Source organism: Microbacterium lacticum (assembly GCF_006716815.1).
Classification (GTDB): Bacteria; Actinomycetota; Actinomycetes; order Actinomycetales; family Microbacteriaceae; genus Microbacterium; species Microbacterium lacticum.
This window is the reverse complement of the sequence record NZ_VFPS01000002.1, coordinates 563222-613777: the sequence shown is the minus strand read 5'-3', so window position 1 is coordinate 613777 and position 50556 is coordinate 563222. Positions and strand designations below refer to the sequence as shown.

General features: G+C 71.4%; 44 protein-coding genes, 4 pseudogenes and 1 riboswitch (1 of these 49 running past the window's edge). Of the genes and pseudogenes, 13 read left to right on the top strand and 35 right to left on the bottom strand.

Going from position 1 to position 50556, the window contains the following annotated elements; all coding sequences use genetic code 11:
* Positions 1 to 562 (top strand): annotated as a pseudogene (locus tag FHX68_RS08705) (bifunctional methylenetetrahydrofolate dehydrogenase/methenyltetrahydrofolate cyclohydrolase); the annotation flags it as partial.
* A gap of 3 nt (positions 563 to 565) precedes the next feature.
* On the opposite strand, the gene FHX68_RS15860 reads toward FHX68_RS08705, so the two are convergent.
* From FHX68_RS15860 to FHX68_RS08675, 6 genes are all read right to left on the bottom strand, one after another.
* Positions 566 to 868 (bottom strand): cytochrome c oxidase assembly protein, encoded by a 303-nt coding sequence (locus FHX68_RS15860; RefSeq protein WP_229661392.1) that lies wholly within the window; start codon positions 866 to 868, stop codon positions 566 to 568.
* 359 nt (positions 869 to 1227) lie between these two features.
* Positions 1228 to 1953 (bottom strand): amino acid ABC transporter ATP-binding protein, encoded by a 726-nt coding sequence (locus FHX68_RS08695; RefSeq protein ID WP_141378969.1) that lies wholly within the window; start codon positions 1951 to 1953, stop codon positions 1228 to 1230.
* A 44-nt stretch (positions 1954 to 1997) separates the two neighbouring features.
* The gene (locus FHX68_RS08690; protein WP_141378883.1) at positions 1998 to 2843 is read right to left on the bottom strand and encodes an amino acid ABC transporter permease; all 846 of its coding nucleotides are present in this window, start codon (positions 2841 to 2843) and stop codon (positions 1998 to 2000) included.
* A gap of 61 nt (positions 2844 to 2904) precedes the next feature.
* Complete coding sequence (locus FHX68_RS08685; RefSeq protein ID WP_229661393.1) at positions 2905 to 3822, bottom strand: ABC transporter substrate-binding protein; 918 nt, start codon at positions 3820 to 3822, stop codon at positions 2905 to 2907.
* 90 nt (positions 3823 to 3912) lie between these two features.
* Positions 3913 to 4482, bottom strand: coding sequence for a hypothetical protein (locus tag FHX68_RS08680; protein ID WP_141378887.1), 570 nt, complete (start codon positions 4480 to 4482; stop codon positions 3913 to 3915).
* Positions 4483 to 4569: 87 nt separating this feature from the next.
* Positions 4570 to 5367 carry a transglutaminase-like domain-containing protein gene (locus FHX68_RS08675; RefSeq protein WP_141378889.1) on the bottom strand — a complete coding sequence of 266 codons (798 nt, stop codon included), beginning with the start codon at positions 5365 to 5367 and terminating at the stop codon, positions 4570 to 4572.
* A gap of 246 nt (positions 5368 to 5613) precedes the next feature.
* On the opposite strand from FHX68_RS08675, the gene FHX68_RS08670 reads away from it, so the two are divergent.
* The 3 genes and pseudogenes from FHX68_RS08670 to FHX68_RS08660 form a co-directional block, all read left to right on the top strand.
* The gene (locus FHX68_RS08670) at positions 5614 to 6156 is read left to right on the top strand and encodes a Dps family protein (protein ID WP_141378891.1); all 543 of its coding nucleotides are present in this window, start codon (positions 5614 to 5616) and stop codon (positions 6154 to 6156) included.
* 17 nt (positions 6157 to 6173) lie between these two features.
* A pseudogene (locus tag FHX68_RS16355) lies at positions 6174 to 6377 on the top strand (NAD(P)-dependent dehydrogenase); the annotation flags it as partial.
* Positions 6378 to 6450: 73 nt separating this feature from the next.
* Positions 6451 to 7650 (top strand): annotated as a pseudogene (locus FHX68_RS08660) (glycoside hydrolase family 15 protein); the annotation flags it as partial.
* Positions 7651 to 7834: 184 nt separating this feature from the next.
* Here FHX68_RS08660 and FHX68_RS16350 read toward each other — a convergent pair.
* Positions 7835 to 7963 carry a Vmc-like lipoprotein signal peptide domain-containing protein gene (locus FHX68_RS16350; RefSeq protein WP_373288669.1) on the bottom strand — a complete coding sequence of 43 codons (129 nt, stop codon included), beginning with the start codon at positions 7961 to 7963 and terminating at the stop codon, positions 7835 to 7837.
* Between FHX68_RS16350 and FHX68_RS16265 the strand changes: the two genes are divergently transcribed.
* Positions 7962 to 8117, top strand: a complete 156-nt coding sequence (locus tag FHX68_RS16265; protein WP_307723043.1) for a hypothetical protein — start codon at positions 7962 to 7964, stop codon at positions 8115 to 8117. The genes FHX68_RS16350 and FHX68_RS16265 overlap by 2 nt on opposite strands.
* A 33-nt stretch (positions 8118 to 8150) precedes the next feature.
* Here the strand turns inward: FHX68_RS16265 and FHX68_RS08655 are convergent, their stop codons facing one another.
* Genes FHX68_RS08655 through FHX68_RS08640 form a run of 4 tightly spaced genes read right to left on the bottom strand, consistent with a single transcriptional unit; the run spans position 8151 to position 13295 of the window.
* The gene (locus tag FHX68_RS08655; RefSeq protein WP_244926845.1) at positions 8151 to 9737 is read right to left on the bottom strand and encodes a GMC family oxidoreductase; all 1587 of its coding nucleotides are present in this window, start codon (positions 9735 to 9737) and stop codon (positions 8151 to 8153) included.
* Positions 9734 to 11152: an alpha/beta fold hydrolase gene (locus FHX68_RS08650; protein WP_229661395.1), complete on the bottom strand. Its 1419-nt coding sequence runs from the start codon at positions 11150 to 11152 to the stop codon at positions 9734 to 9736. Before FHX68_RS08650 ends, FHX68_RS08655 begins: the two co-directional genes overlap by 4 nt.
* Complete coding sequence (locus FHX68_RS08645) at positions 11152 to 12048, bottom strand: SDR family oxidoreductase (protein ID WP_141378897.1); 897 nt, start codon at positions 12046 to 12048, stop codon at positions 11152 to 11154. The genes FHX68_RS08650 and FHX68_RS08645 overlap by 1 nt, the downstream gene beginning before the upstream one ends.
* The gene (locus FHX68_RS08640) at positions 12045 to 13295 is read right to left on the bottom strand and encodes an NAD(P)/FAD-dependent oxidoreductase (RefSeq protein ID WP_141378899.1); all 1251 of its coding nucleotides are present in this window, start codon (positions 13293 to 13295) and stop codon (positions 12045 to 12047) included. Before FHX68_RS08640 ends, FHX68_RS08645 begins: the two co-directional genes overlap by 4 nt.
* A 368-nt stretch (positions 13296 to 13663) precedes the next feature.
* On the opposite strand from FHX68_RS08640, the pseudogene FHX68_RS08635 reads away from it, so the two are divergent.
* Positions 13664 to 14686, top strand: a pseudogene (locus FHX68_RS08635) (FAD-dependent monooxygenase); the annotation flags it as partial.
* A 16-nt stretch (positions 14687 to 14702) separates the two neighbouring features.
* Here the strand turns inward: FHX68_RS08635 and FHX68_RS08630 are convergent.
* Entirely contained in the window at positions 14703 to 16508 is a 1806-nt protein-coding gene (locus tag FHX68_RS08630; RefSeq protein ID WP_141378900.1) for a Na+/H+ antiporter, read from the bottom strand.
* Between the two features lie 113 nt (positions 16509 to 16621).
* Entirely contained in the window at positions 16622 to 18295 is a 1674-nt protein-coding gene (locus FHX68_RS08625) for a thiamine pyrophosphate-binding protein (RefSeq protein WP_141378902.1), read from the bottom strand.
* 128 nt (positions 18296 to 18423) lie between these two features.
* Between FHX68_RS08625 and FHX68_RS08620 the strand changes: the two genes are divergently transcribed.
* Positions 18424 to 19212 carry a DNA glycosylase AlkZ-like family protein gene (locus tag FHX68_RS08620; protein WP_170214173.1) on the top strand — a complete coding sequence of 263 codons (789 nt, stop codon included), beginning with the start codon at positions 18424 to 18426 and terminating at the stop codon, positions 19210 to 19212.
* Between the two features lie 2 nt (positions 19213 to 19214).
* Here FHX68_RS08620 and efeB read toward each other — a convergent pair whose 3' ends face one another.
* From efeB to FHX68_RS08600, 4 genes are all read right to left on the bottom strand, one after another.
* On the bottom strand, positions 19215 to 20582 hold the full coding sequence (gene efeB / locus FHX68_RS08615) for an iron uptake transporter deferrochelatase/peroxidase subunit (RefSeq protein ID WP_141378906.1): 1368 nt from the start codon (positions 20580 to 20582) through the stop codon (positions 19215 to 19217).
* Positions 20582 to 21811 carry an iron uptake system protein EfeO gene (gene efeO, locus FHX68_RS08610; protein ID WP_141378908.1) on the bottom strand — a complete coding sequence of 410 codons (1230 nt, stop codon included), beginning with the start codon at positions 21809 to 21811 and terminating at the stop codon, positions 20582 to 20584. The genes efeB and efeO overlap by 1 nt, the downstream gene beginning before the upstream one ends.
* Positions 21808 to 22761 (bottom strand): iron uptake transporter permease EfeU, encoded by a 954-nt coding sequence (gene efeU, locus FHX68_RS08605; protein ID WP_141378910.1) that lies wholly within the window; start codon positions 22759 to 22761, stop codon positions 21808 to 21810. The genes efeO and efeU overlap by 4 nt, the downstream gene beginning before the upstream one ends.
* Positions 22762 to 22864: 103 nt before the next feature.
* Positions 22865 to 24304 (bottom strand): XRE family transcriptional regulator, encoded by a 1440-nt coding sequence (locus FHX68_RS08600; protein ID WP_141378912.1) that lies wholly within the window; start codon positions 24302 to 24304, stop codon positions 22865 to 22867.
* 115 nt (positions 24305 to 24419) lie between these two features.
* On the opposite strand from FHX68_RS08600, the gene FHX68_RS08595 reads away from it, so the two are divergent.
* On the top strand, positions 24420 to 26318 hold the full coding sequence (locus FHX68_RS08595; RefSeq protein ID WP_141378914.1) for a phosphoenolpyruvate carboxykinase (GTP): 1899 nt from the start codon (positions 24420 to 24422) through the stop codon (positions 26316 to 26318).
* Positions 26319 to 26452: 134 nt separating this feature from the next.
* Here FHX68_RS08595 and FHX68_RS08590 read toward each other — a convergent pair whose 3' ends face one another.
* The 9 genes from FHX68_RS08590 to ribD all read right to left on the bottom strand — a co-directional run bounded on the left by FHX68_RS08590 (position 26453) and on the right by ribD (position 35289).
* Positions 26453 to 28405 carry an ABC transporter ATP-binding protein gene (locus tag FHX68_RS08590; protein ID WP_141378916.1) on the bottom strand — a complete coding sequence of 651 codons (1953 nt, stop codon included), beginning with the start codon at positions 28403 to 28405 and terminating at the stop codon, positions 26453 to 26455.
* A gap of 100 nt (positions 28406 to 28505) precedes the next feature.
* Positions 28506 to 28694 carry an AsnC family protein gene (locus FHX68_RS08585; protein ID WP_141378918.1) on the bottom strand — a complete coding sequence of 63 codons (189 nt, stop codon included), beginning with the start codon at positions 28692 to 28694 and terminating at the stop codon, positions 28506 to 28508.
* 11 nt (positions 28695 to 28705) lie between these two features.
* A complete protein-coding gene (locus FHX68_RS08580; RefSeq protein WP_141378920.1) occupies positions 28706 to 29476 on the bottom strand; it encodes an NAD(P)H-binding protein in 771 nt (256 codons plus the stop codon).
* 163 nt (positions 29477 to 29639) lie between these two features.
* On the bottom strand, positions 29640 to 31115 hold the full coding sequence (locus FHX68_RS08575; protein ID WP_141378922.1) for an MFS transporter: 1476 nt from the start codon (positions 31113 to 31115) through the stop codon (positions 29640 to 29642).
* A 194-nt stretch (positions 31116 to 31309) separates the two neighbouring features.
* A complete protein-coding gene (locus FHX68_RS08570) occupies positions 31310 to 31660 on the bottom strand; it encodes a Fe-S protein (protein ID WP_141378924.1) in 351 nt (116 codons plus the stop codon).
* A 77-nt stretch (positions 31661 to 31737) separates the two neighbouring features.
* Positions 31738 to 32211, bottom strand: coding sequence for a 6,7-dimethyl-8-ribityllumazine synthase (gene ribH / locus FHX68_RS08565; RefSeq protein WP_141378926.1), 474 nt, complete (start codon positions 32209 to 32211; stop codon positions 31738 to 31740).
* Positions 32208 to 33590, bottom strand: a complete 1383-nt coding sequence (gene ribA / locus FHX68_RS08560; protein ID WP_141378928.1) for a GTP cyclohydrolase II — start codon at positions 33588 to 33590, stop codon at positions 32208 to 32210. The genes ribH and ribA overlap by 4 nt, the downstream gene beginning before the upstream one ends.
* Complete coding sequence (locus FHX68_RS08555) at positions 33587 to 34225, bottom strand: riboflavin synthase (protein ID WP_141378930.1); 639 nt, start codon at positions 34223 to 34225, stop codon at positions 33587 to 33589. The genes ribA and FHX68_RS08555 overlap by 4 nt, the downstream gene beginning before the upstream one ends.
* A gap of 2 nt (positions 34226 to 34227) precedes the next feature.
* A complete protein-coding gene (ribD, locus tag FHX68_RS08550; protein WP_141378932.1) occupies positions 34228 to 35289 on the bottom strand; it encodes a bifunctional diaminohydroxyphosphoribosylaminopyrimidine deaminase/5-amino-6-(5-phosphoribosylamino)uracil reductase RibD in 1062 nt (353 codons plus the stop codon).
* Positions 35290 to 35383: 94 nt separating this feature from the next.
* Positions 35384 to 35545, bottom strand: a riboswitch (FMN riboswitch).
* Positions 35546 to 35764: 219 nt separating this feature from the next.
* Between ribD and glpK the strand changes: the two genes are divergently transcribed.
* On the top strand, positions 35765 to 37300 hold the full coding sequence (glpK, locus tag FHX68_RS08545; protein ID WP_141378934.1) for a glycerol kinase GlpK: 1536 nt from the start codon (positions 35765 to 35767) through the stop codon (positions 37298 to 37300).
* 14 nt (positions 37301 to 37314) lie between these two features.
* Here glpK and FHX68_RS08540 read toward each other — a convergent pair whose 3' ends face one another.
* Together FHX68_RS08540 and FHX68_RS08535 are read right to left on the bottom strand one after the other, a co-directional pair.
* Positions 37315 to 38250, bottom strand: coding sequence for an Fpg/Nei family DNA glycosylase (locus FHX68_RS08540; RefSeq protein WP_141378936.1), 936 nt, complete (start codon positions 38248 to 38250; stop codon positions 37315 to 37317).
* Between the two features lie 51 nt (positions 38251 to 38301).
* Positions 38302 to 38862: a GNAT family N-acetyltransferase gene (locus FHX68_RS08535; RefSeq protein ID WP_141378938.1), complete on the bottom strand. Its 561-nt coding sequence runs from the start codon at positions 38860 to 38862 to the stop codon at positions 38302 to 38304.
* A 271-nt stretch (positions 38863 to 39133) separates the two neighbouring features.
* On the opposite strand from FHX68_RS08535, the gene FHX68_RS08530 reads away from it, so the two are divergent.
* Positions 39134 to 39976, top strand: a complete 843-nt coding sequence (locus FHX68_RS08530; protein WP_141378939.1) for an endonuclease domain-containing protein — start codon at positions 39134 to 39136, stop codon at positions 39974 to 39976.
* A 242-nt stretch (positions 39977 to 40218) separates the two neighbouring features.
* Here FHX68_RS08530 and trpS read toward each other — a convergent pair whose 3' ends face one another.
* From trpS to sdhC, 7 genes are all read right to left on the bottom strand, one after another.
* Positions 40219 to 41223 (bottom strand): tryptophan--tRNA ligase, encoded by a 1005-nt coding sequence (gene trpS / locus FHX68_RS08525; RefSeq protein WP_141378941.1) that lies wholly within the window; start codon positions 41221 to 41223, stop codon positions 40219 to 40221.
* A gap of 90 nt (positions 41224 to 41313) precedes the next feature.
* Positions 41314 to 42165 (bottom strand): exodeoxyribonuclease III, encoded by an 852-nt coding sequence (locus FHX68_RS08520; protein WP_141378943.1) that lies wholly within the window; start codon positions 42163 to 42165, stop codon positions 41314 to 41316.
* Positions 42166 to 42204: 39 nt separating this feature from the next.
* Entirely contained in the window at positions 42205 to 43422 is a 1218-nt protein-coding gene (locus tag FHX68_RS08515) for a YihY/virulence factor BrkB family protein (protein ID WP_229661394.1), read from the bottom strand.
* Between the two features lie 31 nt (positions 43423 to 43453).
* Entirely contained in the window at positions 43454 to 44230 is a 777-nt protein-coding gene (locus FHX68_RS08510) for a succinate dehydrogenase iron-sulfur subunit (RefSeq protein ID WP_141378947.1), read from the bottom strand.
* Complete coding sequence (gene sdhA, locus FHX68_RS08505; protein WP_141378949.1) at positions 44230 to 46065, bottom strand: succinate dehydrogenase flavoprotein subunit; 1836 nt, start codon at positions 46063 to 46065, stop codon at positions 44230 to 44232. The genes FHX68_RS08510 and sdhA overlap by 1 nt, the downstream gene beginning before the upstream one ends.
* A 49-nt stretch (positions 46066 to 46114) precedes the next feature.
* Positions 46115 to 46576, bottom strand: a complete 462-nt coding sequence (locus tag FHX68_RS08500) for a succinate dehydrogenase hydrophobic membrane anchor subunit (RefSeq protein WP_141378951.1) — start codon at positions 46574 to 46576, stop codon at positions 46115 to 46117.
* On the bottom strand, positions 46576 to 47010 hold the full coding sequence (gene sdhC / locus FHX68_RS08495; RefSeq protein WP_141378953.1) for a succinate dehydrogenase, cytochrome b556 subunit: 435 nt from the start codon (positions 47008 to 47010) through the stop codon (positions 46576 to 46578). Before sdhC ends, FHX68_RS08500 begins: the two co-directional genes overlap by 1 nt.
* 252 nt (positions 47011 to 47262) lie before the next feature.
* Between sdhC and FHX68_RS08490 the strand changes: the two genes are divergently transcribed.
* The 3 genes from FHX68_RS08490 to FHX68_RS08480 form a co-directional block, all read left to right on the top strand.
* The gene (locus FHX68_RS08490; protein ID WP_141378955.1) at positions 47263 to 48378 is read left to right on the top strand and encodes a mannose-1-phosphate guanylyltransferase; all 1116 of its coding nucleotides are present in this window, start codon (positions 47263 to 47265) and stop codon (positions 48376 to 48378) included.
* Between the two features lie 141 nt (positions 48379 to 48519).
* Positions 48520 to 49647 carry a BMP family lipoprotein gene (locus FHX68_RS08485; protein WP_141378957.1) on the top strand — a complete coding sequence of 376 codons (1128 nt, stop codon included), beginning with the start codon at positions 48520 to 48522 and terminating at the stop codon, positions 49645 to 49647.
* Between the two features lie 113 nt (positions 49648 to 49760).
* Positions 49761 to 50556: the 5' portion of an ABC transporter ATP-binding protein gene (locus FHX68_RS08480; RefSeq protein ID WP_141378959.1), read on the top strand. 719 nt of this gene lie beyond the right edge of the window; 796 of the gene's 1515 nt are visible here — the first part of the coding sequence; its start codon is at positions 49761 to 49763; its stop codon lies off the right edge, out of view.

Sequence of the window (50556 nt, the reverse complement as noted above, 5' to 3'; positions counted from 1 at the left end):
GATCCTCGAGCGGATCGACCCGGCGAAGGATGCCGACGGCCTGCATCCCACGAACCTCGGCAAGCTCGTGCTGAACGTCAACGACGAGATCATCTCTCCGCTGCCGTGCACGCCCCGCGCCGTGATCGAGCTGCTCGAGCGCAATGGCTACGCACTCGCGGGCACGCATGTGGTCGTCGTCGGCCGGGGCGTGACGATCGGGCGCTCGATCGGGCTGCTGCTCACCCGCCGCGACGTCAACGCGACCGTGACCCTCACCCACACCGGCACGCGCGACCTGCCCGCCTACCTGCGGCAGGCCGACGTCATCGTGGGCGCGGCGGGCATGAAGCACCTCGTGCGACCCGAGGACGTCAAGCCCGGCGCCGCCGTGCTCGATGTCGGGGTGACCCGCGAGATCGATCCCGAGACCGGCAAGTCGAAGGTCTACGGCGACATCGCCCCGGGCGTCGAAGAGGTGGCCGGCTGGCTGTCGCCGAATCCCGGGGGCGTCGGCCCGATGACGGTGGCGCTCCTGATGACGAACGTCGTCGAGGCGGCGGAGCGCACGATCCGCGCCTGAGCGTCAGCGGGCGGCGTCCGATCCGGCGCGCGCGCCGCGCAGGTGCGCCTGTACGAGCGCGTCGTGCTCGGCGTCGGTGAGCGCGTCGAAGTCTGCCGCTTCAGCGCGGTCGCGCCGCGCCCACCGCAGGAGCAGCAGGATCAGCACCGGAACGTCGGCCGCCTCGGCGATGAACCAGAGCAGGTCGCCCGCGAGGTGCTGATCGTGCAGCGGATTCGGCCACCAGCCGGTACCCGCGACGGTCGTGATGCCGTCGATGACGGTGTCGTTCAGCCGCATGAGGATGCCCGGGATCGAATCGATCACGAGCTCGACGAACGCCAGCAGGAACTCGATCGCGAGGAAGGTCGACGCGTGCAGGCTGGTGAGGGCCCATCATCGGCACCCTCAGCAGCAGCGCGATGCGCGCCGTGAACGCCCAGCGCAGCTGCGCCGACCACGCGCCGAAGAAGCCCAGCTCGACGACCGCGTACGAGCCGAGGCCGAGGGCGAAGAACAGCACCGTGCGTCGACGCGGCCACACGACGCCGTGACGGGCGGCGCGACGGATGCCGAGGGCGTAGGCGATCGTCGCGGCGACCAGGACGACGAGGGTCACAGGGTCGGCGCGCCAGGTCGTGAGGAGGGCGTCGAAGGGAGGCGTGCGCACAGCATACGCCGCGCGGCTATGCGGTGAAACGGGTGAGGAAAGCCTTCGTGCGGGCATGTGCGGGCGCCGTGAACAGCTGGGCGGGAGCGCCCTCCTCGACGATGACGCCCTCGTCGAGGAACAGCACCCGATCGGCGACGTCACGCGCGAACGCCATCTCGTGCGTCGCCATGAGGATCGTCGCCCCGCCCTCGGCGAGCGAGCGCACGAGGTCGAGCACCTCGCCGACGAGCTCCGGGTCGAGCGCCGAGGTGATCTCGTCGAGCAGCAGCACCTCGGGGTCGGTCGCGATGGCGCGGACGATCGCGACGCGCTGCTGCTGCCCGCCGGAGAGGCGGTCGGGGTGGGCGTTCGCGAAGTCGGCGAGCCCGACGCGCTCGAGGAGCGCCAGTGCGCGCGCCTCGGCATCCTTTCGCGGCACCTTGTGCACGACGCGCGAGGCGAGGGTCACGTTGCCGAGCACCGTCAGATGCGGGAAGAGGTTGTAGCTCTGGAACACCGCGCCGAGCCGCGCGCGCACCCGGTTGCCGTCGACGCGCGGGTCGGAGATGTCCTCGTCGCCGAGGAAGATGCGACCGTCGTCGATCGGCTCGAGCAGGCCGAGGCAGCGGAGGAGCGTGGATTTGCCCGATCCGGATGCCCCGATGAGCGCGACGACCTCGTGCGCGGCGAGCGACACCGACACCCCGCGCAGCACCTCGCGCTCGCCGAACGCCTTCCAGACATCCTCCGCCGCGAGCACCGGGGCGCCGACCGGCGCCGGGACACCGCCCGGCTCCACCGCGGTCACAGGATCGCTCCGCTCTGCTCGCGCTCGCGCAGCCGCGCCGTGTACCAGTCGGCGGTCCGGATCGTGGGGATCGCGAGCAGCACGAAGAGGATGCCCGCGACGACGTACGGCGTGAAGTTGTAGCTGAGGGCGTTCGCCGAGCGCGCGGCGGCGATCGCATCGATCGCGCCGAGGATCGAGATGAGCCCGACGTCCTTCTGCATCGAGACGAAGTCGTTCATGAGGGGCGGCGTCATCTTGCGCAGGGCCTGGGGGAGCACCACCCGCCGGAGGGTCTGCCCGTAGCCGAGCCCGAGCGAGCGCGCCGCGAGCCGCTGCGACGGGTGCACCGCGTCGATGCCGGCACGGATCACCTCGGCGACGTACGACGAGTAGGTGAGGGTGACGGCGAGCACGCCGAGCAGCACGACCGGGATGCGGGTGTTCGTGATCGTGGGCAGACCGAAGCCGACGAGGTAGAGCACGATGATGAACGGGAACCCGCGGAACAGGTCGGTGTAGGCGGCCGCGACGACCCGCACGGGGAAGAACACCGCTCCCGGGAGCGTCCGCAGGAAGGCGATCAGCAGGGCCACCGCCGCGACCGTCACGACCGAGAGGGCGAGCACCTGCAGGTTCACGAGGAACCCGTCCCACACCTTCGGCAGCGACGCGACCGCGGTGGCGGGGTCGAAGAAGGTCTGCTGCACCTTCGTCCAGCCCGGAGTGTTCACGACCGTCACCCACACGACCGCCGCGAACACGAGCGTCGACCCGATTGCGACCAGCACCGAGCGTCGCTCGCGGCCGCGGCGGTAGGCGCGCCGTTCGACCTCCAGGGCGCTCGGGGTGTGCGAACTCACGAGACGACGCTACCCGAGCGGGGCCGGGCGGCCGAGTTCGGCCCGGCCTTCGACAGGACGGTCACTTCAGCTGCGGCACGCCCTCGGTGAGCACCGACAGCCATTCCTTCTCGAGCGCGTCGAGGGTGCCGTCGGCGCGCAGCGTGTCGACCGCGTTGCTGACCCGGGCGGTGAGCGGCGAGTCCTTCTGCAGCAGGAGGCCCCACTGGTCGGGAACCCCCGCCGCGGGCAGCTCGCCCACCATGAAGCCGCCGTCGATGTAGTAGTTCGCGGCGAGGTAGGCCGTCGGGGTGTCGAGCACCATCGCATCGATCTGGCCGGCCTCGAGGGCCGCGCGGGCGTCTTCGTTCGAGCCGAACAGGGCGGCGGGAGTCGTCGGGGCGATCGCCTCGTGGATCGTGGTGGCGCTCGTCGAACCGGCCATTGCGCCCAGCAGCAGTCCCTTCGCGCCGGCGAGGTCGGTGACGCCGTCGGCCTTGCCGCCCTTGATCGCGACGATCATCTGGCTCGCCTCGAAGTAGGGCGTCGAGAAGTCGACGGCCTGCTTGCGCTCGTCGGTGATCGTGTACTGCTGGATGTTGAAGTCGGAGTTCTTCGGCCCCGGCGCGATCGCCGCCTCGAACGACGTGCGCACCCAGACGACGTCGTCTTTGGCGAAACCGAGCTTCTCGGCCACGGCGTACGCGACGGCCGACTCGAAGCCCTTGCCGGTCGTCGGGTCGTCGTCGTAGACGTAGGGCTCGTAGGCCGTCTGGCCGGTCGCGATCGTGAGCTTGCCGGGCGTGACGAAGTCGGCCGCCGGGTCGGCGCTCGATGCGGCCGGGTCGGCGGAGCCGGAGCAGCCGGCGAGGGCCAGGAGCGCGGCGGCGGCGGCGGTGGCCATCGCGAGGCGGGCGGGACGGGCGATGCGCGGCATGACGGAGACCTTCCGGGTGTGGGAGCGCGGCGCGTCGGATGCTGTGGACGGATGCCGCAGCATCCATCATTCCCGCTCGCCGATGCCGTCGGGGTCGCGCGGGTCCCTTTGTTACAGGGACGTCATGCGCGGCGGCCCGGGTTGCCGGCGCGGTCAGCTCTTGCCGAGGTCGTCGAGCATCTTGCGCTGCTCCGGCGTCAGCCCGTCGTCGGCCTCGGCGGCGCTCGCCGACGTGATGCCGGACGTGCCCGCTCCGGGGGATGCGGTGGCGTCGGCGCCGGCACGGCCGCCGCGGATGCCCGCCGTGGCGCGGTCGTAGTATCCGCCCGCCCTCGCCTCGATGCGGTCGTCGATGCGGGCGTACAGCGCCCAGCCGATCGCGATGATGACGGGCGGCAGGACGTAGGCCCAGAACCAGCTGCCGCGGGCGTTCACGCCGGTGAGCACGAGCGTGATGATCCAGATGATCGCCGCGACGGCGAGCACGAGCAGCAGCTGCACGAGCGCCTCGCCGATGCGGGTGCGGTCACCGGCCGACTCCGCCGCCGACTTCGCGAACGCGCCCCGCAGCAGCGGCTTCACGAACAGCTCCGCGAGCGTCAGGATGACCGACGCCCACAGCACCGCCCACCCGACGTGCGCCGGGGTGAGCAACCCGATCACGAGCAGCACGACGACGTTGAACACGTACAACGAGACGAAACGCACGATCCAGGCCTTCATGCCCCCAGCGTGCCACGACGCGCGCCCGAGCGCGAGAGCCGGTGCGGTCGGGCGCTCAGCCGCCGGCGCGGTCAGACGCCGACGCGGTCAGCGGATCGAGACGAGCTGTGTGACGTCGTCGCGGGCGAGCTCGTCGACGACGGCGGTCACCTCGATGACGTCGAGGTCGGTGCGGCCGCTCAGCACAGTGAGGAAGGCGGTGTCGGCGGCGTCGCGACCGGTCGCGATGCGCACGAGGTTCTGCCGGGGCGCGAGCGCCGTGGCATCCACCACGCGCCACGCGTCGTCGATCCACGCCTCGGTCACCGCGTGGAACTCCATCGGCGCGAGGCCCGGCGCGTAGACGGCGGCCACGCGGGCGGCGACGCCGCGGGCGCGCAGGAGCGCCGCGCACAGGTGCGCGTAGTCGCGGCACACGCCCTGTCGCCCGAGCAGGGTCTCCACGGCGCCGTCGGTCGGCCCGGAGGCGCCCGGCACGTAGCTCAACTGCGTGCCGACCCAGGACGAGACGGCCGCGAGGAGGTCGGCGCCGGGGTCGATCCCCGCGAACTCCGCCGCGGCCGTCGGGGAGAGCACGTCGCTCTCGACGTAGCGGCTCGGCAGCCGCGAGGAGAAGAGGTCGTAGGGCACGCCCGGCGCTTCGGCGCCCTCGCCGTCGATGTGCGCGCGGTAGTCGATCACGAGTGAGCCCGTGCCCACCTGCAGGCGCTGGAAGCGCGTGCCGCTGTGGTCGGTGAACTCGGTCGCCGCGACCGGCGCCCCGTCGAGGAGCGCCGTGAACGCCTCGTCGCTCGGCTGGTAGTGCGTCGACACGGCGATCGCGACGACGAGGTCGGCGGGCTCGGTCACGGAGAGTTCGAGGTGGGCGGTCACGTCGCGCTGCATGCGCCCAGACTGACACACCGCGGTGAGGAGAGGGCGCCGGCGTCCGAGAGCGCCGCCCCGTGACGTATGCAGGAGATCCGGGGATGGGGGTGGATGCGTCCCGCGCAATCACGGGGGTGCCGCTCTCGCCGGGCCCGGATCTCCTGCATACGTCACGGCGACCGGGCCGGAGCCGCGGGCGTGCCACGCACGATCCGGGCGCGCAATCCCCGTCCGTCGCGGCGGCCGCCCCTGTAGCATCGAACCATGGCATCTACGACAGCGACCAAGAACAAGCGCAAGCCCGCGCACGGAGCACGGCTGACGAACGAGCAGAACGCCGAGAGCGGCTTCACCGCCTCCAAGGAGTTGAGCGAGAACCTGCAGAAGGTGCTCGTCGACCTTCTCGAGCTCGCCTCGCAGGGCAAGCAGGCGCACTGGAACGTCATCGGCACGAACTTCCGCGACACGCACCTCGCGCTCGACGAGATCATCGACTCCGCGCGCGAGTTCAGCGACACGATAGCCGAGCGCATGCGCGCGCTGCACGCCCTGCCCGACGGCCGCAGCGACACCGTCGCCGAGTCGACCACCCTGCCCGAGTTCCCGCAGGGCGAGATCGCGACGACCGAGGTCACCGACCTCATCACGGCGCGACTGGAGGACACCGTCGCCACCTGCCGCGGCGTGCACGACCAGGTCGACGAGGAAGACCCGACGAGCGCCGACATCTTCCACGAGATCATCGAGAAGCTCGAGCAGTACGCCTGGATGATGAGCGCCGAGAACCGGAAGCCGGCCACCTCGTGACCGACATGTAGACGGTCCAGGATCCGACGACGCAGTATCCGCGGCCGCCGTTCCCGCCGCAGCAGCAGGATGCCCCGGGCGACATCCACGAGATGGCGCCCGCGCCCGATCACGGCGAGAAGACCTACATCGGCTTCGGGCGGCTGCCCGGCCGGAAGGCGCTCGTGACCGGGGCGGACTCGGTCATCGGCCGCGCCGTCGCGATCGCCTACGCCCGCGAGACCATCGCGGTGACCGGGGGCATGACGCTCACATGAGCGCAGCCCGGCGACGCGCCGTTCGCGCGAGCCCGCGATGACGATCCCGGGTCGAGAAGACCTCCGCACGTACGCGGCGATCGGCGACGGCCGGACGGTCGCGCTGATCGCCGCGGACGGGGGCATCGACTGGATGCCGATGCCGAACCTCGATTCGGCGCCGGTCTTCGCCCGGATCGTCGACGACGCCGACGGCGGGTGCATCGAACTCGCCCCGGACGGGGAGTACACGGTGCGCCGCCGGTACCTCCCCGGCACGAACGTGCTGCAGACCACCTTCACGACGCCGGGCGGCGTCGCGACCGTCACCGACGCGCTCGTCACGGGCGTCGCCGGGCGGTTGCCGTGGGCGCAGCTCGTGCGCCGGATCGCGGGCATGCGCGGTGAGGTCCGGTTCCGCTGGGCGGTGCGACCGGGCACGCGTCTGCGGACAGCGGCGCCGTGGATCAAGAAGCACGACGGCGTGCACCTGCTGCAGGTGGGCTCGACGATGCTGGCGGTCATCGGCTCGGAGGTCGGTCGGCCGCGCGCCGACGCGACCTCCTCTCTCCTCTCCGCCGTGCGCGGCACGTTCACGACCGCGGCGGACTCGACGCACATCCTCGCGATCATCGCGAACGACGACGAGCCCCTGCACCTGGCCGATCCGGGCCTCATCGGCGCGAGCCTGAACCCCTCGATCGCGGGCTGGCGCGACTGGTCGAAGGAGTTCTCCTACGACGGACCGTGGCAGGATGCCGTGCAGCGCAGCGCCCTCGCCCTGAAACTCCTCGTCTACGCCCCGACGGGCGCCATCGCCGCCGCGGCGACGACGTCGTTGCCGGAGAATCCCGCGGGCGGGAAGAACTGGGACTACCGCTTCGCCTGGGTGCGCGACCTCGCCTACACGGCGCACGCGCTCGTGCGCTTCGGCCTGTGCGAGGAGACCCACGCCGCACTGTCGTGGATGGTGAAGACCATCCGCGCCGACGGCGACCTGCGCGTCATGTACACCCTCCGGGGCGAGCCGGTGGAGGGCGTGGAGTTCTTCGACGCGCCCGGATGGGCCGGGATCGGCCCCGTCGTCACGGGCAACCCGGCCAGCGACCAGCTGCAGCTCGGCGTCTACGGCGACCTCTTCGCGATCTGCCGGACCTACGCGGATGCCGGGAACGTGCTCGATCCGGGCACCGCGCGCCTCCTGGCCGAGCTCGCCGACCGCGTGTGCGACCTGTGGCGCAACCGCGACTCGGGCATGTGGGAGCTGCCCGAGCTCGCGCACTACACGTCGTCGAAGATGGGATGCTGGCAGGCCCTCCGCCCGGATCGACCGCGCTCGACACCTCGGTGCTGCTGCACGCCGAGAGCGGTTTCGATCGCGGCGAACGGATGTCGCGGACGATCGACGCGCTCACCGCGCAGCTCGGAGCCGGGGCGCTGCTCTACCGGTACTCGGGCATGGAGCGCGCGGAGCACACGTTCGTGGCATCCGCCTTCTGGCGCGCCGGCGCGCTCGCGTGCGTGGGACGGCACGACGAGGCGATCGCCGCGATGGACGAACTCGTCGCCATGTCGAACGACGTCGGCCTTTACAGCGAGATGATCTCGGCCCGCGACGGGTCGTTCTGGGGCAACCTGCCGCAGGCGCTCAGCCATCTCGCCGTCGTGACGGCGGCGCTCACGATCCGCCAGGTCGTGCCGCCGAAGGCGCTCGAGGGGCACTGACCCGCTCGAGCGGACACTGACCGGCAGGGCCGGTCAGTGTCCGGCGAGGAGGTGCTGGGAGCTCCGCAGCGCGAGCGCGACCTGGGTGAGGGCGGGGTTGGCGGCGAGGGCGCTCGGGAAGGTCGAGTTGTCGACGATCCAGAGGTTCTCGACCTCGTGGCTGCGGCCCGAGGCATCCACCACGCCGTCCTGCGGGTCGTCGCTCATCCGGCAGGTGCCGAGCGTGTGCGCGGTGCGGTCGAGCACGCGGGTCGACGTGGCGCCCGCCGCCTCGAGGATCCGCACCATGACGTCGGTCGCGTGCCGCATCAGCGCCTTCTCGTTCGCCCCGGCGGTGAACGACACCTCGGCGCGCGGGATGCCGTGCTCGTCGACCTCGCCGGAGAGGACGAGCGCGTTGTCGCGCTGCGGCAGACACTCACCGTTGATGCCGAGTCCGGTCGTGTACCGCGCCCCTTCGAGGGCTGCCATGAGCTCGGCGCCCCACAGCCCGCCGCCGCGCACGAGCGACGTCGCGAACGTGAGCGGCATGACGCCGAGGCTCTGGATGAGGTAGCCGCCGGCGAAGTCGGCGCCGGGCGGACGCAGGAAGTCCTCGGTGATGAGCGAGGAGGGATACCCGCGGTAGGCGCGCTGCTGCGCGTCGAACGTGCCCCACACCTGGGTCGCCGGGTGGGCGAGGAAGTTCCGCCCGACCTGCCCGTTCGCGTTGCCGAGGTCGTTCGCCAGCAGCAGGCGCGGCGTCTCGACACCGCCCCCGGCCAGCACGAGCGCGCGGCACGGCTGGCGCAGATCGCGGCCGGCCTGGCGGTAGACGACCGCGCTCACCCGCCCCGCGGCATCGGTCTCGACGGTGTGCACCATCGCCTCGGCGCGGATCTCGGCGCCCGCCGCGATCGCCGCGGGGAGGTAGGTCGTCCCCATCGTCGCCTTCGCGCCGGTGCGGCAGCCCTGGTGGCAGGTGCCGCACGCGATGCACGCGCCGCGCGGGATGCCGTGCTGCTCGCGGGGGCGGGTCAGGACCGCGGCGGGGGCGTCGGTCGCGCGGATGCCGAGGACGCGGCATCCGTCCGCCATGTGCTGCGCGGAGGCGTTGCGGCCGGCCGGCGCGTAGGCGTAGGAGCGGGCGGGATCCCAGGGATAGTCCGCGGGACCGCTGACGCCGAGATCGCGCTCCGCGCGGACGAGGAAGGGGAGGAGCTCCTCGAGGGAGAAGGGCCAGTCGCGACCCTCACCCGTCTCGGTGCGCAGGCGCAGCTGACCCGCGTCGGGGCGCGGGGTGAACGCGCCCCAGTGCAGCGTCGATCCGCCGACGCCGCGGCCGGAGTTGTTCGGCCCGAACGCGGTCGGGTCGTCGCCGCCGGAGAGCCGCTCGCTCATCCAGTTGATCTCGGCGGCGTCGGTCTCGTCGGGCGTGTGATCGGCGGGGTCGAAGAACGGACCCGCCTCCAGGGCCACGACGCGCAGGCGGGCCGCGGCGAGTTCGGCGAGCACCGGGGCGCCGCCGGCGCCGGTGCCGACGATGACGACGTCGACCTCCTCGCCCGGCTCGAATCGGCGCATGCGAGAGGTGTCGAGGGCGAGGGCGCTCGTGGGGCCTCCGCTTCCGTCGCCGGTCACGCGGCGGGGCCCGAGGGGAGGGTGTCGCGCGAGGTGTCGACGTCGCCGAGACCGCCGGGTTCCCACGCCTCGCGGAGGCCGGCGGCGAGCATTGTGAACCCCCGAGGCTCGGGGAACCCGCGCGTGGCGAAGCTGTCGTTGCCGGTGCGGGCGAGGGATGCCGGGTGGGCGAGCCAATGGCGCACGAGGTCGACCCGGGCGTCTTCGGCCCACGCCTGCAGCTGCGCGGGCGAGAGCGCCGAGCCGGGCAGCTCGAGGCGGCCCGACACGAGCGCGGCGACGACGTCGTCGTCGAGGTTGACGTCGGCGAGCGCGTCGAGGGCGAGCCCCGCGGCGACCGCGTCGGGCGGGAGGTCGGCGCGGCGCCATCCGTCGCCCTCGCCCGCCGCGAGCTGCCGGTCGACGCGCGCGGCGAGGTCGATGCGCCCGCGGCCGGCGGCCGGGGCGTCCGACTGCGGCACGACGAGGTCGGCGAACCGTCGCAGCGTCTCGAGCTGCGCGGGTGTGAGCGCGCGCGGCCGGTAGGCCGGGTCGTCGGCGATCGCCCGGGCGGCGAGCGTCGCGCGCACCCGCGGCGTGAGAGCGGGGGAGGCGATGAGGCGCGCCCAGTCGGCGGGCACCGCGGGGGCGTGCGCCTCGATCTCGTCGGCCAGGGCGGCGATCGCCGCCGCGACCTCCTCCGGCCGCTCCTGCGGCACGAGGTGACCCGTCTCGCGCAGGCGCACGAGGCGGGCGCGCGGATAGACGTCGCCGTGCAGACGCGGCTGCGCGTCGGCGCCGAGATCGTCGTCGTCCTCGCCCGCGACGATCACCGCGGGCACGTCCAGGGTGCCGACGACGGCCGACACGTCTTCACGGCTGCCGTGCTCGAGCCAGTGCACCCAGGCATCCGGTGCCGCTCGGCGCAGGTCGTCGATCGTCCGCGCATCGCACTCGCCGCCGAGCGGCAGGGCGGTGTTCGCCTCGACGAACGCGCGGGCCTCGTTCTCGCCGAGCCAGCCGTCGCGGGCCCAGCCGATCATCTCGGCCCGCTTGTCCTCGCTCATCGGCTCGGGCGTCGGCGGCGAGGCGGCCACGAGCACGACGCCCGCGAAGCCGAACACGGGATCGTCGCCGGCGAGCGCGCGCCGGGCGACGACCGAGGCGACCTTGCCGCCCATGCTGTGCCCGAGGAGCAGCCAGCGGCCGCCGTGGGCGGAGTCGTCGCGGCGGATGCCGTCGATGACGACATCGGCCATCTCGGCGACCGTGTACCCGGGCAGGTCGACGGCGTCGCCGAAGCCGGGCAGGTCGATCGGCACGAGTCGGATGCCGGGGCGCAGCGCCGCGGCGACGGGGCGGAACTCCGCTGCGCTGCCGCCGAGCGCGTGCAGCGCGTAGACGGTGAGATCGGATGCCGGTGCGTCGGGCGTCATCACGGGGTGACCATCCCGCCGTTGACGTTGAGCGTCTCGCCCGAGACGTAGCCCGACTCGGCCGAGGCGAGGAAGACGAACGCCGGCGCGATCTCGGCGGGCTGGCCGGCGCGGCGGTACTCGTTCTCGTCGTCGAAGTGCGTCATCTGCTCGTCGGAGACGCCGTCCGACACCTGCAGGGCCGTCCAGGTCGGGCCGGGGGCGACGACGTTGACGCGGATGCCGCGGGGAGCCAGCTGCTGCGCGAGACCCTTGGAGAGGTTGTTGATCGCGGCCTTCGTCGCCGCGTAGTCCAGCCGATCGGGCGCGGGCACGTACGCCTCGAGCGAGGCCGTGTTGATGATCGTCGACCCGGGCGTCAGGTGGGGGAGGGCGGCCTTGATCAGCCGGAACGGGGCGAACACGTTCGTCCGGAACGTCGCCTCGAACTGCTCGTCGCTGAGATCTTCGACCTTCGCCACGGCGGTCTGCTTGCCCGCGTTGTTGACCAGGATGTCGAGACCGCCGAGCTCGGCGACGGCGTCGGCGACGACGGTGCGGCAGCGCTCGGCGTCGGTGAGGTCGGCCACGAGCGCGACGCCGTGACGCCCCGCCTCCCGGATGAGACCGAGGACGTGCGCGGCGTCCGGTTCCTCGCCCGGTCGGTGCACGATCGCGACGTCGGCGCCCTCGCGCGCGAACGCGATCGCCGCCGCCCCGCCGATGCCGGAGTCGCCGCCGGTGATCAGCGCGCGCCGCCCCGCGAGCCGGCCGGAGCCCCGGTAGGTGTGCTCGCCGAGGTCGGGGACGGGCGTCATGACGCCCTGCACCGCCGGCTCGTCCTGATGCTGGAGCGGCGGCTCGACCCGAGGGTAGCGCGTGACCGGGTTGCCGAAGGCGTACTGGTCGTCGGTCATGAGGCCTCCTCGCGGATGCGACCGATGAGGGCATCGCGATCGACGGGTCCGTCCTCGGTGAGAACGGCGCGCGCGGCATCCGTTCGATCGTCGATGTTCCACAGCAGCACGCCGACGACGCGGTCGTCGTCGAGGTAGTAGACGACGCCGCGTTCGAGCGGCTCGACCCAGTCCTCGACCGTCTCGAGCGATCCGTCGAGCGTGCCGACCGCCTCGTAGCGGGTGCCGAACACGACGGAGTAGTAGTACGGCGTGTGGGTGTACTCCTCGCCGGCGCCCGCGAGATTCCGACCCGCCTGCCGGCCCATCTGCTCCGCGTTGTCGACGTGCTCGACGCGGCGGCATCCGAGGATGCGGTCGGGGTATTCGGCCACGTCGCCGGCGGCGAAGACGTCGGCCCGATCGGTGCGCAGGTGCGCGTCGACGACGATGCCGTCGCCCGTCGCGATGCCGGAGGACTCGGCGAGCTCGGTCTGCACCTCGATGCCGAGGCCCGAGACCACGGCATCCGCGACGACCGTCGCGCCGCCTTCGAGGTCGAGTCGCACTCCCGCGTCGCCGGCGACGCCGCCGACCACCTCGTGGCCGCCGACGAGTTCGACGCCGGCGTCGCGGAACATCCCGGCGAAATGGTCGGCGAGATCCGCGGGGAAAACGTCGGCGCCGAGGGTGGCCGTGCTGTGCACGAGCACGGTGTCGACGCCCTGCTGCACGAGCGCGGCGGCGAGTTCGCTGCCGATGTAGCCGCCCCCGACCACCGCGATGCGGTCGGCCTGCGCGGCGAGGGCGCGGAGGTGCCGATAGTCCTCCGCGGTGCGGAAGGTGAGCACCCGGTCGCTCGCGCCCCCGCCCTCGATCGGCAGCGCGACGGGGGTGCCGCCGGTCGCGATGAGGACGGTGCCGTAGGGATAGGTGTCGCCGGCATCCGTGTCGAGCTCGTGCGCGTCGGGGCGGAGGGCGGTGACCCGCGTGCGCAGGACGACCACGGCGCCGGTGTCGTCGGCGGTGCCCAGCGGAACGTCGTCCCACGTGAAGTCGGGGTCGGTCCAGAGCTTCTTGCTGAGCGCGGGACGGGTGTACGGCTCGTCGATGTCGTCGCTGATGATCGCGATCGTCGCGTCGGCATCGCGCTCCCGGATGCCCCGTGCCGCCGCGTCGGCGACCATCCCGCCTCCGACGATGACGTGGTCGTAGGCGATCGGGGTGGGCGCGGCGCCGGCGGCGGGAGCCTGATGCGGGGAGGTCATGTCCCGATTCGATCAGCCCATGCGCGTGCACACCAGCGGGTTGACCGTGCCCCGCCCGGGCGCTACTCAGCGCGACGGACCCCTCCTTCAGTCGCCTTCCGTCGAAAACTCGACGCTCCCGCGGCGCAGTCGTGCCCGTACGTGTGACTCCTGCTCCGATGTCAGGGCTCCCCAGCGATCGCCGGCGCGCGGGAATGTTCCGTGCTGCGCCCGAAGGATGTCGCGGATTCGCTTCGGCGTCACGTCCAGCGCCCGGGCCAACTCGGAGGGTGTGAGTCCGGAGGACGCTTCACCGGTTCGTGTGGCAGCAGCTCGCGTCGGAACAACGGTCTGTTCTTGGTCGGGGACAACTCCGGGGGCAGCCCCGGCCGCACGAGGAGATCATCCGCCGCGCCAACGAGATCCTGCACCCCTACACGCTCGACGTGCAGGAAGTTGCCTGGCACAGCGTCTACGAAGTCGGCCACCGGGTCACCGACGGACTCGACGACGCGCACGGCACCGACCGCCTGCCGAGGGTCTTCCTCACCGGCGATGCGTGCCACACGCACAGCGCCAAGGCCGGGCAGGGGATGAACGTCTCGATGCAGGACGGCTTCAACCTCGGCTGGAAGCTCGGCGCGGTCGTGACCGGGCTCGCCCCTGCATCCCTTCTGTCGACCTACGCCGCCGAGCGCCGCCCGGTGGCCCAGCAGCTCATCGACTTCGACAAGGAGTGGTCGAGCCTCATGGCACGAAAGCCCGAGGAGATCAGCGACCCCGAGGACCTTGCGACCTACTACCTCGCGACGGCCGAGTTCCCGTCGGGGTTCATGACGCAGTACGAGCCGGGTGCGAGTGTCGTCGCGGACGCCGCGCATCAAGAGCGCGCGACGGGATTCCCGATCGGCAAGCGATTCAAGAGTGCGCCGGTCACGCGCGCCGCAGACGGCAACGTCGTGCATCTCGGACACCACGCGAAGGCCGACGGTCGCTGGCGGATCTATGCCTTCGCGGATGCCGACGGCACGGCGCTCGCCGACTTCGCGGGCTGGCTCGCCGATGCCCCCGACTCCCCGATCGTCCGCCACACGCCCGCCGGCGCCGACATCGACGCGGTGTTCGACGCGAAGGTGATCTACCCGGGAGGCTATGACGAGATCGACGTCACGCGCGTCCCCGCGATCTTCCGCCCGCGCACCGGCCCGCTGCACCTCACCGACTGGGAGAAGGTGTTCGCCGCAGCGCCCAACCGCTGGAACGCGACCGACATCTATGCGGAACGCGGCATCTCACGAGACGGGGCGGTCGTCGTCGTGCGCCCCGACCAGTACGTCGCCGGTGTCTTCCCCCTGGACGGCGTGGACGGCGTGCAGGAGCTCGCCGTCTTCTTCGACGCCTGGCTGCTGTAGGTCGCGTCGGGCGGGTTCACTCGAGCGGGTCCACGCCACGCAGGCGCAACTCGTCGATGTCGAGGTGGTCCTCGATCCGTCGGACGACGAGGTCGTCGATCGTGCCCTCGCGCCGCAACCGGTGCAGCACGGCGCGCTTGCGCTCGAGCACGGCGAGGCGCAGTCGCGTCGCCTCCTCGTACCGGATGATGGGCGAGCGCTGAGTCAGGTCGATGTCGTCGCTCGTCGCAATCATCTCGAGCGGTGAGGCCGGCGAGGCCGACAGGGCGGGCATCGCCGCGCCCCCTACGGAATTCGAGGGCGCAGTCGAGCGCGCCCACGAGGCATCCGCGGCACCCTCGTCATCCGCGTCGTCCCCGGCGCCCGCGTGGTTCCCGGCCTCCGGGGTAGAGAGCATGCTCTCGAGCTCGGAGATGGATGCCGCGTCGGCGCGGCTCTGCCGGGCGTAGGCGCGTGCATTGGCGAGCTCGAGGTACTCGTAGGTCTCGCGGCGGATCCGGTCGCGCACCTCGTCGCTGATGCCGTGCTCGGCGGCGAGGTCGTCGAGCACGGCGACAGTCGCACCCGTGATCGTGCGCTGCGCGAGCTCGTACTCCTCGGCCGCGGTCTCATCCTGCGGCAAGCGCGCCCAGCGCACGATCGCGGGGAGCAGCGTCCCCTGCACGAGAAGGCTCACGAGGATCACCCCGCCCGTCACGAACGCGACGATGTCGCGCCCGGTGAGTTCGCCGATGCCCTCGATGGATGGCGGAACGGACAGGGCGATCGCAAGCGACACGGCGCCGCGGAACCCGGCGAACGTATTGACGATGCGTCCGCGGTGGTGGTGGCCGAACCGCGGGTCTCGCGGGGTCCGGGAGAATGGCGCGAACAAGGTCAGGAACACATACCGGACGACGATCAGTGCGATCCACGTCGCGATCGTGATGGCCACGAGCATGCCGAGTTGCCGGGCCGGGACGTCGTGCACGACGTACTGCACCTCGAGTCCGATGAGGACGAACAGCGCCCCGTTGAGCAGATACACGCCGAACGGCCATGCCAACTGCGCCTGGCGCCGCGACGTCGCGGTCGTGATGCCCGCGTGCGACCAGGCCACGATTAGACCCGCGAAGACGACCGCCAGCACGCCGGAGGCGCCGACGAGCTCGGCGAGGAGGAAGGCGACGAACGGCACGAGCAGAAGCGTCGTGTTGATGACGAGGGCGTGGCGCGCGCGCCGCAGCGCCAGGTAGACGAGCGCTGCAACCGCGATGCCGGCCGCGGCGCCGCCCAGGTAGGAGACGGCCACCATCCCGGTGATCGACCATCCCGAGATGTTCTCGCCGAGGGCGAGCGAGAGGGCGATCGAGTAGAGCACGAGCGCCGTCCCGTCGTTTGTCAGACTCTCGGCCTTGAGCTTCATGAACATCCGCTCAGGAAGCAGACGCCCGAGGGCGGCGACCGCCGTGGCATCCGGCGGAGCGACGGCGGCACCGAGAAGGAGCGCCGTATGGAACGGCACTCCGAAGAGCGTCGCGATCCATGCCACGGCGAACGCGGACGCGACGACGAGAAGCGTCGACATCGGCACGATGTACCGCAGCGACTGCCGGACCGCGCGCAACGAGGTCGTGAGGCTCTCCCAGAAGAGCATGACCGGCAGGAAGAGGAGCAGCACGGTCTCGGGCGGCAGCTGGATGTCGCGCAGTGCCGGGACGAATCCGAGCAGCAGCCCGATCACGACGAGGACGAGCGGTGTCGCGATCCGCAGGCGCGGCGCGAGCACCGTCCCGGCCAGGATCGCGAGGCCCAGCAGAACCGTGACTTCGAGGCCTTCCATGGCATCCCTCCCTGTTCACACTCAGTGCGCACTCGAGGATCAGCGTTCTGCCAGGCTCTGGCATTCCTCGTCCGCCGTGCGCGGCGCGGCGGCGCCGCCGCAGAAGCCGGGCGTCAGGAGTTCACGCGGATGATCTCCTGCTGATACGGCGCGATGACCTCCCCCGAGATTCGACAGTCGAGGAGGAGGTAGGGTCGGTCGGATGCCGGGGCCGCTGCCCATTCGCCCAGCGCGTCGAGGTCGGCGAGGCTGCGGACGACGACTCCGCGGGCGCCGACCGAGGCGGCGAGGCCGGCGAAGTCGACCTCGGGGATCAGCATGGGCTCGCGGGCGAGGCCCTGCAGGCCGTACAGGTTGACCTCGGCCCCGTAGGCCGCATCGTTCCAGACGACGGCGAGTCCGCGGCCGCCCGCGACGCGCACCGCCGACTCGAGATCGGCGAGGGCCATGAGTCCGCCGCCGTCGCCCGTGGAGAGGACGACCGTGGCATTCGGCTTCGCGAGTGCAGCGCCGGGCACCGACGGGAAGCCGAGGCCGATCGACTGATATGCCGTGCCGACCATCATCATGCGATCGGGCGACGCGAGCGGCCAGTACATGTTCGCCCAGCCGATGAAGTGGCCGCCGTCGCTGACGACGACGCGGTCGCGCGTCGAGGGGTCGCTCTCGAGTAGCTCGGCGATGCGCACCGCGACCGAGCGGGGGTCGAGGCGCCCGTCGGGGGCGAGGGGGTCGCCGGATTCGCGCATGCGCGCGGCGGCGATGTCGTCGGGGGTCAGCCAGCGCTCCCGGGGTGACTCATGCGCGAGCCGCTCGAGCAGCACCTCCGCGACGAGGCGCGCGTCGCCGCGGATGAACCCGCCCACGTGCGGATGCGTCGCCGCGGGCGCGATGTCGATCTGCACGACGCGCGTGCCGGGGGAGAACAGCTGCCCGAAGCGCATCGTGAACTGGTTGAGGCCCGCGCCGAAGACGACGGCGACGTCGGCGGTGCCGATGAGCTCCATCGCGGCTTCGGCGCCGAATCCGCCGGTCACGCCGAGGTCGAACTCGCCGCGCGGGAAGATACCGCGTCCGAGCGCCGTCGTCGCGGTGATCGCGCCCGTCGCGTCGGCGAGTCGGCCGAGCGCGTCTCCGGCGCCCGCGAGCCACGCGCCGCGACCGGCGAGCAGCACGGGGCGGCGGGCGGATGCCAGCGTGCGCGCGAGCTCATCGACCGCGGCCGCGGCGAACGGCGTCGCCGGTGCGAGCGGGGCGGGGAGGTGCGGGGCGGGCGTCTGCGAGGCATCCGGCACCTCTCCCGCGTCGAGCTTGGCGACGTCGTAGGGGATCGCGAGCACTGTCGGCACGCGGTAGGAGAGGGTGTGCTCGACGGCGATGACGGTCGTCGCGGCGGCATCCGCCCGCCTGACTGTGTAGGTGCGGGCGCCGACGGCGGAGGCGAGCGCGATCTGGTCGACGTCCCACGGGCGCGGACCGCTCGTCGGCTCGTCGCCGACGACGAGGATGAGCGGCACGTGCGCCTGCACGGCCTCGGCGAGCGCGGTCAGCGTGTTGGTGAATCCGGCGCCGTAGGTGGCGGTGGCCGCGGCGAGCCGGCCGCCCGCACGGAAGTGCGCGTCGGCGGCGACGACCCCGCCGGCCTCGTGCCGCATCGCGGTGTAGGTGACGTCGGTCGAGCGCTCGAGCGCGTCGAGGAAGTGCGCGTTGCCGTTGCCCATCACCCCGAAGACGTGGTCGACGTGGCGGGCGAGGGTCTGGGCGACGTGCGCGGAGACGGTGGGCATGGGTCCTCCGAGAGACAGGAACGGTGGTGGATGCCGTGTTTGTCTCGCGTGCCCCTTTTTCGAGCTCCGGCCCGCGTCGTCGCGCGCCGGACGAGTCGATTATAGGGCGGCCGTGACCGCCGGTGCGGGTGCCGTTTGCAGGAACTCTGTGCCGAGTCGCGCGTGCGAGCCGCGGAAACACGTGGAACGCGCGCGGCGGTGCGCGCGATTCTCCTGCAAACGGCACGCGGGGCCGGCCGCACGGGGTCGAGGATGCCACGGCGCCGGCCGATCCGCTCGCGGAGATCCTCGTCCGCTACCTGCGCGGGCACGGACCGGCCGGGCTCGCCGACTTCCGCTGGTGGGCCGGGCTTCCGCTCGGGCTCGCGCGCTCGGCGCTCGAGGGTGCGGGAACGCGCGTCACCGAGGTCGAGGAGGGCCTGTTCGCCGAGGCGGCCGGGACGAGCGCGACGGCTGGCGACTCTGGCGCGGCCGCGCCGGAAGACGCGGCCGCGCCGGAAGACGCGGCCGCGCCGGACGTCGTCGCCCTCCCGGCGTTCGACGAGTACTACCTGTCCTACGCGGATCGAACGGTCGCCGCCTCGCCGCGGCTCGTGGCAGCCATCGGCCCGGGGCCGAACGGCGCCGTCGCTCCCGTGCTCGTCACCGGCGGCCGGGTGGTCGGCACGTGGAAGCACGCACTGGCCGTGGACCGGCACCATCTCGCCCCGGTCGTCGGGACGGTCGAGGTGCAGCTCGACGAGGCATCCGTCGCTGCGGCGCTCGCGCGCTACGTCGAGTTCCTCGCCGGCGGACGGCCGCCCCAGGCGAGCGCGCGATCGCCTGGGCCGGGCCGGCCCGGGCTCTCGTGTGCACAATTCAGTCTCCCCGCGCGGCGGCAGGCAGGTCGGGACGGCCATCCGACCGGCCCGGACTGACCTCAGGCGTCGAACAGCCCCGCACCGACGTACGAGCCGGCCGCGGCGCCCGGCGGCACGGCCCAGACGCCCGAGCCGATGTGGCGGATGTACTCGGCGAGGAGGTCGGTGGCGAGGGCCTTCTGCAGCGCGACGAACTGGTCGGGGGAGCGCTGGTACGACAGGAAGAACAGCCCGGCGTCCAGGCGCCCGAGCCCGGTGTTGCCGTCGACGTAGTTGTATCCGCGGCGGAGGATGCGATTACCGCCGTTGAGGTCGGGGTGCGCGAGTCGCACGTGGCTGCGCGCGTCGATGGCCGGCGCGCCGCCCGGGCCCGTGGCCGCGAAGTCGGGCGCGGTGTTCTCCTGTCCGCCCGACAGCGGTGCCCCGATCGCCTTGTCGCGACCGGTGACCCGCTCCTGCTCGGCGAGCCGCACGCGGTCCCAGGTCTCGATGAGCATCGCGATCTTGCGCGCGACGAGGTACGAGCCCCCCGTCATCCACGCGGGCTCGTCGCCGCTGCCGACCCAGACGTGCGCGTCGAGCGCGGCCGTGTCGTCGGCGAGGATGTTGGCGGTGCCGTCCTTGAACCCGAAGAGGTTCCGAGGCGTGGCCTGGTCGGCGGTCGTCTTCGACGTCTTGCCGAATCCGAGCTGCGACCAGCGCAGCCGCGCCCGGCCGAACGCGATCCGGCTGAGATTGCGGATCGCGTGCACCGCCACCTGCGGGTCGTCGGCGCACGCCTGGATCACGAGGTCGCCGCCCGAGGCGAGCGGATCGAGGTCGTCGCCGAGGAACGCGGGGAGCGGGGTGAGCGCCGCGGGGCGCTGCGCGGCGATGCCGTAGCGGTCCTCACCCGCCCCGGTCTGGAACAGCGTCGGCCCGAACCCGAACGTGATCGTCAGTCCGTTGGCGGCGAGCCCCAGGGCTTCGCCCGTGTCGTCGGGCGGCGCCTCGGGCGATCCACCCACCGCGCCCGTCGCCGAGACGTCCAGCCCCTGACTCATGCGCGCCGCGGCATACGTCCAGTCCTGCAGCAGCTCGATCAGGTCGTCGCGGTTCGTGCGCGCCATCATGTCGAACGACGCGAAGTGCAGGTGATCCTGCACCGGCGTCGTGATGCCCGCCTGGTGCACGCCGAAGAACGGGTGCACGGATGCCTCGGAGGCGCCCACCCGCGCTCGGCCGACGGCGACGCCGGCGGCCGACCCCGCGCCCGCCCCTACGGCGAGGCCGGCGGCGCCGATCCCCGCGGCGAGTCCGATGAGCCCGCGCCGGCTGAGGCCGCCGCGCGCCTCGCCGCCGCGGACCTCGGCACCGGAGACCCCGCCGGCCGGCGGGGTCTCCGCGCCCGCCGGCGCGTCGGGGAGGGCGTCGTCGTTCGTGGTCATCACGCCAGGATGGTCGACGTGAGCTTCGACAGCGGCTCGGCGAGCGCGTTGATGAGGTCGGTGAACTCGCGCTTGTCGGCCTCGGTGAGTTCGCGGTAGTTCACGAACCCGGACTCGAGCGAACCGTGCTGTGCGAGCGACGCGTCGAGGTCGTCGTAGCCGGTCTGGATCTGCTTAACGAGAGCGGCGCCCTCCGAGCCCGACGACGAGGCGAAATCCCGCACGAGCGAGAACGCCATCTCGGAGCCCTCGACGTTCGCCGCGAAGTCCCACAGGTCGGTGCCCGACCACCAGTCCTCCTCGCCGGAGATCTTGCCGGTAGCCACCTCGTCGAGCAGCCCGATCGCCCCGTTCGAGACGCCACCGATCCCCTGCGCGTCGAGGGCCTCGGTGAAGGCATCCGAGTGCACGTAGTCGTTGAGCTCCGCGACGTCGGCGATCAGCTGGTCGCCGTAGGCGGCGCGCTCGGCGGGTGTCGACGGCTGCCAGTTCTGCCAGGCCGGCGTCACGCCGTCGGAGTTGAGCGCATCTTGCGCGGGCACCCAGAGGTCCTTCTCGATGCGGTGGAAGCCGGTCCACTCGAGGCCTTCGGCCACGGCATCCACCTCGCGGTAGTCGATGCGCGGGTCGAGGTCGCCGAGCGACTCGGCCACCGGCTCGATGCGCTCGTAGAAGGCGCGGGTGGTGGGGAACTGCGCCTCCGCCGCGTCGTCGTCGCCCGACTCGTACGCCGCGACGAAGCTGTCGACGGCGGGGACGAGCTGCTCGACCTGGTCTTTGACGAACGCGGCGTAGAGGTCGACGGCCTTCTGCTTCTGCTCGGCGTCGTCGCCGGTCGCGGCGACCTTCTCGCCCGAGACCGCGAAGGAGGCCTTGCCGACGCCCTCGCCGACCATGCCGGGCTTGCAGAGCGTGTAGTAGTCGCCCGGCTGCGCGACGACGGTGAGCGTGCGCGAGGCGCCGGGGGCGATGTTCTCGACCTCGCCGACGATGCGCAGACCGTCGTCGGCGAGCAGGTAGAACTCGCTCACGTCGGAGCTCTGGTTGGTCACGTCGAAGGTGAGCGTGCCGCTCTTGGCGGTCGCCGCCGAGACGTCGCAGGCGCTGTCGGTCGACGAGACCGTGAGAGCGCCCGACGCCGCGGCATCCGTCTTCGCGACGCAGCCCGCGAGGGCGAAGGCCACAAGCCCCACGCTCGCGACGGCGGTGAGGGTGCGGGAGGGGGTCATGATGCTCCTTGCGGATGAGGGATGGAGGGGCGAGCGACCTCTGACGCCGCGGGCATCGCGCGATGGTCCTGCGTGGACGCCGGGCGGCGCCGGAGCCCTCGCACGAAGATCGTGCCGACGACGGCGAGGTAGACCACCCAGGCGACGACCTGCAGCCAGGTCATCTGCGGCATGAAGCCGATCGTCGCCTGCAGGAGAGCGGCGAGCGGCGACGTCGGCGGGATCACCGCGCGCAGATCGAACGCCCAGCCGAACGGGAACGCCGCCCATCCGGTCGCGACCGCGCCGGTGGCCTCGACCGGGGCGAGCGCGGTGAACGGCCCGGGAAGGGCGCCGGCCTCCTGCAGATCGTGGATGGCGTAGGCGAGCACGCCCGCCGCGACAACGACGAGGAACGCGCCGGTCCACGCGAAGAAGACGCGCAGGTCGACGCGCACCATGCCGCGGGCGAGGAGCCACCCGATCGCCACCGCGGCAGCGAGCCCGAGGAGCGCGCCGAGCAGGGTCGACGGCGCGTCGCCGAACGACTGCACCGTCGACCACAGCAGCAGCGTCGTCTCGATTCCCTCGCGTGCGACGGAGATGAACCCGATCGCAACGAGGGCCCACGCCCCGCCGGCGGACAGAGCGCGATCGATCCCACCCTCGAGCGTGCGCTTCATCGTGCGCCCGGTCTTCTGCATCCAGAAGATCATCCAGGTCACCATCGCGACGGTGAGGAGCGAGAGGATGCCGCCGAGGAGCTCCTGCGCTTCGAAGGTGAGCGCGTACGAACCGAAGGTGAGGATCGCGCCGATGCCGAGGGCGAGCGCAACGGCGAGGCCGATGCCTGCCCACACGCGCGGGAGGACGTCGCGGCGGCCGATACGGGTGAGGTAGGCGACGAGGATGCCGACGACGAGGGCGGCTTCGAGGCCTTCGCGGAGACCGATCAGGAAAGTGGCGAGCACGGTGTGGATTTCGTTCGGGGAGTTAGGTTAGGGGAACCTCACTAGCGCATCAACGATACACCCAGACGCACCCCCGCTCCAACGCGGGAGGGTCGAAAACGCCCTACTCCTGCGCGTGCCGGTCGAGGAAGGCGTAGACCTCGCCGTCGTCGACGCCGGGGAACGCCCCCCGCGGCAGCGGCGAGAACATCTGCATGTGCACGCGCGCGCTCGGCCAAGCCTTCCCGTTCCAGCGGTCGGTCAGCGAGGCATCCGGGCGTCGGCAGCACGACTCGTCGGGGCAGGTCGACACGGCGCGCTTGTGGGTCTCGCGGCCGCGGAACCAGCGTGCGTCGTCGAAGGGCACGCCGACCGTGATCGAGAACTCGCCGTCGCCCGTGCGCCCGGTCTGGCTCGAACACCAGAAGGTGCCGGCGGGGGTGTCGGTGTACTGATAGTGCTCGACGGTGCGGTTCTGCTCCGCGAAGGCGGCGCGCGCGGCGAACCTGCGGCAGACGATCTGCCCCTCGACCGATCCGGTGACATCCATCGGCAGCGGCAGGTCGTCGTTCTCGTAGACCCGGTTGATCGCCCCCGCTCCGTCGACCCGCAGGAAGTGCAGGCGCGTGCCGAGGTGCTCGGTCAGCAGGTTCGTCATCCGCATCGCCGCCGCCTCGTGCGTCACGCCGAACGCGTCGCGGAAGTCCTCGACGGCGAGGTTCCGGTCCTTCTTCGCCTGGGCGAGGAAAGCGACCGATGCCGTCTCGGGCATGAGGCAGCACGCCGCGAAGTAGTTGATCTCGAGCCGCTGCTGCAGGAAGTCGGCGTAGTCGGTGGGCGGCGTGTGCCCGAGCAGCCGATGCGCCATCGCCTGCAGCGCCATCGAGCGGAGGCCGTGACCGCCGGGGATCGACGCCGGCGGCAGGTAGATGCGTCCGTTCTCGAGGTCGGTCACCGACCGGGCGGAGTGCGGCAGGTCGTCGACGTAGATGAGCTCGAAGCCCAGCTGCGACGCCATGACGCTGACGCTCCGGTGCGTGAGCGCGCCGCCGGTGTGCCCCGCGGCCTTGAGCTGCTTCTCGGCGAGGTGCTCGATCTCGGGCAGGTAGTTGCCCCGCTCCCGCATGCGCAGGCGCAGCTCGGTGTTCGCGCGCCGGGCCTCCTCGGGCGTCGCGATCGCCTCGCGCTCGCGGCGCTGCAGCTCGCGGTGCAGGCCCAGGATCGACTCGATCGTCTCGTCGCTGGTCGCCTTGGTGACGCGCACGGCGGGGATGCCGAGGCGCCGGAACACGGGCGAGTTCTGCGCCTGCTCGAGGTCGAGTTCGAGGGCGGCGCGCCGGTTCGGCGGCTCGGGGGAGAGGAGGTCGGTGACATCCGTGCCCGTCGCGTGCGCGATCGCCTGCAGCAGCGACAGCTTCGGCTCGCGCTTGCCGTTCTCGATGAGGCTCAGCTGACTGCCCGCCACCCCGACGAGCGCGCCCAGCTCGTCGAGGGTGTACCCCCGCGCGACGCGGTGATGACGGATGCGGTGACCGAGCGTCGACAGCTCGAGAGCAGAAGCCATTCCTTGATGATAGCGAAACAATCGCGATTCTTGCGCCCTGTTTCGTTCGAAACTCGGGCTGAATCGGCGCACAGTGGAAACACGAGCACCAGAGACCGCCCACGAAGGAGCTGACATGGCCATCGCCGATCTGTTCACCCGCACCGCGTCCGCCCCCGCCGAGGGCCGCAGCGCCGGGGCGGCGTACCGCACCTACGGCGCGCGACCGGTCCGGGCCGGCGAGGGCCTCGACGAGCTCTTCGCCTGGGTCGACGAGATCGCCGCGCTCACCCAGCCCGACCGCATCCACTGGGTCGACGGATCGCGCGCCGAGAACGAGGCGCTGCTGCGCGAGCAGGTCGACGAGGGCAAGCTCATCAAGCTGAACCCCGAGTGGCGACCCGGCTCGTACCTCGCCCGCTCGCACCCGAGCGACGTCGCCCGCACCGAGGGGCGCACCTTCATCGCCTCCGAGCGCGAGGAGGACGCCGGCCCCACGAACAACTGGGCGAACCCCGCCGAGATGCGCGCGACCATCACGCCCCTGTTCGAGGGCTCGATGCGCGGGCGCACCATGTACGTCGTGCCGTTCTCGATGGGCGCCGTCGGCGGCCCGCTCTCGCACATCGGCGTTCAGATCACCGACTCGGCCTACGCCGTCACCTCGATCGGCATCATGACCCGCGTCGGTACCGAGGTGCTCGACCAGATCGCCGCCGGCAAGCCGTGGGTGAAGACCGTGCACACGGTCGGCGCTCCGCTCGAGCCCGGTGAGAAGGATGCCGCGTGGCCCTGCAACGACGAGAAGTACATCGTGCACTACCCCGAGACGCTCGAGGTGTGGTCGTACGGATCGGGCTACGGCGGCAACGCGATCCTCGCGAAGAAGTGCTTCGCCCTGCGGATCGCCTCGGTGATCGGCCGCGACGAGGGTTGGCTCGCCGAGCACATGCTGCTCATCCGCGTCATCAGCCCCGAGGGCAAGAAGTACCACCTGGCGGCGGCGTTCCCGTCGGCGTGCGGCAAGACCAACCTTGCGATGCTCCGCCCCACGATCCCCGGCTGGCGCGTGGAGACGCTCGGTGACGACATCGCGTGGCTGCGTCCCGGTGACGACGGACGCCTCTGGGCGATCAACCCCGAGGCCGGCTTCTTCGGCGTCGCGCCCGGCACCGGCGAGTCGACGAACGTGACGGCCGTCGAGACCCTCTGGGGCAACACGATCTTCACGAACGTGGCGCTCCGCCCCGACGGCGACGTCTGGTGGGAGGGGCTCACCGACGACGTGCCCGCCGAGCTCACCGACTGGGAGGGCAACCCGTGGACGCCCGACGCCGGCCGGCCCGCCGCGCACCCCAACTCCCGCTTCACCGTGAGCGCGGCGCAGTGCCCGCAGATCGCGGCCGACTGGGATGCCCCGGAGGGCGTGCCGCTGGACGGCATCCTCTTCGGCGGGCGCCGCGCGACCAACGTGCCGCTCGTCGTCGAGGCGACCGACTGGACCCACGGCGTCTTCCTCGGCTCGAACATCTCCTCCGAGCGCACCGCCGCCGCCGAGGGCACGGTCGGGGAGCTCCGCCGCGACCCGTTCGCGATGCTCCCGTTCTGCGGCTACAACATGGCCGACTACTTCGGTCACTGGCTGAAGGTCGGGCAGAAGCTGCGCTTCGACCGCGCGCCGCGGGTCTTCCAGGTCAACTGGTTCCGCAAGGGGGCCGACGGACGCTTCCTCTGGCCCGGGTTCGGTGACAACTCGCGCGTCATCGACTGGATCATCCGCCGCATCGAGGGCAAGGTTCCCGCCGTCGACAGCCCGATCGGCCGTCTGCCGCAGATGAGCGACCTGAACCTCGACGGCATCGAGGTGCCGCAGGAAGACCTCGACGCCCTGTTCGAGATCGACCCCGCGCTGTGGCTGCAGGAGACCGACCTCACCGAGGACTTCTACCGCACCTTCGACGGCAAGGTGCCGCCGGCGCTCTACGCCGAGCTCGCGGCGCTGCGCTACCGCCTGCGCCTCGCCCAGTCCGCCTGACTGCGGCCGGCGCGGCTCGCGCTCGCGCGCGCCGCACTGGATTCGCAAGAACGCAACAGAATCGGATGCCTCAGCACGGGGCATCCGATTCTGTTCGCGCTTTCCGAATCCGGTTTGCGCCGACCGGCGCCGGGTCAGACCAGCAGCTGGTGCCGGGCGAGGTCGCGGTAGAGGGGCACCGACTCGACGAGCTCGGCGTGGGTGCCCTGGCCGACCACGCGTCCGCGGTCGAGCACGATGATGAGGTCGCTGTCGACGACGGTCGACAGCCGGTGCGCGATCACGACGAGGGTGCGACCGGCCGCGACGGCGTCGATGGCTTCGCGCATGCGCTGCTCGTTCAGCCCGTCGAGCGACGAGGTCGACTCATCGAGCAGCAGGATCGGCGGCGCCGCCAGCAGCGCGCGCGCGATCGCGAGGCGCTGGCGCTCGCCGCCCGAGAGCATGACGCCGGCCTCGCCGACGGGCGCGTCGAGCCCGAGCGGCGACCGCTCGAGCACCTCGCCGAGGTTCACCGCGCGCAGCACGCGCTCGCACGCCGCATCGGATGCCTCGGGGGAGGCGAGCCGCAGGTTGTCGCCGATCGTGCCGGCGAGCGTCGGGGCATCCTGCTCGACGTAGCCGAGCTGTGCGCGCAGTCGGGTGCGGTCGATCCGGCGGACGTCGGTGCCGTCGAGCAGCACCGCGCCGGCGTCGGGGTCGTAGAAGCGCTCGATGAGCGCGAGGGTCGTCGATTTGCCCGCGCCCGAGGGTCCGACGAGCGCGACCCGCGCGCCGCGCGGGACCGTGAACGAGACATCGTGCAGCACGTCGCCGTCCGTGTCGGTGACCGGAGCGGCGTCGGCGTGGACGTCGGCGAGGGCGGGCTGGGCCTCCTCCTCGACGGTGCGGCGGGTGCGGACGACCGCTGTGGGGTAGGCGAACCGCACGCCGCGGAACTCGATCGCAGAGGTGTCGCGCGCGGCCAGCAGATCGCCGACGGTCTGGATCGGGCCGGTGAGATCGGCATCGGGGCAGGCGCGGCGGGCCTCGTCGGCGGCGGCGGCGCCCTCGGCGTCGTGCGCGGTCTCGGTGGGGAGGTCGAGCACCTCCTGGATGCGCCCGAGCGCGCCGAGCGCCTGATTCACCGAGGTGATGGCGCCGAAGAACGACCCGAGCGGCTGCACGAGGAAGAAGAGGAACATCACGAACGTCACGAGTTGCGCGATGGTGATGGCTCCCGAGGCGACCCGGAAACCGCCCACCCCGAGCACGACCAGCAGCGAGAGCTGCAGCGCGATGCCGGCGATCGGCACGATGAACGCGGATGCCTTCGCGACCTGCACGCCCGCGTCGTAGGCGCCGCGCGCGGTCTGGTCGATCGCCGCCTGCTCGCGCGAGGCGGCGCCTGAGGCGCGGATCGTGCGGATCGAGCCGATCGCGCGCTCGACACCCGAGGCGAGCTCGCCGACCTTCTCCTGCTGCACGGTCGTGGCGCGCCGGATGCGCCCGCTGAGCGCGCCGACGACGGCGACCGAAGCGCCCACGACGACGAGGATGAGCAGCAGCAGCACGGGGTCGATCAGCAGCATCGCGATCATGGCGCCGACGAAGATCAGCGCGTTGCCGACCGAGTCGGCGAGTCCCTGGGTGAGCACGGCGTAGAGCAGCGTCGTGTCGGTGCCGACGCGTGAGACGAGGTCGCCGGTGCGCCGCGCGTCGTACTCCTGCACCGGCAGGTGCAGCAGCTGCGCGATCAGCCGCCGGCGGCTGGAGTAGACGACCGCGGTGCCGGTGCGCTGCAGCAGATAGTGCTGGATGCCGCTGATCAGCGACGACGCGACGACGAGAGCGACGAGCACCCACACCAGCGTGCCGACCGGGGCGCTCTGCTGCACCCGCTCGATCACCTGGCCGACGACGAGCGGCTGGGCGAGGGTCGCGGCGGCGGCGAGCACGCTCAGGATTGCGACCGCGATGAGCGTCTTCTTGTGCTCGAAGACGAACGGCAGCAGCTGGCGCAGACTCGCGCGCGGGCCTTCGTCCTTCGCGGTGCGGGACGGGCGCGCGGCGCGGGCGGGGCGGCGGGGGGAGGAGGCAGAGGACATGTGCGGCTTTCCTGCAGGTTCGGGTACCGGGGCCCGTGCGGCGATCGGGCCGCGCCGCGGGCGCGGTCCGCTCCGACTCGGGTCGTCGGGTCCTGCCCCTCTATCTTCTCCCGTACTTCTTGTGCGCTGCCTGACGGCTGATCTCGAGGGCGTCCGCGATCGCGACCCACGAGTGGGCGCGCGCGCGAGCGCGCCGCACCTGCTCGGCTTCGGCGCGGGCGAGGTCGGCCCGCAGCGCTCGGAGGCGCCGCAGCTCGGCGACGGGTTCGCCGCCGTCGGCGTCTCGCATCGGCCTCCCGGTCAGGCGTCGACGGAGTGCCGCGCCCCCACCTGGAACTCGTCGCTCAGCGCGAACATGTCGCGCACCGTGATCGGACGACGGCCGGTGATCATCCGGAAATCGTCGGTGTGGACGGCCATCTTGCCCTCACGGATCGCCTGTCCGAAGGTCACCATGCCTTCGGAGGAGAACGGTGCCGACGACACCTCGGTGTGCAGGAACCGGTTGGCGAGCGCGTACGCGGCCGCCGTCGCGCAGTCGCGGCGCGAGATGAAGGACATGCGCCCGTCGCCGGCGTTGTTGGCCATCTCGCCCTGGGGGAGCGAGGCGAAGTACGCCGTGATCATCGCCTCGGCGTACTGGGAGTTCCTCAGGAACACGTAGTCGATCCCGGATGCCTGGATGTAGGCCTCCGTCCAGGCGTGGTCGATCTTCTCGATGCTCGGGTTCGTCGGGTCGGTGGCGTTCACGAGCGAGACGTAGACGATCTGGGAGACGCCCGCCGCGATGCAGGCGTCGACGGCGTTGCGGTGGGCGTCACGACGCTTCGGTCCGACGAAGGGCATCGAGATGACGAGCACCTTCTCCGCCCCCTCGAAGGCTGCGGTGAGCCCGGCGGTGTCGTTGAAGTTGGTGACCGCGGTGTCGACGCCGGCATCCCGATAGCGGGAGGTGCCCTCGACGGTGGGTGCGGCGACGCGCACGCGCTCCGCGGGGACGAGGCTGAGAAGCGTGTCCGCGGCGATGGCGCCGAAGTTTCCATCGGCGCCGCAGACGACGAGCTTGCGCATGAGTGCCACTGTCGAGGACTTGTGGTCAGGCCACATTATGCTCCGTTGTGCGAGCGAACTCAAGAGCCACGCGTCCATCCGTGTGCTGTCGCCACAACGTGCGGCACCGCCTGCGCGGTGCCGCACGTTGTGGCGGTCGGAGGGACCGGTCAGCGAACCCCGGTCAGAGCGAGCCGGTCTCGCCGAGGCCGATGTTGGTGTCGTAGTCGACGTCCTTCGTCTCCTTCGACAGCGCCAGCGCGATGAGCGTGAGCACCGCCGACCCGGAGAGGTAGAGGCCGACCAGCCACGGCTGCCCACCCGCCGCGGCCCAGAGGGCGACGGCGACGAGCGGCGCGAGGGCCGCGCCGAGGATCGACGACACGTTGTACGAGATCGCCGAGCCTGTGTAGCGGACGTTCGTCGGGAAGAGCTCGGGCAGCACCGCGCCCATCGGCCCGAACGTCGCCCCCATCAGCGTGAAGCCGAACACGAGGAAGGCCTGCACGAGCGCGCCGGTGAACTTCGGGTCGAGCTGCGGCATGAGGAACACGTTGAACAGCAGGCCGAACACGCCGATCGCCGCGGTCACCCAGATGAGCAGCTTGCGGCGCCCGATCGTGTCGGCGACGGGGCCGGAGAGCAGCGTGAAGATGCCGAAGAAGATCACCCCGATGATCTGCATGATGACGAAGTCGGTGTAGCCGAAGCCGAGCCCCGCGACATACGTGCTGGGGTCGAAGGCCGTGCCCGCGGCATCCGCGACCTTCTGCGCGCCCTCGACGGTCGGCTTCGTGCCGTACGACAGCGTGAAGCTCGTCATCAGGTAGAAGAGCACGTAGGTCGCCAGCATGATGAAGGTGCCGAGGATGAGGTTCTTCCAGTTCGAGCGGATGACCTCGCCGAGGGGGAACTTGCGGATCGCGCCGGTCTGCTCGGCCTTCGTGAACGTCTCCGACTCGACGAGCTTGAGGCGCACCCACAGGCCGATGATGACCATGACGGCCGAGAACAGGAACGGCACGCGCCAGCCCCAGGTGAGGAACGCCTCGGAGCGCTGCGCCGGGCCGTCGGGGTGCGGCAGGGCGAAGTTGATCACGAGGAACACCGTGTTGGCGATGATGAATCCGATCGGCGCGCCCAGCTGCGGGAACGTGCCGTACCAGGCGCGCTTGCCCTTCGGGGCGTTCTCGGTGGCGACGAGCGCCGCTCCCGACCACTCGCCGCCGAGGGCGAAGCCCTGGAACAGGCGCAGCAGCAGCAGCAGGAACGCCGCCCACCAGCCGATGTCGTTGTACGTCGGCAGGCATCCGATCAGGAACGTCGCGATACCCATCGTGAGCAGGGATGCCACGAGGGTCGCCTTGCGGCCGAAGCGGTCGCCGAAGTGCCCGAAGATCACCGCGCCGATGGGGCGGGCGACCATCGCGGCGCCGAACACGGCGAACGACGAGAGCAGCGAGGTGGTCTCGTTGCCCGTCGGGAAGAAGAGGATCGGGAAGACGAGGACGGCTGCCGTCGCGTAGACGTAGAAGTCGTAGAACTCGATCGTGGTGCCGACGAGGCTCGCGGTGATGACGCGCGAGCGGGGGTTGGCGGGGGCGGCGGAATCGCCGGGGGCGGAGGCGGGCGTCGCGGACGCGGCCGAAGAGGAAGACATACGGGAAGAAGACCTGTCGATCGTGGAGAGGTCCTCGTGGGACGCGCCGGTGGCGGGCGTCCGTGGCGGGGGTGATGCGGCGGGCGTCGCGGCGTTGGGGGGCACCGAGCACTCCGGCAGGGTTCCGGGGTACGAAACGATCCTACGCCCGGCCGAACGTGGCCGGGCGTAGGCGGTCGAACGGGGCGGGGCGCTCAGCGCCAGATGACCGCCAGGGCCGCGTTGACGAAGGTGAGGATGCCGACGCTCCAGAACAGCGCCGGGGCGAGCGTGCCGGTCTTGCGCTGGCGCGCGGTGCCGATGCCGAGCAGGGCGCCGATCACGAGCAGGATCACGAGCTTCACGCCGAGCTTGACGTAGTTCAGCTCGTACGAGATGCCCCACGGGGCGGCCAGGGCGAGGCCGGCGACGGCGGCGATGACCATGCCCCACGTCATCAGCCGCGTGAAGCGGCGCTCGCCGAACGCGGCGACCACCCAGGCGCCGAAGAGCACCGCGAAGCCCACCAGGTGGACGAGGACGACGACGTGACGCAGAATCTCCATACCCTCAGTCTACCTGAAGCTGGGCGTGCGCCGGTGCGCCGGTGCGCCGGTGCGCCGGCGCACGCCGGCGGCGCGGGTCAGCCGCGCAGCGCGCGCAGCAGCAGCGCGGTGCGCAGGGCGGCGTCGGCGGCCTCGGCGCCCTTGTCCTCTTTCGAGCCGGGCAGCCCCGCGCGGTCGATGCCCTGCTGCTCGTCGTCGAGGGTGAGCACCCCGAACCCGACCGGCTTGCCGGTGTCGAGCGCGACGCGCGTGAGACCGTCGGTCGCGGCCGACGAGACGAACTCGAAGTGCGGCGTGCCGCCCCGGATGATCACGCCGAGCGCGACGACCGCGTCGGCCCCGGCATCCAGCGCCGCCTTCGCGGCCACCGGCAGCTCGAACGAGCCCGGCACGCGCACGAGGCGCCAGTCGGCACCGGATGCCTCGAGCACGCGCTCCGCGCCGGCGATGAGCCCGTCGGTGATGACGTCGTGCCACTGGCCGGCCACGACGACGACCCGCAGGCCCGCCGCGTCGATCTGCTGGGGGGCGGGGGCGCCGTGGCCGCTCATGCGTGCTCCTTGGTGACGGTGTCGGTGGTGGTGTCGGTGTCGGTCGTGGCCGGGGTGGGCTCGGCGCCGTGCGCGAGGGCCGCCTCGAGCTCGTCGGCGCCGATGATGTGACCCATCCGGTCGCGCTTGGTCTCGAGGTACTGGTGGTTGTTCGCCCCGACGCCCACCAGCAGCGGCACCTGCTCGACGATGTCGAGGCCGAGCGCGCGCAGCTGGTTCACCTTGTCGGTGTTGTTCGTGAGCAGGCGCACCTTCTCGACGCCCAGGTCGCCGAGGATGCCGGCCGCCGCCGCGTAATCCCGGGCATCCGCCGGGAGCCCGAGGGCCAGGTTCGCGTCGACGGTGTCGAGCCCGCGCTCCTGCAGGCTGTAGGCCCGCAGCTTGTTGATGAGCCCGATGCCGCGGCCCTCGTGCCCGCGCATGTAGACGACGACGCCTCCGCCGGTCGCGATGGCGTCGAGGGCGGCGTCGAGCTGCGGCCCGCACTCGCACTTGAGCGAGCCGAACGCTTCGCCGGTGAGGCACTCGGAGTGCACGCGCACGAGCGGCGCCTCGGATCCGTCGGCGCCCGAATGCAGGTCGCCGGACACGACCGCGATGTGGTCGGTGCCGGTGACGCGGTCCTTGTACGCCAGGAAGCGGAACGTGCCGTGCGACGTCGGCACCTGCGCCTCGGCGCGGAGGCTCACGCGGCGGCGCGCGCCGTGCCGGGCGGTCTCGCCGTCGCCGGCGGCGTCGGCGCTCGCGATCGGCGCGGTGTCGTCGAGGTGGGCGATGAGCTGCTCGATCGTGATGACCGGGATGCCTTCGCGCGCACCCATCTCGATGAGACCCGGCAGGCGCATCATCGAGCCGTCCTCGGCGACGACCTCGCCGATCGCGGCGACCGGCTGGAGCCCGGCGAGCTTCATGAGCTCGACGCCCGCCTCCGTGTGCCCGGCGCGTTCGCGCACGCCGCCGTCGACGGCGCGCAGCGGCAGGATGTGCCCCGGCCGGATCACCGCCGAGGGGGTGGATGCCGGGTCGGCGAGCACGTTCAGGGTGTGCGAGCGGTCGGTCGCGCTGATGCCGGTCGAGACCTTGTCCGCGGCATCCACGCTCACCGTGTACGCGGTGCCGCGCACGTCCTCGTTCACCGCGACCATCGGCGGCAGGTCGAGCCGGTCGGCCCACTCCGCCGGCATGGGCGCGCAGATGAACCCGCTCGACCAGCGGATCGTCCAGGCGAGCCACTCGGGGGTGGCGAGCTCGGCCGACAGGATGATGTCGCCCTCGTTCTCGCGGTTCTCATCGTCGGCGACGATGACGGGGCGGCCGGCGCGCAGGGCGTCGAGGGCCTCGGGGATGGTGGACAGGCCGGGGGTGGCGGAAGGGCTCATCGCGAGCCTCCTTCGGAGTCGTTCGGGGTCGTGGAGAAGGCGAGGAGGCGCTGCACGTGGCGCGCCAGGATGTCGGTCTCGAGGTTGACGAGGTCGCCCGCCCGGCGGAGGCCGAGGGTCGTGACCTCGAGGGTCTCGGGGATGAGCGAGACCTCGAACCACTGCTCGGGCTCGGTGGCGGGGGAGACGGCGCTGACTGTGAGCGAGACGCCGTCGACCGTGATCGAGCCCTTGTCGACGACGAGCGGGGCGAGATCCGCCGGCAGCGACACCCGCACGACCTGCCACTGCTCGCCCGGGAAGACCTCGAGCACGGTGCCCGTGCCGTCGACGTGGCCCTGCACGATGTGTCCGCCCAGGCGGGTGTGCGCGGCGAGCGCGCGTTCGAGGTTCACCGGCGTGCCGGGGCCGATCTCGCCGAGGCTCGTGACCGCGAGGGTCTGGTGCATGACGTCGGCGGCGAACCAGTCGTCGCCCTGATCGACGACCGTGAGGCACACGCCGGACACGGCGATCGAGTCGCCCTGCGCGGCGTCCGACACGGCGCGGGGGCCGCGCACGGTGACGCGCAGGCCGTCGCCCGCGGGCTCGACGGCGACGATCTCGCCGCGCTCTTCGATGATCCCGGTGAACATGGTCAGTCTTCTTCCTTCGCGGGGAGGTCGGGGTGGGCGACGACGAGGAGGTCGTCGCCGAGGCGCCGCACGTCGCTGACGGTCAGCCGGCGCTGGTCGGCGATCGTCGTCACGCCGAGGTCGCCGAGCGCGAGCCGCTCGCCGCCGAGGAGGGTCGGGGCGAGGTAGACGAGCAGCTCGTCGACGAGCCCGTCGCGCACGAACGACGATGCGAGGCGGGGGCCGCCCTCGATGAACACGCGCTGCGCGCCGAACTCGCGGAGGCGGCCCAGCAGATCGACGAGGTCGTCGCCCTCGTCCTGCAGGAACGGTCGCGGGTGCTGCCGCACCGCCGCCTCCTGCGGCACCGCGCGGGTGCCGACGACGACCGGGCGGGGCTGGTGGTCGTACAGGGTGCCGTCGCCGCGGCGGGCGGTGAGGGCGGGATCGTCGGCGAGCAGGGTGCCGGTGCCGACGACGATGGCATCCGCCGCGGCGCGGCGCGCGTGCACGTCGGCGCGGGCGAGCGGGCCGGTGATCCACTGGCTGGTGCCGTCGGATGCCGCGGCGCGCCCGTCGAGCGACTGCGCCCACTTGACGGTGACGTGCGGGCGGCCGAGCCGCTGCACCGTGAGCCACGAGTCGAGCAGGGCGGTTCCCTCGGCCCGCAGCAGCCCCGCCTCGACGTCGACGCCGCCGCGGCGGAGGTGCGCGCCGCCGCCGCCGGAGAGCACTCCGGGGTCGTCGACGGCGTAGACGACGCGGGCGATGCCGGCGTCGAGCAGTGCTTCGGCGCACGGGCCGGTGCGGCCGGTGTGGTTGCAGGGTTCGAGCGTGACGATAGCGGTCGCGCCGCGGGCGGCGGCGGGGCCGTGCGCGGCGGCGAGGTTCGTCAGGGCGTCGATCTCGGCGTGCGGGGTGCCGGCACCGCGGTGCCAGCCCTCGGCGAGGACCTCGCCGGCGGGAGAGAGGATGACCGCGCCGACCTGCGGGTTCACGCCGCGCGGCCCGTGCAGCGCCAACTGCAGCGCGCGCGCCATGGCATCGCGCTCGGTGGCGCTCCGCTCGCGGTCGGCCTGTGGCATCCGTCGTCCTTCGTCACGACTCGTCGTCTTCAGGGCTCCGGGGCATCGATGGGCGGACGATGCGCGCTCTGCGCGCCAGACGCCGCGAACGGCGCCCGTGCTGCCTCCCATCCGGACTCGCGGCGCTCTCCGCAGAGAGGCGCCGCATCACCGTCGGTCCCGGAATTCCACCGGGTCGACCCGTTCGATCATTCGATCTGGCGGGCTCGCGGACTGTCACCGCCGGTTCGGATTCTCACCGACCCCGGAGCACGTTGTTCTGCTCTCGATCCTACTCAACGCCCCGGACGTCGTTTCATTCCGTGTCGTCGGAGCGTGCGGGCGTCGCAGGTTCCCCTGCCGCGGTTGCCGCAGGCCGCGGGGCGCTCGGCATTCGTCCACCTGCGCCGCGACAGCGTGAGAGGACCGGGATATCCGCCTGCCGACGCCGGCCGCGTGCCGGAGCCGAGACAGCAGAACTCGAGGAGGAGGCGACGTGCCGCAGCACGTGATCGCGATCGACCAGGGCACGACGTCGACGCGGGCGATCGTCTTCGACGCGTCGGCGCAGCCGGTCGCGACCGCCCTCCGGGAGCACGCGCAGCTCTTTCCGCGTGCCGGCCGCGTCGAGCACGACCCGATCGAGATCTGGGCGAACACGCAGGAGGTCGTCGACGAGGCGCTGCGCAGTGCCGGCCTCGCCGCCGCCGACGTCGCGGCCGTCGGCGTGACCGACCAGCGCGAGACGGCGATCGTCTGGGGTCGCCGCACCGGCCTGCCGATCCACAATGCCCTCGCGTGGCAGGACACCCGCACGCAGCCGCGTGTCGACCGCCTCATCGCGCGGCACGGAGTCACGGCGTTCGCCGCGACCACCGGGCTGCTGCTCGCGACCTACTTCTCCGCGGCGAAGATCGCCTGGATCCTCGACAACGTCGAGGGTGCGCGCGAGGCGGCCGCCGCGGGCGACCTGCTGTTCGGCACGCCCGACACCTGGCTGGTGTGGAATCTCGCGGGAGGCGTCGACGGAGGCATCCACGTCACGGACGTCACGAACGCCTCGCGCACCCTGCTGATGGACCTCCGGACCCTCGACTGGGCGCCCGAGCTGCTCGAGGTGTGGGACATCCCGTGCGCGATGCGGCCCGAGATCCGATCGTCGTCGGAGGTCGTCGGCGAGGTGCGCCGGCCGGCGGCGCTCGCCGGCGTGCCGATCGCGGGAATCCTCGGCGACCAGCAGGCCGCGGCGTTCGGCCAGACCGCGTTCGAGGCGGGGGAGTCGAAGAACACCTACGGCACCGGCAACTTCCTGCTCGTCAACACCGGTGCCGACATCGTGCGCTCGAAGGCCGGGCTCCTCACGACCGTCGCCTACCGGCTGGGGAACGACGCGGCGCGGTACGCGGTGGAGGGGTCGATCGCCGTCACCGGCTCGCTCGTGCAGTGGCTGCGCGACAACCTCGGGATCATCCGCACGTCCGCCGAGGTCGAGGAGCTCGCGGCATCCGTCGCCGACAACGGCGACGCGTATCTCGTGCCCGCCTTCTCGGGGCTGTTCGCCCCGTACTGGCGCCCCGAGGCGCGCGGCGCGCTCGTCGGGCTCACCTGCTACGTCACGAAGGGGCACCTCGCCCGCGCCGTGCTCGAGTCCACCGCGTTCCAGTCGCGCGACGTGATCGAAGCGGTCGTCGCCGACGCGGGGCGAGAGCTCGACCTGCTGCGCGTAGACGGCGGGATGACCCGCGACGCGCTGCTGATGCAGTTCCAGGCCGATATCCTCGGCATTCCCGTGGTGCGCCCGAAGATCGTCGAGACGACCGCCCTCGGCGTCGCTTATGCCGCCGGGCTCGCCGTGGGGGTGTGGGGCTCGCTCGACGAGCTGCGCGCGCACTGGCAGGAGGACGTGCGCTTCGAGCCGCGGATGAGCGCCGACGAACGCAGCCGTCGGTACCGGCAGTGGAAGAAGGCGGTCGCCACATCGATCGACTGGGTCGACGACGACGCGCGCATCCTCATGGGCACGACCGACTGAGCCGTCTCTCGCGGCTACTTCAGCAGCCGCGAGAGCCGGCGGTCGGCGAGCAGCTTGCCGCCGGTCTGGCACGTCGGGCAGTACTCGAGCGAGTTGTCGGCGAAGAACACCGACCGCACCTCGTCGCCGCACACCGGGCACGCCTCGCCGCGGCGACCGTGCACGGCCATGCCGCGCCGCTTGGCGTCCTTGAGGTCGGCGGGCGGGCGGCCGGATGCCTGGGCTACCGCGTCGGTCAGCGTCGAGCGGAGCGCGGCGTACAGCCGGTCGATCTCGGCGTCGTCGAGGCCGGCCGCGAGCGCGTACGGCGACATCTTCGCGGCGTGCAGGATCTCGTCGGAGTAGGCGTTGCCGATCCCCGCGACGATCGACTGGTCGCGGAGGACGCCCTTGATCTGGGTGCGGCGCCCGGCGAGGAGCCCCGCGAGCACGTCGCGGGTGAAGTCGTCGCCGAGCGGGTCGGGGCCGAGCCGCGCGATGCCCGGCACCTCGTCGGGGCGGCGCACGACGTAGACGGCGAGCGACTTCTTGGTGCCCGCCTCGGTGAGGTCGAACCCCGAGCCGTCGTCGAAGCCCACGCGGAGGGCGATCGGGGTCTTCCCCGGCCGGATCACCGTCGCCGGCAGCTGCTCGTACCAGCGCAGCCAGCCGGCCTTGGCGAGGTGGAAGACGAGGTGGAGGGGAGTGGTCGTGGCGGGTGTGCCGTCCGGGGCATCCGTGTCGTCCGGCGCGTCCGTGGTCTCCGGGGCATCCGTGGCCTCCGTCTGCACGTCGATGAACTTGCCGTGCCGCGTGACACCGACGACCGTCGTGCCCTTCAGAGCGTCGAGGGGCGGGTCGTAGGTCTTGAGGGCCGCGATGTTCGCGAGCGTCGCCTTCGTGATCGCGTGCTCGACGGTGCGCTCGGCGAGGAAGTCGACGAGCCCCTGCACCTCGGGCATCTCGGGCATGCCGCCATCCTGCCACGCGGCTGTCACACGCGGGCGGGTGCGGCGGTGCCGTCAGGGGATCGGCCAGGTCTGCGGGGTGCGGTCGTCGGTGGCGAGGAGCGCCGCCGACCAGCCGTCCTCGCGCCCGTCCGAGCCGATCAGCGCTGCGCGCCGGACGCCTTCGAAGCGGAAGCCGAGCCGCTCGGCCACGCGCGCCGACGCGGTGTTGCCGACGACCGCGTGCCATTCGATGCGCGCCAGGGCGGCGCCGTCGGCGGAGAACCCCCAGTCGAGCGCGGTGCGCGCCGCCTCGGTGAGCAGCCCGCGCCCGCGCGCCGGCGCGGCGAGCCAGTAGCCGAGCTCGCCCGACCCCTTGCCGTCGACCCGGTACAGCCCGACGATCCCGACGAGCACGCCCTGCTCGCGCACCGCCCACGACAGGCGGTCGCCGGTCTGCCAGCCGGCGCGGGTCGCGGCGATGAGCTCGTCGGCGTCCGCGCGCGTGAACGGCGTCGGCACCGAGGTGTACCGCTGCACCGCGGGATCCTGCCCCGCCGCGAACAGCGCCTCGGCGTCGCCCTCCGTGAGCACCGACAGCTCGAGCCGGAGCGTCCGCAGCACAACCGGTTCCATCCCGCCGAGCCTATCCCCCTCGCCCGGTTCCCCCGCCCCTCCTTCCGCTCGGGCGTACCGTTTGCAGGATCACTGCGCTCTCGTGGGCGGGCCCGCCGCGTGATTCCGCGGCACCGCTCGTCGCGAGTGTGGTCTGATCCTGCAAACGGGTACAGCGCGCGGTCTGACGCCGCTGGCGTCGCCTCCTCCCCAACAGCAGCTTCGGCCGATCCCTCCCCAGATGGTCGGATCTGGCCGCCACGGCGCCGCGCTCGGCGCCACACTCGCGGGCATGACGACCGACTACCTCACTCGCGCGGAGCTGCGCAGGAGCGGCCTCACGCGCAGATCGATTCAAGACGCGGTGCGCTCCGGCGCACTCATCCATGTGCGCCGTGACCGATACCTGACCGTGGAAGCAGACGACATGTACGTGCGCGCCGTGCGCGTCGGCGGGCGCCTGACCTGTCTGTCGCTGCTCGGAGCGCTCGGCGTCTTCGTGCTCGAGAACCGCGCGCTGCACGTGCACATCGATCCCCGCGGAAGCAGACTGCGCGACCCTGCCGATCGCCGTCGTCGACTGCGGTTGGCGGCTGCCGAGATATCCCTCCACTGGTCTGCGCTCCTTGAGCCGGTCGGTCAGGCCTGCACCGTTTCGGTCGTCGACGCCGCGGCGCACGCGATCCGGTGTCAGCCGCCGCGCGCCGCCGTCGCGACGCTCGACAGCCTGCTGAACAGGGGTCTCCTCACGCGCTTCGACCTGCGGAGGATCTTCGCTGCGCTCCCGGCTCGGTTCGCCGTGCTGGAGCATCTCGTCGACCCACGCGCCGAATCCGGCCCGGAGACGTTCGTGCGACTGCTTGCCCGATCACTCGGTTGCGAGATCGCCCTGCAGGTGAGGTTCGATGGCATCGGCCGCGTCGACCTGGTGCTCGACGGGTGGTTGGTCGTCGAGTGCGACAGCAAGGAGTTCCACTCCGACTGGGCGCAGCAGGCGCGCGATCGCGAGCGCGACGCGGCGCTCGCCGCCCTCGGCTACACAAGCCTCCGCTTTACGGCCGCGATGATCATGTATCGCCCCGACGACGTGCTCGCCGCCCTGCGCGGTCTGCTCGCCGCCCACCGCACGCACTGACGGTCGGGCGCGCCGAAGGCTGGGAAATCGCGCGCTGTCGCGGGCACTTTTGCAGGATCACTCGCCCCAAACGGGTCTTCTCGGCTGTGACTGACGGCGTGTCGTGTGGTCTGATCCTGCAAACGGTACACAGGGAAGGGGGCAGCGCGCGGGGAACCGGGCGACGGCGCGGCAGCGGCGCGGCAGGGGGTCAGCGGCGGCGGGGGGCGACGGGGCGGCAGGGGCGGCGGGGCGGCAGGGGGTCAGCGGCGGCGGAGCAGGCCGACCTTGTCGTAGACGTCGGCGAGGGTCTTCTCGGCGACCTCGGCAGCGCGGTCGGCGTTGGATGCCAGCACCCGGTCGAGCTCGGCGGGGTCGGCGAGGAGGGCGAGCGCCCGCTCGCGCACGGGGCCGAACTCGGCGACGACGACCTCGGCGAGGCCCTTCTTGAAGTCGCCGTATCCGCGCCCGGCGTACTCGTCCTCGATCGCCGGGATCTGCCGGCCGGTCAGCGCCGCGTAGATCGTGAGCAGGTTCGACACGCCGGGCTTGTTCTCCCGGTCGTAGCGCACCGTGCCGTCGCTGTCGGTGACGGCACGCATGACCTTCTTCGCCGAGACCGCCGGGTCGTCGAGCAGCCACAGCACCCCGGCATCCGACTCCGCCGACTTCGACATCTTCGCCGTCGGGTTCTGCAGGTCGTAGATGCGCGCGGTCTCCTTCTGGATCACCGGGATCGGCACCGTGAACGCGGTGCCGTAGCGCGCGTTGAACCGCTCGGCCAGGTCGCGCGTCAGCTCGACGTGCTGCTTCTGGTCATCGCCGACCGGCACGATGTCGGTCTGGTACAGCAGGATGTCGGCCGCCATCAGCACCGGGTACGTGAACAGGCCCACGTTCGTCTGGTCGGCGCCGTAGCGGGCCGACTTGTCCTTGAACTGCGTCATCCGCCCGGCCTCGCCGAAGCCGGTGATCGTCGACAGCACCCACTGCAGCTCGGTGTGCGCGGGCACGTGCGACTGCACGTACAGCGTCGAGCGTGACGGCTCGATGCCCGCGGCGATGTACTGCGCGGCGGTGCGGCGGGTCTTCTCGCGGAGCTCCGCCGGGTCGTTCGGCTGGGTGAGGGCGTGGAGGTCCACGACGGAGAAGAACGCGTCGTAGGCATCCTGCAGCTCGCTCCACTGCAGGAGCGCACCGATGTAGTTGCCGACCTGGAGGGAGTCGGCAGACGGCTGCATTCCGGAGTAGAGGCGAGGCTTGGTCACCACCCCAGTCTATTCCGCGGATGCCTCGTGCCCCGCCGCGCCCGCAGACCCCGCCGCGCCCGCAGAACGCGACCGAGCCCACGACCCAGATCAGAACACGTAGTCGGCGACGACGGGCGCGTGGTCACTCCACCGGGTGTCCCACGAGGGCGCGCGCACGACGCGGTAGTCGACGACCCGCTCCGCCAGGGCGGGGGTGGCGAGGTGGTAGTCGATGCGCCAGCCCGTGTCGGTGTCGAACGCCTTGCCGCGGTTCGACCACCAGGTGTACGGCCCGTCGACCTCACCCGCGAAGCGGCGGCCGACGTCGACCCAGCCGAGGCCGGGGCCCGTCGACCCGTCGACGCCCTCGACCTCTTCGCCCGCCGCGCCGGTGAACCGGTCGAAGTAGGCGCGCTCGCGCGGGAGGAAGCCCGCCTTCTTGACGTTGCCCTTCCAGTTGCGGATGTCGAGGGTGCGGTGCCCGACGTTCAGGTCGCCGGTGATCACCGCGTGCTCGCCGAGCAGGGGCATCCGCGCCGTCATCGCGTCGAGGAAGGCGTACTTCGCGTCCTGCTTCGGGGTGCCGTCCTCGCCGGTGTGCACATAGGCGCTCACGACGGTGACCCTCCGGCCGGCAACCTCGATGTCGGCCTCGACCCAGCGCCCGCGCGAGTCGAGCGTCTCGTCGCCGAGCTCGATCCGCCAGATCTCGAGCGGCTCGCGCGCGGCGATCGCGACGCCCGCGCGGCCCTTGGCGAGGGCCTCGTCGTTCACGATGTGCCAGCCCGGGAGGGCGGCGGCGAGATCGGATGCCTGGGCGCGCACCTCCTGCAGGGTCAGGACATCGACGTCGGCGGCATCGAGCCACGCGCTCATCCCCTTGCGGACGGCGGCGCGGATGCCGTTGACATTGACGGAGGCGAGGCGAAGGCGGGGGGAGGAGGATGACTCGATGGGCACCGCAAAAGCCTAACCACGACCGCCGACACGAGCCTCGCGTCACCCGAACAGGTCGGTATGCCACCGCGACGCGGGCGCGGGCGCCGCCGCCTCGACCTCGGCGAGCTCCGCCTCGGCCTCGCGCACCGCCCGCGTCGCGGCGAAGCGCCGGTACCAGGGCGCGTCGGCGCGGTCGTCGCGCGCCGTGCGCAGGCGCACCTGCGCGGCCAGCAGCAGCGCGGCGTGCTCCTCGCGCAGCCGGTCGGCGTCGCTCAGGTACGCGAGCGGCTCGCCCTCGTCGCTCGCCGCGACGGCGATCCACGAGGCGGAGACGAGGATGATGATCCCGATCACGCGGAACCACAGCAGGAGGCCGATGAAGATCGTGAAGGTCGCCAGCAGCGGGTTGCTCGGGGTGTAGCGGAGCACCCAGCCGGCACCGAGCTGCAGCACGGTCAGCGCGATGCCGCCGAAGAGCCCGCCGGGGTGGATCCGTCGCCAGGTGAGCGAGGTGCCGGTGAGGAAGCGGAACAGCAGCGCCAGCGCCCCGGTGAACACGGCGACGGACACGAGGATCGACACGAGCCCGAGGCCGAGCCGGTACCAGCCGAGCAGCGAGAAGATCCAGCCGAGCGCCCAGGTGCCCGCGACGCTGACGGCCGAGCCGAGCACCAGCGCGATCCCGAACAGCAGCGCCGCCACGAAGTCGCGCGCCTTCAGCAGCACGTACGAGCGGTCGTCGAAGGGCAGGCCGAAGATGTCGCGCACTGCGCGGCGGGTGAAGGTCACGAACCCGATCGAGGTCCAGATCGCGGTGAGCACCGCGATGACACCGGTGACGGCCAGCACGCCCGTCGATCCGGTCGCGATCTCGGTGACCTGCTCGGTCGTGAACACCCCGCCCTGACCCTCCGGGCGGATGAGCCCGGGGGTGTACGAGTCGATGATCGTGATGAGGCCCTGCACGGCGGCAGGGCTGCCACCGAGCCACAGACCCACGCCCGCGAACGCGACGTAGATCACCGCGAAGAAGGAGAACAGGGCCTGGTAGCTCACCCCCGCCGCGAGAAGGAACCCGTTGTGCTGCAGGAAGTGCCGCCACACCCGCACCGGGAAGAGTGCGAGGGTCTTGCGCGTGATCTCGGTGGCCGCGCTGATCGGCACGTCGAAGCGCTCGCGCAGGGATGCCTGGGTGCTCTCCCAGCGCTCGCGGAGCCCCTCTTCCTCCGCGCGCGCCGAATCGGCCGCGGCGCGGGCGGAGGAAGGGTGTTCGCTCACGTCGTCAGGATAGCGAGACGGCGCAGCGGGCTCAGTGCCGCAGGATCGCCTGCTTGACCTCGGCGATCGCCTTGGTGACCTCGATGCCGCGCGGGCACGCCTCGGTGCAGTTGAAGGTCGTGCGGCAGCGCCACACGCCTTCCTTGTCATTGAGGATGTCCAGGCGGACGTCGCCCGCGTCATCGCGCGAGTCGAAGATGAAGCGGTGCGCGTTGACGATCGCGGCGGGGCCGAAGTACTGGCCGTCGGTCCAGAACACGGGGCAGGACGTCGTGCACGCGGCGCACAGGATGCACTTGGTGGTGTCGTCGAAGATCGCGCGCTCGGCGGGCGACTGGATGCGCTCCTTGCCCGGCTCGGGCTTCGAGTTCGCGATGAGGAACGGCTGCACCTCGCGGTAGGAGGCGAAGAACGGCTCCATGTCGACGATGAGGTCTTTCTCGAGCGGCAGGCCCTTGATCGCCTCGACGTAGATCGGCTGCGAGATGTCGAGGTCCTTGATCAGGGTCTTGCAGGCGAGGCGGTTGCGCCCGTTGATGCGCATGGCGTCCGAGCCGCAGATGCCGTGCGCGCACGAGCGGCGGAACGACAGCGAGCCGTCGACCTCCCACTTGATCTTGTGCAGCGCGTCGAGCACGCGGTCGGTGGGGTAGAGCTCGACGTCGTAGTCGACCCAGCGCGGCTCGCTGTCGGTCTCCGGGTCGAAGCGGCGGATGATGAACGTGACGAGGTAGGACTGGATCGCGTCTTCGGCCCCCGAGTCGGCGGGCGAAGCGACGGCGTCCCGTTCGGCGATGGCGGTCGACATCAGTACTTCCTCTCCATCGGCGGGTACTTCAACTCGCCCTGCTCGTTCTTCGTGAACTCGACCGGTTTCCAGTCGAGGCGGATGTGGTCCTCGGGGTCGGGCGAGTGCGGGTCGCCCGTGAGGTAGGCCATCGTGTGCTGCAAGTAGTTCTCGTCGTCGCGCTTCTCGTAGTCCTCGCGCATGTGGCCGCCGCGGCTCTCCTTGCGGTTGCGGGCGGCATAGGCGACGATCTCGGCGATGTCGAGCAGGAACCCGAGCTCGACGGCCTCGAGCAGGTCGGTGTTGAAGCGCTTGCCCTTGTCGTCGACGTGGATGTTCTTGTACCGCTCGCGCAACTCCTCGATGACGCCGAGGACGTGGGTGAGCGACTCCTCGGTGCGGAACACCTGGGCGCCCTTGTCCATCTCCTCCTGCAGCGCCTTGCGGAGGACGGCGATGCGCTCGGTGCCCTGGTTGTTGCGGAGACCCTCGAGCATGTCGCGCACCTCCTTGGCCGGGTCTTCCGGCAGCGGCACGAACTCGGCGGTCTTGACGTACTCGACGGCGTTGCGGCCCGAGCGCTTTCCGAACACGTTGATGTCGAGGAGCGAGTTCGTGCCGAGGCGGTTCGCGCCGTGCACCGAGACGCACGCGCACTCGCCGGCGGCGTAGAGGCCGGGCACGACGGTGTCGTTGTTCTGCAGCACCTCGCCGTTGTTGGTGGTGGGGATGCCGCCCATGGCGTAGTGCGCCGTCGGCATGACCGGGACGGGCTCGGTCACCGGGTCGACGCCGAGGTAGGTGCGCGCGAACTCGGTGATGTCGGGGAGCTTCGTCTCGAGCACCTCGGCACCCAGGTGCGTGCAGTCGAGGTAGACGTAGTCCTTGTGCGGGCCGGCGCCGCGGCCCTCGAGCACCTCTTTGACCATGCAGCGGGCGACGATGTCGCGGGGCGCGAGGTCTTTGATCGTCGGGGCGTAGCGCTCCATGAAGCGCTCACCCAAGGCGTTGCGAAGGATCGCGCCCTCACCGCGGGCGCCCTCGGTGAGGAGGATGCCGAGACCCGCGAGGCCGGTCGGGTGGAACTGGAAGAACTCGATGTCCTCGAGCGGCAGACCCTTGCGCCACACGATGCCGACGCCGTCGCCGGTGAGGGTGTGCGCGTTCGAGGTCGTCTTGTAGATCTTGCCGAAGCCGCCGGTCGCGAAGATGACCGCCTTCGAGTGGAAGACGTGCAGATCGCCGGTGGCGAGCTCGTACGCGACGACGCCCGCGACCTGGGTGTTGCCGTCGTCGTCCATCGCGGTGATGAGGTCGAGCGCGTAGTACTCGTTGAAGAAGTTGATGCCGAGCTTGACGCAGTTCTGGAAGAGGGTCTGGAGGATCATGTGGCCGGTGCGGTCGGCCGCGTAGCACGCGCGGCGGACCGGGGCCTTGCCGTGCTCGCGCGTGTGGCCGCCGAACCGGCGCTGGTCGATCTTGCCCTCGGGGGTGCGGTTGAACGGCAGACCCATGTTCTCGAGTTCGATGACCGCGTCGATCGCCTCTTTGGCGAGGATCTCCGCCGCGTCCTGGTCGACGAGGTAGTCACCGCCCTTGATGGTGTCGTAGGTGTGCCACTCCCACGAGTCCTCTTCGACGTTGGCGAGGGCCGCCGCCATGCCGCCCTGCGCGGCGCCGGTGTGCGAGCGCGTCGGGTAGAGCTTCGTGATGACGGCGGTGCGGGCGCCGGGGCCCGCCTCGATCGCGGCGCGCATGCCCGCGCCGCCGGCGCCGACGATGACGATGTCGAACTCGTGGTAGTACACACCGTCCCGCAGGACGGCTTCGGGATGCGCGGTGGTCGCGGTGCTCACGTCAGGGATGCCTTCGTCTTCTTCTTCGTCGTTGTCGTCTGCGCCGAGATCAGCGTGCGGAGCACATCTCGATCAGCCAGTCGGTCGTCGAGTTCTCCACGCCCAGGCACGGGTCGAACGTGAAGACCACGAGCGTGCCGAGCAGGATGAGGAACCCGGCCGCGATCCACAGCGCCCAGACCAGAACCTTGCGGGTGGTCGCGCCGGTCACGTAGTCGTTCACGATCGTGCGCATGCCGTTCGCGCCGTGGATGAGGGCGAGCCAGAGCATCAGCACGTCCCACCACTGCCAGAACGGCGAGGCGAACTTGCCGGCGACGAACGCGAAGTCGATGCCGTGGATGCCCTCGCCGAGCATGAGGTTGACGAACAGGTGACCGAAGATGAGGACGACCAGCAGCACGCCGGAGGCGCGCATATAGATCCAGCCCCACTTCTCGAGGTTGGCGCCCTTCTTGCGGGGCTGCGCCGAACGCGGAGCGGCGAGGTCGGGGGTCTGCGTCAGAGCCATCAGTGACCGCCTCCCATGTTCGAGAAGACGTTGATGAGGTGGCGCGGCGCGAAGCCGGCGAGGGTCACGGCCCAGAGGCCGATCACGCCCCACCACAGCTGGCGCTGGTGGCGCGTCGCCCACGGCCACAGGTCGACCGCGATGATGCGCAGACCGTTGAAGGCGTGGTAGGCGATCGCCGCGACGAGCGCGACCTCGCCGAGGCCCATGATCGGGTTCTTGTACATGCCGATGACCACGTCGTACGCCTCGGGGGAGAGGCGGATGAGCGCGGTGTCGAGCACGTGCACGAGCAGGAAGAAGAAGATGGCGATGCCGGTGATGCGGTGCAGGACCCACGACCACATGCCCACGTTGCCGCGGTACAGCGTGCCGCGCGGGTACTTCGACGTGGTCTGGGCTACCGACGGTGTGACGCGTGCTGGTGCAGACACGGTCGTCCTCCCTTGGTGTGAACGGACACCTCGCTACGGCGGGGCCGGGGCCGGCCGGGTCTCCGGCGGTGACCGGGGGCCCATCTCGTCGCACACAGGTGCCCTCTCATCCTAGGTCGCCCCGCCGCGGGGCGGCGAGGAAGGCCACCCTAAGTTCTCTCGATGTCGAGCAATCCGTATGAATCCCCTTTCTTTCGGAAGGGTCCCGGCGTTCTCCCGGGTGCGCGCCCGCGCCCTCGGTAGGCTCGGGGCATGGCTTCACCGATCGACGACTTCTACGCCGTGATCCCCGCGGGAGGCGTCGGCAGTCGCCTCTGGCCCCTCTCCCGGGCGGACGCCCCGAAGTTCCTGCACGACCTCACCGGCTCCGGGCACTCGCTGCTGCGCGACACATGGGACCGCCTCGAGCCGCTGACCGGGCCCGACCGCATCGCGGTGGTCACCGGCCGCGCGCACCGCGCCGCCGTCGAGGATCAGCTGCCCGGCATCGCCGACCACAACGTCATCCTCGAGTCCGAGCCCCGCGACTCCGCCGCCGCGATCGGGCTCGCCGCCGCGATCCTGCACCGCCGCGAACCCTACGTGATCATCGGATCGTTCGCGGCCGACCACGTCATCCGCGGCACGCGCGTGTTCGAGTTCGCGGTGCGCGACGCCGTCGAGGTCGCCCGCGAGGGCTACATCTGCACCGTCGGCATCGCCCCCTCCGAGCCCGCCGTCGGGTTCGGCTACATCAAGCGCGGGCCGGAGCTCATCGTCGACGGCGCGCGGGATGCCTCGCTCGTCGAGCGCTTCGTCGAGAAGCCCGACCTCGACACGGCCAAGCAGTACCTCGCCGACCGCGATTACCTGTGGAACGCCGGCATGTTCATCTCGCGCGCCGACGTGCTGCTGGCCGAGATCGCGGCGAACAACCCCGAGCTGCACGCCGGCCTCGTCGAGCTCGCCGAGGCGTGGGACGACCGCGACCGCCGCGGCCCGGCGGTCGACCGCATCTGGCCGACGCTGCCGAAGATCGCGATCGACTACGTCGTCGCCGAGCCCGCCGCCGACAAGGGCCGGCTTGCGGTCGTTCCCGGCCACTTCGACTGGGACGACGTGGGCGACTTCGCGAGCCTCGCGAAGCTCAACTCCGGCGGCCGCAAGAACGACCTCGCGATCCTCGGCGAGAACGCCCGCATCCTCTCCGACGCGGCGAGCGGCATCGTCGTCAGCCACACGAAGCGGGTCATCAGCCTCATCGGCGTGAAGGACATCGTCGTCGTCGACACCGCCGACGCGCTGCTGGTGACCACGAGCGAGCACGCGCAGCGGGTGAAGGGCGTGGTGGATGCCTTGAAGCTCACCGGCCGGGGAGACGTGCTCTGACGCGGCTTTCCCGCGGGATCATTGCGTCTTTGTAACCATTGCGTTGCACGGGCCCTCCCGGCGTGCAAACGGTGCGTCACAGTAGGTAACTTCGATGCGTGCGCCCGCGAGATCCGCGGGTCTATCAATGTGGAGGCTGCATTGACCATCTCGACCACCAAGAAGCTCGCCGGCATCACCGCCGCGGCCGGGCTCATCATCGCTCTCGCCGGCTGTGGCTCGGCGCCTGACTCGGACTCGACCGGATCGGCCGCCGCCGGCGGCGCCGTGGACGGGTTCCTGCCCTGCCTCGTCTCCGACGCCGGCGGTTGGAACGACAAGTCGTTCAACGAGTCGGCGAAGAACGGCATGGACAAGGCAGCCAAGGAGCTCGGCGTGACGCCGCTCGAGTTCGAGTCGAAGAACGACAACGACTACGCGCCGAACATGCAGCAGGCCATCGCCGAGGGCTGCTCGCTCGTCGTCGCCGTCGGCTTCAAGCTCGCCGCGGCCACGATCGAGTCGGCCAACGCCAACCCCGACCTCAGCTTCGCGATCATCGACGACTACGCGGACGCCGACTTCGACGGCAAGCCCGACGCTCCGAACATCAAGCCGCTCGTCTTCAACACGGCCGAGGCGGCCTACCTCGGCGGCTACGCCGCGGCCGCGTGGTCGGCGCAGGCCGGCGTCAACAAGGTCGGCACCTTCGGCGGCATGCAGATCCCCTCGGTGGCGGTCTTCATGGACGGCTACGAGCTCGGCGTGAAGAAGTACAACGAGGACAAGGGCGCGAACGTCCAGGTCGCCGGGTGGGACAGCACCACCCAGGAGGGTCTGTTCACGGGCGGCTTCGAGGCGAACGACACCGCGAAGCAGACCGCTCAGAACCTCCTCGACCAGGGCGTCGACGTCATCCTGCCCGTCGGCGGCCCCATCTACAAGAGCGCCGCGGCGGCCATCGCCGACAGCGGCAAGGACGCCGTCATGCTCGGCGTCGACACCGACCTCGCCGTCGCCGACCCGTCGGTCGCCGACATCACCCTCGTCTCGATCATGAAGGCGATCGACGTCTCGGTGTACGACACCACCATCGCCGCCTCCAAGGGCGACTTCGACCCGACCCCGTACGTCGGCACGCTGAAGAACGAGGGCGTCAAGCTCTCGAGCTTCCACGACTTCGAGTCGAAGCTTCCCGCCGGTCTCACCGACGAGCTGAAGAAGCTGCAGGACGACATCATCGCGGGCACCATCACCGTCGATTCGAAGAACTCCCCGGCCGGTTCGTGATCTGAACCCGTCGGCCCTCGGGGCGAGTAGCCGTGTGCTGCTCGCCCCGAGTGGCGTCACCCGGTCGTCTTCTCGACCCCCACCCCCGAAACCGACCCAGGTAGGGTTTTGATATGAAGCTCGAGCTCCGCGGAATCACCAAGAGATTCGGCAGCCTCGTCGCCAACGACCACATCGATCTCGTGGTCGAACCGGGAGAGATCCATGCTCTCCTCGGTGAGAACGGCGCCGGCAAGTCCACGCTGATGAACGTGCTGTACGGCCTGTACCGCGCCGACGAGGGCGAGATCCTCCTCGACGACGTGCCGCAGCACTTCCGCGGCCCCGGCGACGCGATGGCGGCCGGCATCGGCATGGTGCACCAGCACTTCATGCTGATCCCGGTGTTCACCGTCGCCGAGAACGTGATGCTCGGGCACGAGGACACGAAGGCACTCGGACGTCTCGACCTGAACGCCGCACGTCGGCACGTGCGCGAGATCGCACAGCGGTTCGGCTTCGAGATCGACCCGGATGCCCTGGTCGGCGACCTCCCCGTCGGCGTGCAGCAGCGGGTCGAGATCATCAAGGCGCTCTCCCGCGACGCGAAGGTGCTCGTCTTCGACGAGCCGACCGCGGTGCTCACCCCGCAGGAGACCGACGAGCTGATGGCGATCATGCGCCAGCTGCGCGACGCGGGGACATCCATCGTCTTCATCACCCACAAGCTGCGTGAGGTGCGCGAAGTCGCCGACCGCATCACCGTCATCCGGCTCGGCAAGGTCGTCGGCGAGGCCTCGCCCACGGCGACCAACGCCGAGCTCGCGTCGCTGATGGTCGGACGCGCCGTCGAGCTGACGGTGCACAAAGACGCGGCCCGGCCGGGCGAAGGCGGCCTGCAGGTGCGCGAGCTGCGCGTGCTCACCGGCA

Excerpts from the sequence above, each read along its gene's own strand:
- FHX68_RS08535 (WP_141378938.1), bottom strand. The coding sequence starts at position 38,862 with ATGGAACCGGTTGTGCTGCGGACGCTCCGGCTCGAGCTGTCGGTGCTC.
- FHX68_RS08680 (WP_141378887.1), bottom strand. The coding sequence starts at position 4,482 with ATGAAGGCCTGGATCGTGCGTTTCGTCTCGTTGTACGTGTTCAACGTC.
- FHX68_RS08600 (WP_141378912.1), bottom strand. The coding sequence starts at position 24,304 with ATGGCTTCTGCTCTCGAGCTGTCGACGCTCGGTCACCGCATCCGTCAT.
- FHX68_RS08675 (WP_141378889.1), bottom strand. The coding sequence starts at position 5,367 with ATGCAGCGCGACGTGACCGCCCACCTCGAACTCTCCGTGACCGAGCCC.
- FHX68_RS16265 (WP_307723043.1), top strand. The coding sequence starts at position 7,962 with ATGTCGAACGACGTCGGCCTTTACAGCGAGATGATCTCGGCCCGCGAC.
- FHX68_RS08625 (WP_141378902.1), bottom strand. The coding sequence starts at position 18,295 with ATGCCCACCGTCTCCGCGCACGTCGCCCAGACCCTCGCCCGCCACGTC.
- ribH (WP_141378926.1), bottom strand. The coding sequence starts at position 32,211 with ATGAGCGGCCACGGCGCCCCCGCCCCCCAGCAGATCGACGCGGCGGGC.
- ribD (WP_141378932.1), bottom strand. The coding sequence starts at position 35,289 with ATGCCACAGGCCGACCGCGAGCGGAGCGCCACCGAGCGCGATGCCATG.
- FHX68_RS08500 (WP_141378951.1), bottom strand. The coding sequence starts at position 46,576 with ATGGCTCTGACGCAGACCCCCGACCTCGCCGCTCCGCGTTCGGCGCAG.
- FHX68_RS08645 (WP_141378897.1), bottom strand. The coding sequence starts at position 12,048 with ATGACCGACGACCAGTACGCCTTCGGCAACCCGGTCACGCGCTACCCT.
- FHX68_RS08585 (WP_141378918.1), bottom strand. The coding sequence starts at position 28,694 with ATGCGAGACGCCGACGGCGGCGAACCCGTCGCCGAGCTGCGGCGCCTC.
- FHX68_RS08670 (WP_141378891.1), top strand. The coding sequence starts at position 5,614 with ATGGCATCTACGACAGCGACCAAGAACAAGCGCAAGCCCGCGCACGGA.
- FHX68_RS08530 (WP_141378939.1), top strand. The coding sequence starts at position 39,134 with ATGACGACCGACTACCTCACTCGCGCGGAGCTGCGCAGGAGCGGCCTC.
- ribA (WP_141378928.1), bottom strand. The coding sequence starts at position 33,590 with ATGAGCCCTTCCGCCACCCCCGGCCTGTCCACCATCCCCGAGGCCCTC.
- efeO (WP_141378908.1), bottom strand. The coding sequence starts at position 21,811 with ATGACCCCCTCCCGCACCCTCACCGCCGTCGCGAGCGTGGGGCTTGTG.
- FHX68_RS16350 (WP_373288669.1), bottom strand. The coding sequence starts at position 7,963 with ATGGCGACGAGTTCGTCCATCGCGGCGATCGCCTCGTCGTGCCGTCCC.
- FHX68_RS08555 (WP_141378930.1), bottom strand. The coding sequence starts at position 34,225 with ATGTTCACCGGGATCATCGAAGAGCGCGGCGAGATCGTCGCCGTCGAG.
- FHX68_RS08580 (WP_141378920.1), bottom strand. The coding sequence starts at position 29,476 with ATGCGCAAGCTCGTCGTCTGCGGCGCCGATGGAAACTTCGGCGCCATC.
- FHX68_RS08540 (WP_141378936.1), bottom strand. The coding sequence starts at position 38,250 with ATGCCCGAGATGCCCGAGGTGCAGGGGCTCGTCGACTTCCTCGCCGAG.
- FHX68_RS08595 (WP_141378914.1), top strand. The coding sequence starts at position 24,420 with ATGGCCATCGCCGATCTGTTCACCCGCACCGCGTCCGCCCCCGCCGAG.
- FHX68_RS08685 (WP_229661393.1), bottom strand. The coding sequence starts at position 3,822 with ATGCTGCGGCATCCGTCCACAGCATCCGACGCGCCGCGCTCCCACACC.
- FHX68_RS08490 (WP_141378955.1), top strand. The coding sequence starts at position 47,263 with ATGGCTTCACCGATCGACGACTTCTACGCCGTGATCCCCGCGGGAGGC.
- FHX68_RS08650 (WP_229661395.1), bottom strand. The coding sequence starts at position 11,152 with ATGACGCCCGACGCACCGGCATCCGATCTCACCGTCTACGCGCTGCAC.
- FHX68_RS08630 (WP_141378900.1), bottom strand. The coding sequence starts at position 16,508 with ATGGAAGGCCTCGAAGTCACGGTTCTGCTGGGCCTCGCGATCCTGGCC.
- FHX68_RS08575 (WP_141378922.1), bottom strand. The coding sequence starts at position 31,115 with ATGTCTTCCTCTTCGGCCGCGTCCGCGACGCCCGCCTCCGCCCCCGGC.
- FHX68_RS08640 (WP_141378899.1), bottom strand. The coding sequence starts at position 13,295 with ATGACCTCCCCGCATCAGGCTCCCGCCGCCGGCGCCGCGCCCACCCCG.
- FHX68_RS08510 (WP_141378947.1), bottom strand. The coding sequence starts at position 44,230 with ATGTCGACCGCCATCGCCGAACGGGACGCCGTCGCTTCGCCCGCCGAC.
- efeB (WP_141378906.1), bottom strand. The coding sequence starts at position 20,582 with ATGACCACGAACGACGACGCCCTCCCCGACGCGCCGGCGGGCGCGGAG.
- FHX68_RS08590 (WP_141378916.1), bottom strand. The coding sequence starts at position 28,405 with ATGTCCTCTGCCTCCTCCCCCCGCCGCCCCGCCCGCGCCGCGCGCCCG.
- FHX68_RS08570 (WP_141378924.1), bottom strand. The coding sequence starts at position 31,660 with ATGGAGATTCTGCGTCACGTCGTCGTCCTCGTCCACCTGGTGGGCTTC.